General features: G+C 47.7%; 41 protein-coding genes and 2 pseudogenes (1 of these 43 running past the window's edge). 18 read left to right on the top strand and 25 right to left on the bottom strand.

Going from position 1 to position 41467, the window contains the following annotated elements:
• The 3 genes from CMM32_02110 to CMM32_02100 all read left to right on the top strand — a co-directional run.
• A partial coding sequence (locus tag CMM32_02110) for a cytochrome B (GenBank protein MBT05699.1) occupies positions 1-229 on the top strand: 229 nt, incomplete at its 5' end.
• Positions 217-738 (top strand): hypothetical protein, encoded by a 522-nt coding sequence (locus CMM32_02105; GenBank protein MBT05698.1) that lies wholly within the window; start codon positions 217-219, stop codon positions 736-738. The genes CMM32_02110 and CMM32_02105, both read left to right, overlap by 13 nt.
• A gap of 42 nt (positions 739-780) precedes the next feature.
• Positions 781-1326 carry a demethoxyubiquinone hydroxylase family protein gene (locus tag CMM32_02100; GenBank protein ID MBT05697.1) on the top strand — a complete coding sequence of 182 codons (546 nt, stop codon included), beginning with the start codon at positions 781-783 and terminating at the stop codon, positions 1324-1326.
• Positions 1327-1342: 16 nt separating this feature from the next.
• On the opposite strand, the gene CMM32_02095 is transcribed toward CMM32_02100, so the two are convergent.
• Entirely contained in the window at positions 1343-1900 is a 558-nt protein-coding gene (locus CMM32_02095; protein MBT05696.1) for an HNH endonuclease, read from the bottom strand.
• Between the two features lie 148 nt (positions 1901-2048).
• The gene (locus tag CMM32_02090) at positions 2049-2720 is read right to left on the bottom strand and encodes a phospholipase (protein MBT05695.1); all 672 of its coding nucleotides are present in this window, start codon (positions 2718-2720) and stop codon (positions 2049-2051) included.
• Positions 2721-2880: 160 nt separating this feature from the next.
• On the opposite strand from CMM32_02090, the gene CMM32_02085 reads away from it, so the two are divergent.
• From CMM32_02085 to CMM32_02060, 6 genes are all read left to right on the top strand, one after another.
• Positions 2881-3675, top strand: coding sequence for a tRNA glutamyl-Q(34) synthetase GluQRS (locus CMM32_02085; GenBank protein ID MBT05694.1), 795 nt, complete (start codon positions 2881-2883; stop codon positions 3673-3675).
• 118 nt (positions 3676-3793) lie between these two features.
• Positions 3794-5488 (top strand): acyl-CoA dehydrogenase, encoded by a 1695-nt coding sequence (locus tag CMM32_02080; GenBank protein ID MBT05693.1) that lies wholly within the window; start codon positions 3794-3796, stop codon positions 5486-5488.
• Between the two features lie 93 nt (positions 5489-5581).
• A complete protein-coding gene (locus CMM32_02075) occupies positions 5582-5794 on the top strand; it encodes a hypothetical protein (GenBank protein ID MBT05692.1) in 213 nt (70 codons plus the stop codon).
• Positions 5795-5930: 136 nt separating this feature from the next.
• Complete coding sequence (locus tag CMM32_02070) at positions 5931-6680, top strand: electron transfer flavoprotein subunit beta (protein ID MBT05691.1); 750 nt, start codon at positions 5931-5933, stop codon at positions 6678-6680.
• Positions 6680-7612 carry an electron transfer flavoprotein subunit alpha gene (locus CMM32_02065; GenBank protein ID MBT05690.1) on the top strand — a complete coding sequence of 311 codons (933 nt, stop codon included), beginning with the start codon at positions 6680-6682 and terminating at the stop codon, positions 7610-7612. Before CMM32_02070 ends, CMM32_02065 begins: the two co-directional genes overlap by 1 nt.
• A gap of 30 nt (positions 7613-7642) precedes the next feature.
• Positions 7643-8515, top strand: a complete 873-nt coding sequence (locus tag CMM32_02060) for a 3-hydroxybutyryl-CoA dehydrogenase (GenBank protein ID MBT05689.1) — start codon at positions 7643-7645, stop codon at positions 8513-8515.
• Positions 8516-8606: 91 nt separating this feature from the next.
• Here the strand turns inward: CMM32_02060 and CMM32_02055 are convergent.
• The 3 genes and pseudogenes from CMM32_02055 to CMM32_02045 form a co-directional block, all read right to left on the bottom strand.
• A pseudogene (locus CMM32_02055) lies at positions 8607-12292 on the bottom strand (methionine synthase).
• The gene (locus CMM32_02050) at positions 12289-12498 is read right to left on the bottom strand and encodes a hypothetical protein (protein ID MBT05688.1); all 210 of its coding nucleotides are present in this window, start codon (positions 12496-12498) and stop codon (positions 12289-12291) included. The pseudogene CMM32_02055 and the gene CMM32_02050 overlap by 4 nt, the downstream one beginning before the upstream one ends.
• An 8-nt stretch (positions 12499-12506) precedes the next feature.
• Complete coding sequence (locus tag CMM32_02045; GenBank protein MBT05687.1) at positions 12507-13424, bottom strand: ArsR family transcriptional regulator; 918 nt, start codon at positions 13422-13424, stop codon at positions 12507-12509.
• Positions 13425-13870: 446 nt separating this feature from the next.
• On the opposite strand from CMM32_02045, the gene CMM32_02040 reads away from it, so the two are divergent.
• The 3 genes from CMM32_02040 (at position 13871) to CMM32_02030 (ending at position 16356) form a co-directional block, all read left to right on the top strand.
• Entirely contained in the window at positions 13871-14731 is an 861-nt protein-coding gene (locus CMM32_02040) for a hypothetical protein (GenBank protein ID MBT05686.1), read from the top strand.
• A gap of 4 nt (positions 14732-14735) precedes the next feature.
• On the top strand, positions 14736-15359 hold the full coding sequence (locus CMM32_02035) for a hypothetical protein (protein MBT05685.1): 624 nt from the start codon (positions 14736-14738) through the stop codon (positions 15357-15359).
• A 67-nt stretch (positions 15360-15426) separates the two neighbouring features.
• On the top strand, positions 15427-16356 hold the full coding sequence (locus tag CMM32_02030; GenBank protein MBT05684.1) for a recombinase XerC: 930 nt from the start codon (positions 15427-15429) through the stop codon (positions 16354-16356).
• Positions 16357-16402: 46 nt separating this feature from the next.
• Here CMM32_02030 and CMM32_02025 read toward each other — a convergent pair whose 3' ends face one another.
• The 5 genes from CMM32_02025 to mmsA form a co-directional block, all read right to left on the bottom strand.
• Positions 16403-17281: a succinate--CoA ligase subunit alpha gene (locus CMM32_02025; protein ID MBT05683.1), complete on the bottom strand. Its 879-nt coding sequence runs from the start codon at positions 17279-17281 to the stop codon at positions 16403-16405.
• Positions 17282-17286: 5 nt separating this feature from the next.
• The gene (locus CMM32_02020) at positions 17287-18450 is read right to left on the bottom strand and encodes an ADP-forming succinate--CoA ligase subunit beta (GenBank protein MBT05682.1); all 1164 of its coding nucleotides are present in this window, start codon (positions 18448-18450) and stop codon (positions 17287-17289) included.
• Positions 18451-18482: 32 nt separating this feature from the next.
• Positions 18483-19457 (bottom strand): malate dehydrogenase, encoded by a 975-nt coding sequence (gene mdh / locus CMM32_02015; protein ID MBT05681.1) that lies wholly within the window; start codon positions 19455-19457, stop codon positions 18483-18485.
• A gap of 82 nt (positions 19458-19539) precedes the next feature.
• Entirely contained in the window at positions 19540-20715 is a 1176-nt protein-coding gene (locus CMM32_02010) for a cell division protein ZapE (protein ID MBT05680.1), read from the bottom strand.
• The gene (gene mmsA / locus CMM32_02005) at positions 20706-22202 is read right to left on the bottom strand and encodes a methylmalonate-semialdehyde dehydrogenase (CoA acylating) (GenBank protein ID MBT05679.1); all 1497 of its coding nucleotides are present in this window, start codon (positions 22200-22202) and stop codon (positions 20706-20708) included. The genes CMM32_02010 and mmsA overlap by 10 nt, the downstream gene beginning before the upstream one ends.
• A 257-nt stretch (positions 22203-22459) precedes the next feature.
• Here mmsA and CMM32_02000 point away from each other — a divergent pair, with 257 nt between their 5' ends.
• The 4 genes from CMM32_02000 (at position 22460) to CMM32_01985 (ending at position 25299) form a co-directional block, all read left to right on the top strand.
• Complete coding sequence (locus CMM32_02000) at positions 22460-23239, top strand: enoyl-CoA hydratase (protein ID MBT05678.1); 780 nt, start codon at positions 22460-22462, stop codon at positions 23237-23239.
• Between the two features lie 110 nt (positions 23240-23349).
• Entirely contained in the window at positions 23350-23610 is a 261-nt protein-coding gene (locus CMM32_01995; protein ID MBT05677.1) for an exodeoxyribonuclease VII small subunit, read from the top strand.
• Between the two features lie 23 nt (positions 23611-23633).
• Entirely contained in the window at positions 23634-24500 is an 867-nt protein-coding gene (locus CMM32_01990) for a farnesyl-diphosphate synthase (protein ID MBT05676.1), read from the top strand.
• A 49-nt stretch (positions 24501-24549) separates the two neighbouring features.
• On the top strand, positions 24550-25299 hold the full coding sequence (locus CMM32_01985) for a TlyA family rRNA (cytidine-2'-O)-methyltransferase (protein ID MBT05675.1): 750 nt from the start codon (positions 24550-24552) through the stop codon (positions 25297-25299).
• 34 nt (positions 25300-25333) lie between these two features.
• On the opposite strand, the gene CMM32_01980 is transcribed toward CMM32_01985, so the two are convergent.
• From CMM32_01980 to bfr, 4 genes are all read right to left on the bottom strand, one after another.
• Positions 25334-26044 (bottom strand): hypothetical protein, encoded by a 711-nt coding sequence (locus CMM32_01980; GenBank protein MBT05674.1) that lies wholly within the window; start codon positions 26042-26044, stop codon positions 25334-25336.
• A 31-nt stretch (positions 26045-26075) separates the two neighbouring features.
• Complete coding sequence (locus CMM32_01975; protein ID MBT05673.1) at positions 26076-26630, bottom strand: FMN-binding protein; 555 nt, start codon at positions 26628-26630, stop codon at positions 26076-26078.
• Positions 26631-26732: 102 nt separating this feature from the next.
• Positions 26733-27947 (bottom strand): porin, encoded by a 1215-nt coding sequence (locus CMM32_01970; GenBank protein ID MBT05672.1) that lies wholly within the window; start codon positions 27945-27947, stop codon positions 26733-26735.
• Positions 27948-28306: 359 nt separating this feature from the next.
• On the bottom strand, positions 28307-28780 hold the full coding sequence (gene bfr / locus CMM32_01965) for a bacterioferritin (protein MBT05671.1): 474 nt from the start codon (positions 28778-28780) through the stop codon (positions 28307-28309).
• Between the two features lie 251 nt (positions 28781-29031).
• Between bfr and CMM32_01960 the strand changes: the two genes are divergently transcribed.
• A complete protein-coding gene (locus CMM32_01960; GenBank protein ID MBT05670.1) occupies positions 29032-29262 on the top strand; it encodes a bacterioferritin-associated ferredoxin in 231 nt (76 codons plus the stop codon).
• A gap of 257 nt (positions 29263-29519) precedes the next feature.
• On the opposite strand, the gene CMM32_01955 is transcribed toward CMM32_01960, so the two are convergent.
• From CMM32_01955 to CMM32_01945, 3 genes are all read right to left on the bottom strand, one after another.
• Positions 29520-30596, bottom strand: coding sequence for a chorismate synthase (locus CMM32_01955; GenBank protein MBT05669.1), 1077 nt, complete (start codon positions 30594-30596; stop codon positions 29520-29522).
• Positions 30597-30603: 7 nt separating this feature from the next.
• Positions 30604-31395, bottom strand: a complete 792-nt coding sequence (locus tag CMM32_01950; protein ID MBT05668.1) for an enoyl-[acyl-carrier-protein] reductase FabI — start codon at positions 31393-31395, stop codon at positions 30604-30606.
• A 188-nt stretch (positions 31396-31583) separates the two neighbouring features.
• Positions 31584-32381, bottom strand: a complete 798-nt coding sequence (locus CMM32_01945) for an enoyl-CoA hydratase (protein MBT05667.1) — start codon at positions 32379-32381, stop codon at positions 31584-31586.
• Positions 32382-32595: 214 nt separating this feature from the next.
• Between CMM32_01945 and maiA the strand changes: the two genes are divergently transcribed.
• Positions 32596-33243, top strand: coding sequence for a maleylacetoacetate isomerase (gene maiA / locus CMM32_01940; protein ID MBT05666.1), 648 nt, complete (start codon positions 32596-32598; stop codon positions 33241-33243).
• A 37-nt stretch (positions 33244-33280) separates the two neighbouring features.
• Here maiA and CMM32_01935 read toward each other — a convergent pair whose 3' ends face one another.
• The 8 genes and pseudogenes from CMM32_01935 to fbiC all read right to left on the bottom strand — a co-directional run.
• The gene (locus CMM32_01935) at positions 33281-35596 is read right to left on the bottom strand and encodes a C4-dicarboxylate ABC transporter permease (GenBank protein MBT05665.1); all 2316 of its coding nucleotides are present in this window, start codon (positions 35594-35596) and stop codon (positions 33281-33283) included.
• 108 nt (positions 35597-35704) lie between these two features.
• Entirely contained in the window at positions 35705-36700 is a 996-nt protein-coding gene (locus CMM32_01930; protein MBT05664.1) for a TRAP transporter substrate-binding protein, read from the bottom strand.
• Between the two features lie 134 nt (positions 36701-36834).
• Positions 36835-37223, bottom strand: a pseudogene (locus CMM32_01925) (hypothetical protein).
• Positions 37224-37347: 124 nt separating this feature from the next.
• Positions 37348-37977 carry a 2-phospho-L-lactate guanylyltransferase gene (gene cofC / locus CMM32_01920; protein MBT05663.1) on the bottom strand — a complete coding sequence of 210 codons (630 nt, stop codon included), beginning with the start codon at positions 37975-37977 and terminating at the stop codon, positions 37348-37350.
• Positions 37974-38900, bottom strand: a complete 927-nt coding sequence (locus tag CMM32_01915; protein MBT05662.1) for a 2-phospho-L-lactate transferase — start codon at positions 38898-38900, stop codon at positions 37974-37976. Before CMM32_01915 ends, cofC begins: the two co-directional genes overlap by 4 nt.
• Positions 38897-39655: a coenzyme F420-0:L-glutamate ligase gene (gene cofE / locus CMM32_01910; GenBank protein MBT05661.1), complete on the bottom strand. Its 759-nt coding sequence runs from the start codon at positions 39653-39655 to the stop codon at positions 38897-38899. Before cofE ends, CMM32_01915 begins: the two co-directional genes overlap by 4 nt.
• A 59-nt stretch (positions 39656-39714) precedes the next feature.
• Positions 39715-40368 carry an NADPH-dependent F420 reductase gene (gene npdG / locus CMM32_01905; protein ID MBT05660.1) on the bottom strand — a complete coding sequence of 218 codons (654 nt, stop codon included), beginning with the start codon at positions 40366-40368 and terminating at the stop codon, positions 39715-39717.
• A 43-nt stretch (positions 40369-40411) separates the two neighbouring features.
• Positions 40412-41467, bottom strand: partial view of a 7,8-didemethyl-8-hydroxy-5-deazariboflavin synthase gene (fbiC, locus tag CMM32_01900; GenBank protein ID MBT05659.1) — the 3' end only. 1392 nt of this gene lie beyond the right edge of the window; the window shows 1056 of its 2448 coding nt (coding positions 1393-2448); its start codon lies off the right edge, out of view; the stop codon is at positions 40412-40414.

The following is a 41467-nucleotide window of genomic DNA, read 5'->3' as shown; positions in this document are numbered from 1 at the left end:
TCCCTATAAAGTATTTACCATAGCCAGTGGGGTCGCCAACCTCGATATATGGATATTTGTCTTAGCCTCGATTGTGTCTCGGGGACTCCGTTTCTTCGGAATCAGCTTAATTCTTTATGTTTTTGGAGATGCCATGCGTGTTTTCATTGAAAAGCATTTGAATAAACTTCTGCTCCTCTCTCTGGCCTTTCTCTTTGTCGGTTACTTGGTAATCTCATGGCTGTTATAGATATCAACACCCGCTTGCAATACGCATCTACATTCTTTCTTGGACTGGGTTTAGCTGGGATTTTGAGCTTGTTAGGGGCCTACCTAGTAGAAACTCTCTACACAGCACCACCCTGTATGTTGTGCCTGTATCAAAGAGCCTGCTATGGTGCTGTATGCTTCCTATGCGCTGCAGGTTGGCTGGCCAATCGGACCAAACGGCGGATCCTGCCATCAGTAACTTTAGCTGGGTTATGTGCTATGGTCCTATCTTTCGGAACTATTCTTGCACTATACCACGTTGGAGTCGAAAACCGCTGGTGGACAGGGACTGGAGGATGCACTGCCGAAGGCACAAAGGCACTTACCGTTGCAGAATTGAAAGAAGCCATACTTTCGGCTCCTATGGTAAGCTGTAGTGACGTTACCTGGTCCCTTTTTGGACTCTCCTTGGCAACATGGAACTTGTTTTGGTCGGCTTTCCTTAGCCTGTTCTCCCTATACATAGTAAGAACCTGGACTAAAAGATGAACGGAAAAAACCATCACACTGCAAATAGTAAAGCTAGATAGAATGAAAAAAAACAAGCGATTGCCGGGCGACTTAACTGGCGAGCAGTTGGTCAAACGTATGATCAGAGTAGACCATGCAGGAGAATACGGTGCTGCCAGAATTTATGATGGCCAGCTCCGCGTACTGCAAGGCACCCCTTCGGCACCCATAATACAGGAGATGTCCCACCAAGAGCAAAAACACCTGGATTATTTCAATACCATGGTGGTCAAACGCAAAGTCCGGCCGACTATTCTGAGTCCATTATGGCACGTCGCAGGCTATGGACTGGGCGTAGCAAGCGCAATACTGGGGGAAAAAGCCGCCATGACGTGCACTGTAGCCGTAGAGTCAGTCATTGATGAGCATTATAAAGCGCAAATTAACCAACTCGAAGAGGACGAGGTCGATTTGCGGAAAAAATTATTGGAATTTCGGAGTGATGAAATTAGCCACCGGGAAACAGCGTCAAACCAAATCCATGGCCGTGATGCTGGATTAAAGGTATTAGAAAATATGGTGCGCTCGGCGACACGAACGGCCATTTGGCTTTCGGAGAGATTCTAAAAGCCCATAAGAACACCTAGACTCTATCTAGCTCACCATCCCAGCATAGAAAGTCCACCCAACTTTTGTGAAGATAACTAGGCAAATAGTAACGACCTAATGACTGAAGTTCGGCCACCTTCGGAACCCTAGGCATCTTTTTCGGCGTCATGCCCGCCTCCTTTAACGTTGCGCTCCCTTTAGCAAGGTTACATCTAGCACACGAAGTGATTACATTTGTCCAACTGGTAACGCCACCTTTAGAACGCGGCAAAATATGATCAAACGTTAAGTCACTTGGCTGAAATTCAGATCCACAATACTGACAAGTGAAACCATCTCGCAAAAAAACGTTGAACCTGGTAAAAGCCGGTCGTCTCTCACAATGCACATATCTATTTAACGAGATAACACTAGGCAAACGCAACTTTATCGATGGGGAAGAAACTTCTTTTTCGTATTCAGCCACGATCTGGACCCGGGCTAAAACCACTGATTTAATGGCCTCCTGCCATGGAATAAGCGATAAGGGAAAATAACTTAATGGCCTGTAGTCAGCGTTCAGTACAAGCGCTGGACACTCGCCTGGTTCCATCAATAAAGTCCTTTCGTGCTCTCACTATAGGCGGTTCAGCCTACCAAACCACTATCGCCATTCTGCGACATCTATGTAAACACTTCCAAAGCAACTAAATCAAAAAATATTTATTGGCACCCCATATATAGAATACCATTCGTTTAATTCATACTGATGCAACCCCGCTCAAACAATCACGCAAGAACCTACCCCCGATGACCAGACCTTGTTGGTCAATACTGTGACCTAGTCCCCGACATATATGCCACTGAGCAAGAATATCGTTAGACGATAACACTTGGACCGCCTCAAGCATACTTGTCACTGGCACCAAATCGTCACTATCTCCATGAATGAGCATAGTTGGCGGCCGAGATTTAATTCCCGCCGACCCTGATGGATCCAAAACCATCCTCCCGGAATAACCCAATATCCCTCCTAAAGGGAGCCCCCCACATAGCCCGGTGTGGAGGCTCATCATTGTACCTTGACTAAAACCCACTAAAACAAGTCGGTCTGGTGGTATACCTGTGCGGACAAGCTCGTCTTGCAAAAATTCCTCCAGAACTGAAGACGTCTCTAAAATGCCAGAAAACATTGCTTCAGGGGAAACGTCATGAATGCTAAACCATTGTCTTCCCTGAGAAGCCATGTCATACGGATATGGGGCATGGGGCGATACAAACTCAGTTCCCGGAAGCAAATCTGCCCAATGAGGGACGAGTCCAATTAAATCATTGCCATCAGATCCCACTCCGTGCAAAAGAACCGCTAAGCTCGTGGCTTTTGCACCATTTGCAGGCCTTCTACGCGGCCCATCCAGTTTAATATCGGCCATACTCGATGTAATCCCTACAACTTTACGTAACACTCTTATGCCATGCTGGTAGAGTAACAAACAATGAAATTCAGCCCACCTAATATTCCCACCATGGGGAGCGCTTGTGAGCCACGATAACAAAATTGTGACCAGGTTCGCGCCGAGCCCCACCGGCTTAATGCATTTAGGCCACGCTTTCGCTGCCCTTCACGCCTGGCATCTAGCCCGAGAACAAAATGGGAAGTTCTTGTTAAGAATCGAAAATATCGATACTGGCCGGTGCCGCCAAGAGTTTGAGGAAGCCATTTTTGAAGACCTGTTATGGCTGGGCCTTAACTGGGATGGACAAGCACGAAAACAATCACAAAACATGCATGAGTATAAACGCGCCTTGGATAAGCTATCCCAGGACAGTCTTCTCTACCCATGTTTTTGTACCCGAAAGGAAATTTTGGCCGAAATCTCCCAGGCCGGTGCGGCGCCACATGAACTCCATGGCCACAAATATCCAGGGACCTGCAAAGCTCTCTCCGAAACCGAACAACAGGAACGTATCGGTGGGGGGGAAGCTTATGCCCTACGCCTTGACGTAGACAAAGCCATCAAACATACCGGCCCTTTAGTTTGGCTGGATGAAGAAAGAGGAACCCAAGAATGCAAGAACGTCTCTGGTGACGTGGTTCTAGCTCGAAAAGATGTTCCAACAAGTTATCATTTAGCTGTCACAGTGGATGATCACAGACAACGCGTGAATATGGTTACCCGTGGCATAGACCTCTTTGATGCAACGCATATTCACAGACTGTTACAAGCGCTTCTAGGACTGGATACACCTACATGGAACCACCATAAGTTGATAACTGATCATCACGGCGAGAGACTTTCCAAACGTAATCGAGCTCCAACTATTCGATCTCTTCGCCGCGCTGGCGAAACCCCAGCCACCATCAAAGCAATGATTGGGTATAACTGAGAATATTGGAATAACTTCAGATAGGCTGGGCTAATCTTGACATGAGCAGCTCCTTACGTTCCATTGGCCAGCCCTGCCAGCAACATCAGCTTATAACGCCAAACGGATCCCCATACCCATGACGTCATCAAAAAATACTACTGATTACACGAACACCCAGACTTTATTGGAAACCTGCGACTCCGCCATTCTCTCCTTGGAAGCTCTGGAAAACAAAGTTCACCACCAGTTAGCCCTCTCAATAATGGATCATGGAAAGGTATCATCAGCCAAATTGAATGAAAAACAATTTGCGGCCCATGGTTACGCATGGCTAGCCACTTATGGCGAAGCGCTGCGTCAACTTTTAGTGTGGGCAAAGACGCTTGAAGAACGTGGCTTATTGACAGATCTCGAACGATTAATATTAGCAGCAGGGTTTGGCGAGTATCTAGCCCAGATCACAGGTGGAATAGCTATGAGCCAAGTAGAAATTGTGCGCCTGGCAGACCTTGGTATCGATCCATCAAATCAAAAAGCTTTTGAAACTGATGAAGTAAGTCAACTGATTCAGTACGGGACCAGCGATCAAATTCGTTCAGATATGGGGGAATTAATATCGGCAGGTCACTTCGGCAATCCTGGTATCAAGGATAGCTCCCTCAGCATGATCAGGGAGCAGTTTAAGAGGTTTTCCGACGAACAAATAACTCCCAGTGCCCAAAAGTGGCATAGAGGAGACTTACTTATTCCTGATGCTATTATTTCTCAAATGGCCGAACTCGGTGTATTCGGGCTCACTATTCCCGAAGAATGGGGAGGCGTTCAGCTTGGAAAAATCACCATGTGTATGGTCACTGAAGAATTGTGCCGAGGATATTTAGGAGTTGGCTCCTTAGCCACCAGGACCGAAATAGCGGCTGACCTGATATTACTTCATGGAACACAGGCTCAGAAGGAATTGTGGCTTGGGGGCCTCGCTAGGGGCGCAATACTCCCAACAGCTTTGTTCACCGAACCTGGGACTGGCTCCGACCTTGCATCTGTAGCCACCCAAGCACGCCTCTCGGCAGGTAACTACTTGATTACGGGGGCTAAAACTTGGTCTACACACGCCTCTCGAGCAGATTTGATGACCATGTTGGTCCGAACAGATAGCTCAAAAAAAGGATATGAGGGTGTCAGCCTGCTAATGGCACCCAAACCAAGGGGCGACGGCAAAAATTTGTTTCCTGCTCAAGGTATGTCAGGCTCTGAGATTAAAGTACTTGGTTACCGAGGAATGAAAGAATACGAAATTGCCTTCTCAGACTTTTCTGTTCCCAAGGAATATCTTCTCGGCGGACTTGAAGGCCAGGGCTTCAAACAACTTATGGGAAGCATGGAAACCGCCCGTATTCAAACAGCGGCTCGTGCTTTAGGGGTGGCACAATGCGCTCTCGAACTTGGACTTAATTATGCTAAGGACCGAGTGCAATTCGGGAGACCAATTTTTGATTTCCCTCGAATACATAGGAAACTTACATCCATGGTTGTGGAGATTATGATTGCCCGACAGCTAACTTGGTCTGCGGCCCGCAAAAAGGACTCCGGCGAACGATGCGACCTAGAAGCCGGAATGGCAAAATTACTTGCCTCCCGAGTGGCTTGGGCCGCAGCCGATAACTCTGTGCAAGTACATGGTGGGAATGGCTACGCCGAAGAGTACCCAATTAGCAGGGTCTTAGTGGATTCGAGGATACTTAACGTTTTTGAAGGAACTGGAGAGATCCAAGCCCAAATCATTGCGCGCCGACTTCTAGAACAAAGCCAATTTCTACATCACCGACAATAGAGAGACAGATCTTTCCTGCTAACGCCATAGTATTTATGCACAAATAGCTCCATAATACGATCGATCAGGTTATCTTTCTAACTTGCGGAGAAAATGGAATTGGAAGCCTTAGCAGCCGTTCTACCGATGTTGATTATTCTTTCTTTAATTGCAGTGCTTATCGTCCTAGGCATTGGCATTATTGGCATGCTTCGTGGCGGCGACTTTAATCGCAGATATGGAAACAAATTAATGAGAGTTCGCGTGGCGACTCAAGGACTAGCTATACTTCTTATATTGTTATTTGTTGCGGTTTCCAGAGGTTAGCAGTTGCTACAGGAAATTGCCTCGAGTAGGACTACAAGTAGCTATATGGCGTTGACATAAATTTATCAATATGGCACTGGAGCCCCTGCTAGGACTTCTTGTCGAGGCCGGTTTCCAAGTAGGGAGGATCAATTAAATGAAGGTATTAGTCGCAGTAAAAAGGGTCATAGACTACAACGTGAAAATACGGGTCAAATCGGATGGGACCGGCGTAGAAACCAATAACGTGAAAATGTCTATGAATCCATTTGATGAAATTGCTGTGGAAGAGTGCGTCAGGCTTAAAGAGTCAGGAAAGGTGGATGAGATAATCGCCGTTTCTATGGGACCTAAACAGTGCCAAGAAACTCTCCGAACGGCCTTTGCTATGGGGGCAGACAGGGGCGTACATGTGTTAACAGATATATCGCTTGAGCCACTCAGCGTAGCAAAACTACTCGCAAAAATCGTAGAAGAAGAGCAACCTGACCTAGTAATACTTGGCAAGCAGGCAATTGATGATGACAGTAACCAGTGTTGCCAGATGTTGGCTGGATTACTTGGATGGAGCCAGGGCACTTTTATCTCTAAGTTGGAGCTTTCGGAAAAGTCTGCCGAAGTAACTCGTGAGATTGACGGAGGCCTGGAGACTGTCCAACTCTCTCTTCCAACCATCTTATCAACTGACCTGCGACTCAATGAACCTCGCTATGCCTCTCTNCCAAACATCATGAAGGCCAAGAAGAAAGTGGTTGTGGAGAAATCTCCAGACGAATACGGGATTGATATCACCCCTAGACTTGAGGTTCTCGAAATATCCGAACCACCTAAACGATCAGCTGGAATTATCGTGTCCGACACCGAGGCTCTGCTTGAAAAATTACGCGACGAAGCGGGAGTGATATAATGAATAGCCTAGTCATAGCCGAACACGACAATCAAGAACTCAAGCCGAGNACCTTAAATACCATCGGTGCAGCAGAGCAACTGGAATTTCCGATAGATATTCTTGTCGCCGGGCATAACTGCCGCCAGGTTGCTGAGCAAGCTTCACAAATCTCCAACGCAATTAATATTCTTTTAATTGACATGCCGGCGTGTGAACACCAACTAGCGGAAGACATTGCACCAATCATCGTTGCATCCGCATCGAGCTACAGTCATATTTTCTGTCCCTCTTCTACTTTTGGCAAAAATATCATGCCTAGGGTGGCTGCATTATTGGATTGCCAGCAAATTTCCGACATCACCGAAGTGCAATCCCCAGATACCTTTATAAGGCCAATATACGCTGGCAACGCATTGGCAAAAATCCGTTCTTCCGATCCTAAAAAAATTATCACGGTCCGCACTACAGCCTTTAAGGCTGTNGAGCTNACGGGAAACGCTTCCATAACGGAAGTAGTCTCAACACACACAAACGATCTTTCCTCATTCCTAAGAACTGAAATTTCCAAGTCGGAAAGACCAGAGCTGACCTCCGCAAAAATTATCGTGTCTGGTGGACGAGGAATGCAAAACGGGGAAAATTTCGTGCTGCTTGAAGCCCTAGCCGATAAGCTTGGTGCAGCAGTCGGCGCTTCTCGGGCTGCAGTTGATGCAGGCTTTGTCCCCAATGATTACCAAGTGGGTCAAACAGGGAAAATTGTAGCACCAGAACTTTATATTGCGGTAGGCATATCAGGAGCTATTCAGCACCTTGCAGGGATGAAAGACAGCAAAGTTATTGTAGCTATCAACAAGGATGAAGAAGCGCCGATTTTCCAAATAGCAGACTACGGCATTGTGGCGGACCTCTTCGAGGTCGTGCCTGCACTAACAGCGGCATTAGAAACTTGATTGGCTCCATTTAACGCGGGGATATTTTGCATGATTGAAAAAATTGGAATTATAGGGGCAGGCCAAATGGGCGCGGGCATAGCGCAGGTTTGTGCCCTATCTGAACTAGAAGTAACTATCACGGACGTTGGGGAGAATGAACTAAAGAGAGCCATCCAATCAATCAATAGGGGCATTGACCGACAAATTTCCAGGGGAAAATTATCTGTAGAGGAAAAAGAAATTGCGATCAGCCGTATTACGTGTGTTTTGGACACCAGACCTCTCGCAGAAGTCGATCTGGTTATTGAAGCAGTCAGCGAACGAGAAGAAGTAAAAAAGGAGATTTTTGAGAATCTTATTCCAACCCTAAACAAAGANTGCATCATTGCTAGCAATACCTCTTCTATTTCTATCACCCGCCTAGCCGCGTCGACAGATCGACCTGAAAAATTTATTGGAATGCATTTTTTCAACCCAGTGCCAGCAATGCAGCTTGTTGAGCTAATACGGGGCATAGCCACAGCGCCTGAGACTTTCGAAATAATTGCTAGCCTTGCAAAANGGTTGGGGAAAACGCCAATCAGTGTTCAGGACTCCCCCGCATTTCTGGTAAATCGAATCCTGCTTCCGATGATTAATGAAGCAATATATACCTTGCANGAAGGAATCGGAGACATAGCTGCCATTGACTCTGCAATGAAGCTGGGCGCGAACCACCCCATGGGCCCCCTTCAATTNGCTGACTTTATAGGGCTTGATACATGCCTAGCCGTGATGCAAGTACTATACCGCGGGTTTTCTGATAGTAAATATCGACCGTGCCCATTGTTGATAAAGTATGTAGAAGCTGGCTGGCTGGGTCGCAAAACCAGCCGGGGTTTTTATGACTATTCTGGAGAAAGTCCGGCGCCTACAATATAAGTTCTTTATGGGCCACAAATGTACACCCTGGTGACCTCTTCAAAATATAATTGCTTACCAATATCCATTTCGGCGGACCTTCACAAATCCCTTATGCGCCNTCATCATAATTTAAGATTGGCCGTAAAATCTTCTCAGTTTCCGCTACATCCAATCCTTTTCGTAAGGCATAACTCTGGACTTGGTCCTTCTCAATTTTTCCAACTCCAAAATACCTACTCTCCGGATGGCTAAAGTAAATGCCGCATACAGATGCTGCCGGCGTTATAGCATCGTTTTCCGTAAGTTTTGTGCCAATCATATTTGGAGCATCTAAAATCGAAAACAGGGTCCGTTTTTCCGTGTGATCAGGACAGGCAGGATAACCAGGTGCAGGCCGTATCCCCTGATACAACTCATCTATCAACGATTTATTGTCTAACTTCTCCCCAGCTTCATAACCCCAAAACTCTCTCCGAACCCTCTCATGCATATGTTCCGCAAATGCTTCAGCCAGCCTATCTGCGAGAGCTTTAACTAAAATCGCACTGTACTCGTCATTTTCAGATTCAAACTGAGCGACTACGCGCTCACAGCCATGTCCTGCCGTGACAGCAAAAGCTCCAATGTAATCTGGGATACCGCTATCCAAAGGAGCAACGAAATCGGAGAGGGCATAATTGGCCCGCAAGCCTTCCCGCTTCATCTGCTGACGCAATGTATGGAAGCGGCCTATCTCACGATTCCTATCATTATCTGAAAATAGGACGATATCATCTTCTACCGAATTCGCCGGCCAAAACCCGATAGCTGCTTTTGCTGTTAGCCAATTACCTTGGATGATTCTTTCTAACATCACCAAAGCATCTTGATATAAATTACTGGCTACCTCTCCTACCACTTCATCCTCAAGGATCGCNGGAAATCGTCCCGCTAATTCCCATGCCTGGAAAAAAGGGGTCCAGTCAATGTACTCGCGAAGCCCTACTATATCATACTCTAGGAAATACTCAGGACCTGCAGAAGGGGGCTCAGGCGGAACATAGGAATCCCAATCAATGCACAGTTTATTCCTCCGGGCCTCTGAAAGCGGGCACTTAGTTGCCTTCCTACTGGAACTCTGATGCCTTTTACGGATAAAATCTTGCTGCTGACCAATTTCATCAATAAGCCCCTGACGTTCCTGATCGGAAATCAACTTACTTACCACCCCAACTGCTGTGGAAGCATCAGTCACGTGGATAGTTGGACCACTATAAGTCGGTGCAATTTTAAGAGCGGTGTGCACCGAACTAGTGGTTGCACCACCAATCAACAAAGGCAGATCAATGGAAGCGCGATCGAGCTCCCTACCAATTGTTCGCATCTCATCCAAGCTTGGTGTTATAAGCCCCGAGAGCCCAATTAGATCAACTTTCTCCTCTTGAGCAACTGTCAAAATATCCATCCAAGGGACCATCACCCCTAAATCAACAACTTCATAGTTGTTACATTGCAGTACTATACGGACAATGTTCTTCCCGATATCGTGGACGTCCCCTTTAACAGTAGCTAATAATATCTTTCCCGCATTCCTCGCNAGAACACTTCCCTTGATTCTCTCTTCTTCCATGTACGGGGTCAAATGAGCGACGGATTGCTTCATTACCCGCGCACTCTTAACTACTTGTGGCAGAAACATCTTGCCAGCTCCAAATAATTCTCCGACCTCCCGCATTCCCTCCATCAAGTACCCTTCAATAACATCCAATGGCCTCACCGAATTTTGGCGAGCCTCTTCGGTGTCCTCGATAATATACTCACTAATACCTTGAACTAGGGAGTGCTTGAGACGTGACCCAACCTCCCCCTCACGCCACGAGAGATCTGCCAGTCGGTCTTGGACACCTTTGCCACTATGCTCATTGGCAACGGCCAACAGACGTTCTGTCGCATCTGGCTCCCGATTAAAAAAAACATCTTCGATTCGATCTCTTAGTGCCCTCGGGATTTCACTGTAAACAGGAAGGCGACCCGCATTAACGATACCCATGGTCATTCCTGCTTTAACTGCATGATATAGAAACACCGCATGCATGGCAGCTCGGACAAACTCATTGCCCCTGAAGGAAAACGAAATATTTGATACCCCGCCGGAGATATGGACGAGCGGGAACGCGTCTTTTATCCTCCTAACAGCATTGATAAAAGAAAGTGCATATTCGTTATGCTCCTGGATCCCAGTAGCAACGGCGAATATATTAGGATCAAAAATTATATCAGACGGGAAAAATCCCACCTGTCTTGTCAACAATTCATAACTGCGAGCACATATTGAAAACTTTCTCTCTTCGGTATCGGCCTGGCCTGCCTCATCAAAAGCCATCACAACGACTGCCGCACCATACTTTCGGACTAACTCCGCCTGCTTCANGAAAAGAGCCTCTCCCTCCTTGAGACTAATTGAGTTTGCTATGCTCTTGCCCTGAACATTTTGCAGGCCTGTCTCTATAACCTCCCACTTCGAAGAATCAATCATCAGAGGTACCCGACTAATCTCCGGCTCGGAGGCGATTAAACGTAAAAATCGCCTCATTTCTTGCTCACTATCTAGCAGGCCTTCATCCATATTTACGTCAAGTATCTGTGCTCCATTCAAAACCTGCTGGCGAGCGACCTGCAATGCTCCTTCATAATCTTCATCCGTTATGAGTTTGCGGAATTTAGCTGAGCCTGTCACATTCGTTCGCTCACCTATATTAACAAAGCCCGGGATCATGGCCGTACACTTACGGCTTCTAGTCCAGAAATAGCGAGCACGGGAAGCCGCNCGGGCAAGGATCGTGGAGATATTCCCTCCACTGAGGCAGCAATTGCTTCTATATGCGCGGGCGTGGTACCACAACACCCCCCCAAGATATTTACCAAGCCCTCCTCTGCCCATTCATGCAAAAACTCCGCTGTCTGTTCAGGCGTTTCTTCATATTCACCAAACTCATTAGGAAATCCAGCNTTTGGATGAGCACTNACCAAACAATCTGCAATAGGTGACAATTCAGCTACATATGGCCTCAGTTGCTCTGCCCCCAAGGAACAGTTCAGCCCCACACTTATAGGACCACAATGACGCACCGAACACCAAAATGCCTCCACCGTTTGGCCAGTTAAAGTTCGGCCCGACCGATCAGTAATAGTTCCAGAAATCATTATTGGAAGGGATGACTTCCTTTCCTCAAATAACTCCGCAAATGCAAATAGCGCTGCCTTTGCATTCAGCGTATCGAAAACTGTCTCTAATAAAAATAGATCAACCCCGCCTTCCATGAGACCTTCTGCCGCCTCACGATAACCCAGCCGTAGGTCATCGAAATTTGTAGCGCGATGAGCCGGGTCAGANACATCTGGTGAAATTGAGGCCGTTCTATTGGTCGGACCTAACGTGCCAGCCACAAACCTTGGCCGGGAGCCCGGAGCGACAGCGTTTACTGCCTGTCTAGCAAGACGCGCACCTTCAAAATTCAACTCCTTAACTATACCCTCGAGCTTATAATCGGACATAGAAATAAGGTTGGAGTTGAAGGTATTAGTAGTTAGTATATCAGCGCCCGCTTCGAGATAAGCTAGGTGGATTTCTTTGATCAAATCTGGTTGGGTCAAATTGAGTAAATCGTTTGCTCCGAATAACTCGGCTGAATAACTGGCAAACCTTTTCCCGCGATAATCAACCTCACCCAACTGCTGCCTCTGGATCATGGTGCCCATGGCTCCATCCATCACCAGAATTCGACTCTCTGCTGACTCCAGGATATTTTCCTTCATGAGCCTGCGCCTAAAAATGAAGGAGAAGAAGTAAACCTAAAACTCACAAAGTCCCATGTCGCTACAATTAAATCCGAGCGATTCAAGGTGCAGAAATGCAGCTCCTCTACGCCTTCCAAAATCAAACCTAGAAACTGATCACACCCGATATCCCGGGTCACCTTGTTGGCTTCACTAGACCCATTCGGCATTCTCCCAAAAGGCATGTCCAATCCTACCAAAAACTGCGAGCATATTTGGTTGATAAAGGCATAGTGCCCAACCGCCCGACCCACACAACAACCGTAAGTTTCCCACCTTTTAATNTGGCAAAATTTTCGAACTCCAACTCAGCCGTTTGAAACCAAGCCGCCATTTCTTTTTCCTCAAATCCAAGTCGCCGATGAGCGTAGTCCTTTCGGAGGAACTCCAGCTGATGAGAAGCAAAATCAACAACAACCAATTGCCCTCCAGGGCGGAGAACACGTGCGGCTTCCCTCAACACTCTTNNGGGCTCCTCAGCGTAATGAAGAACCATGTGGAGAACCACAACGTCAAAGGAAGCCCTAGCAAACGGCACTTTATACATATCCCCGAAGCGAGCATGACAGTTGTTGGCTCGGGCACGCCGTAACTTGGTTCTAGCAAGGCCTAGCATTCCACGAGAGGTATCGATGCCCACGCCTCTCTTTATATCATCNGCCATANCTTCTAGGATCCGTCCTGTCCCAGTGCCTATGTCTAACAAATCCGAAATCTCCCTCCCCGAAAGACACTGTTTCAAAACGGACTCGACGTTCACCTCGTCAACATGGAACCTCCTAACTTCATCCCACCTAGGAGCAAGCTCTGAAAAAAGGAGCTCAGCCTCCGATGCACGTTCACGTCTCAAGATTCTGAGACGTTCCCGATCCGAAACTAATTGCTCATCACCTATCGGAAGGAGGTCGAGGATATTTTTCGCCAGCGCCCGACTGGCGGCGTCTGAGCTAATTTTATAGAAGGCCCATGTACCTTCCTGCCTTCGCTCCAGAAGATGGCAATCGCACAATTGCCGAAGATGGTGGGATATACCAGANTGCGGCTGCCCAAGAATTTCTGTCAAATCCTTAACAGTGAGCTCTTCTGCTGAGCACAAAACCAGCAATCTCATCCGGGTCGGCTCCGCCACGGCACGAAATTTCTGCAGCAATGACTCCAAAATGCCACCTCACATTCAATGTCGTCTGTTATTACGATAAATCAATATATATTGATATACTAATTTTTGAAAGACCCACTTGTGCTATTTTGTACTTTTATTCGTTCTTAAAAAGTGGAAAGTAGACGAGCTTAAGTTTGGGCGACTGTCCTGGGAGAGGAGGGAACAAAATACTTTGGAATGTGACGTATTTTTACAACGGATTAAAAGGGACCCATAGTATTCTAGTAGGTCAAGCTAGTGTTTTTTGCCCGATTGTGGTACCGAACTTTAAGACTTGGTAGTCGGCGTCCCTCAACAGTAGCATAGTGCTCNGTTAGGGATCGGAGGCTCTGCGTATGGCCTCTTATAATAGCGTCTAAAATTGGTCTTGTCGCTGGGCCACAGCGTTTTGTAGGATGGGGAAGTATTGCGTGTTAGGTAGTCGAACATTTCTGAGGAATATATTATTGAACCACCTAAGTACCTTTAAGTTGGCCGCCCGTCCATTGCTAGTAGGCATTCTCTTAGCTGGACTGAGCGGATGTGCGACCCCACCTAAAGATCCGGAAGCGTATAGTGAGTGGGAGAGAATTAATGATCCGCTAGAACCCATGAACCGTGGGGTATTTGAGGTCAATATGCTTCTCGATGGAATTATCCTAAAACCCGTTGCTCAGGGCTATCGGTGGGTTTTCCCAAATTTTTTCCGATCCGGAGTACAGAATGCAATTGGCAATCTAGGGGAGCCACTTAATGCGGCAAATTCCCTCCTGCAAGGGGAGTTCAGCAGAGCAAGCACAGCCGTAGGCCGCTTGCTCATAAACACCACCGTCGGGCTAGCGGGCTTGATTGACGTAGCAGAAACGATTGGATTGGACCCGGTCAAGGAAGATTTTGGCCAAACCCTGGCTGTGTGGGGCATAGAAAACACCCCTTACCTAGTGCTGCCTCTGATTGGGCCATCCTCAATTAGGGATGGCATAGGAAAGGGAATAGAGTTCTTTGTAGACCCAACGGCCATTGCTCTAGAAAATTCTGATCTTGAGTGGATCACCTGGACCCTTACAGCGGTTGATATTATTGAAAGGCGGTCGCGACACATTGAAACCCTTGATGATATCGAGCGTAACTCAGTTGACTTTTATGCGGCAATTCGGAGCCTATATCGGCAAAAGAGGAATGACTTAATCCATAATGGCAATGNCCCTGAACCTGATCCGTTTTACGGACATTCGCCGGACCTCCCGGACGATAGCGAACTATCGTATGTGAATTGAACTGATGTTGCGGCGCCGCTTTTGCTTACTTAGCTTTATCGGACTTCCTTGCTTACTAGCATCTGGAAGGATAGGCGCCATCGCTTCCACAGAAACCGAGCAAGCTAAATTTGTAAGCACCCTTGTCGATAAAGCAATTAAAATACTGGAACTGCCAATCGAAAACCGAGCCGAGCGGGAAGCTGAGCTTCAAAGCTTGGTGCAGCATGATTTTGATATGCCTACTATAGTAAGATTAGTGCTAGGCAGGCATTGGCGCACAACAACAACTGGCCAGAGAACAAGGTTCTCCAATGCGTTTCTGAGTCATTTTATCAGTGTCTATTCAGATCGACTAGGCATGTACAATGGTCAGATATTGGAAATAGAAAAATCTGCCCCACTAACCGAAAAAGACACTGTGGTATTTACCCATATATCTCGGGAAGGAGCCCTGCCTCTGCGTTTGGATTGGCGTGTTCGCCAAACCAGCAAGGGGCTTAAAATAGTCGACATAGCAACCGAAGGAGTAAGCATGGTCACGACGAAACGGTCGGAATTTTCCTCGCTGGTTGCACGTGAGGGGGTGGAAGCGCTCATTGCTCGACTAGAAGGTATGAACGCTACGGCCGAAGAAGGCCGTTCATAATGGCGTCGAATAGCGGCAGAAGCATCTCATGGNGCGAACCAGTTGAGAGGATCTGTTTTCCCTGAATATGATGAATACTGACCTCCGGCTTGCACTTATTGAATGGCAAACTTGGCTTAGGACAGAACGCCGGCTAGCAGAAAACACGCTTTCTGCCTATCATCGGGACGCTGAAAGATTTCTAGCTTTTCTTGCTTCCCACAAAGGATCTGCAATGTGCTTAGACCAACTAACATCCTTGCACATCCGCGATTTTAGAGCTTGGTTAACACAACTTCACAATGAAGGGCTGAGCCCGCGCTCGAGATCACGGGCTCTAGCTTCTGTTAGAAATCTCTTTCACTTTCTGGATAAAGAAAAATACGGCCAGAATGCAGCCATATCAGCCATACGAAGGCCCAAAATGGATAAGCCGCTGCCCCATTCCACCCACTTGGAACTAATAGAACAGGTCATCCATGCAGCCGGTTCAAAAAGGCACGGTCGAGCGCACTGGATCGGGCTGCGAGACCAGGCCCTCTTGACCATGTTATATGGCGCTGGGCTCAGAATAGGCGANGCACTAAGCCTTAACGCCAGCGTTTTCGATGGTGATCCCGAAACACTGATAATTAATGGCAAGGGAAACCATCAAAGGATGGTCCCTATCCTTCCCCTTATAAGAGAGCGGGTTGCCAGATATAAGNATCAGTGCCCCTATCACTTTAGCCATGGGACAGCCTTATTTCTAGGGACAAGAGGAAAACGACTTAACGCTGGAGTCGTCCAAAAACTAGTCAGGAGCCTGAGGCAGGAGCTAAATATGGGGGACGCCCTGACCCCTCACGGGCTTCGGCACAGCTTTGCAACGCACCTACTATCAAACGGCGGAAATTTACGGATCATCCAAGAGTTGCTGGGCCATTCTAGCCTTTCTACAACGCAGCAATACACGACTGTTGCCGACAGGGAACTCCGCGGGGTTTTTCGGAACGCCCACCCGCGTGCAAAGGCCTGATCCTAACGACCTCGATGTGCCCGCCCCTCAATAGAAGAAAAACACTCTACTTTTTCAGAGCCGCCAGCATAGCGACACCCATTTCGGCTGGCGACCCGACAACATGAACCCCCGCTCCTTTGAGGGCATTGATTTTGGCCCGAGCCCCGCCTGACCCGCCGGCCACGATAGCCCCAGCATGACCCATGCGCCGTCCTGGAGGAGCAGTAGTCCCAGCTATGAAACCCACCATTGGTTTTCGCTTATCACCAAGGCTCTGCAGATACTCAGCAGCGGCTTCTTCAGCAGACCCCCCTATTTCNCCTATCATAACCACCCCTTCCGTTTCAGAATCAGCCATAAAGAGTTCAAGACACTCTATGAAACTGGTTCCGTTTACCGGATCTCCCCCAATCCCAATGCAAGTAGTTTGACCAAGGCCGACAGCCGTCGTCTGTGCCACAGCCTCATAGGTCAATGTGCCAGATCGTGAAACGATTCCAATTTTTCCTGGCTCGTGAATATGACCAGGCATAATCCCTATTTTGCATTGTCCAGGAGTTATAATNCCAGGGCAATTCGGTCCTATTAATCGAGTACCACTACCTGCTAATTGCCGCTTCAAGAAGACCATATCCTGAACCGGAATTCCTTCCGTAATACACACCACCAACTCTATACCAGCCTCAATTGCCTCACATATGGCAGCAGCCGCAAATGGCGGAGGAACATACACAACAGTAGCGGTAGCCTGTGTTTTTTCCACCGCTTCCTGGACAGTATCAAAAATTGGCCTTCCAAGGTGTTGTTGCCCCCCCTTCCCAGGGGTGACACCCCCAACCAATTGAGTGCCATATTCTATCGCCTGCTCGGAGTGAAACGTACCCTGCTTACCCGTAAAACCCTGGCATATAACACGAGTGCTGCTATCAACCAGAATCGACATTACAACTACCTCTTAACCGCACTGACTATCTTCTTAGCTGCATCAGACAGGTCACCGGCGGTTGTCACCTTGAGCCCCGATCGACCAAGAATTTTATTTCCCAACTCTACATTAGTGCCCTCCAACCGAACGACCAGTGGAATCTCTAGGCCCACTTCTTCGGCAGCCCCTACTATGCCCTCCGCTATTATATCGCATCTCATAATTCCCCCAAATATGTTAACTAAAACCCCCTCTACGGCCGGATCAGCTAAAATAATTTTGAAGGCTGCCTTAACCCGATCACCAGTCGCTCCACCACCCACATCTAAAAAGTTTGCGGGGCTAGCGCCAAATAACTCAATGATATCCATCGTGGCCATTGCCAATCCCGCACCATTCACCATGCAACCAATGTTTCCATTAAGTTTTATGTAATTCAAACCTTGGTCCTCAGCCATTCGCTCCCGTTCATCTTCCTCATCTACATCCCTCAAGGCCAGTATCTCCGGATGTCGGAACAGGGCATTGTCGTCAAAATTAATTTTCGCATCCAACGCCACAATCCTCTCGTCTCTTGTTACAACGGCTGGATTTATTTCCACCAGACTAGCATCGGTCGAAGTGTAGAGATCATAAAGGCCCGTTATAAATTCAATACCTGCATCAAGTGTTTGCCCCTCTATGCCTAATGTCATCAAAAGATTGCGGGCGTGGAAAGGTTTCAGGCCAATCATCGGGTCAACGGCTATTCTGCTGACCTTCTCTGGGCTGTGCTCAGCCACCTCCTCTATATTCATCCCCCCTTCCGAGGACCCTATTAATGATACACGAGCATTATTACGATCCAAAAGAACCGCAACATAAAGTTCCCGCTCAATCTCGCACCCATCCTCAATATAAATTTTTCTGACTGTCTTGCCGTCTGATCCAGTTTGAGGGGTCACAAGCTGCATTCCAATCATTGCAGCAGCGGCTTCAACCACAGCCTCAACACTATGACAAATTCTTACTCCACCCCCTTTACCGCGGCCTCCAGCATGTATTTGAGCCTTTACCACCCAAACCGGTCCCCCGAGCTCTTTGGCTACCTGCTCTACCTCCCTAATATCAGAAACCATCTTACCATTTGGAACTGAAACGTTACTCTTTCGGAGAAGGTTTTTTGCCTGATACTCATGGATATTCATTTAAGTAGTTTCCACTTCATTTCCAGAACAGGTTATGAACGGGCAAATCTCTTCCGCCTTTGTATTTTTTTCACTAATGCCACAAGGTTCTTCACAGCGACTACTGATTTTTGAAATTGTGACATTTCAGTTCTACTGAGAGCTATCTCCACGACCCTCTCGACCCCCCTAGAACCAATTATGACAGGGACCCCAACATAAATTCCTTTAACACCGTACTGCCCGTTCAAAAAAGCTGCACATGGAAGCACCCGTTTCTGATCTTTTATATAAGCCTCTGCCATTTCAATGGCGGCTGTCGCTGGAGCATAAAATGCCGAACCAGCTTTTAGCAACTTAACTATTTCCGCCCCTCCATCTCGAGTTCTCTGCACAATCTCACTTAGTTGGGTTTTAGAAATCCAGCCCATCTTAACCAAATCCGGAAGAGGAATCCCAGCAACAGTAGAATAGCGAGGCAAGGGAACCATTGTGTCTCCGTGACCACCTAGAACAAAGGCTGTTACATCCTTTACCGAAACGCCCATTTCTTCCGCCAGAAAATACCGAAACCTGGCTGAATCTAAAATACCGGCCATCCCAACAACCTTATTATGAGGCAAACCGCTAGCTTTCTGCAAAACCAGAACCATTGCATCTAGTGGATTAGTAATACAAATGACAAAGGCGTTCGGGCAATTTGCCTTTATACCTGCTCCAACTGCCTCCATCACACCTGTGTTGACACTAACGAGATCATCCCGACTCATGCCTGGCTTACGAGGGATCCCCGCGGTCACAATAACAACATCAGCACCTCGGATGGCCCGATAGTTGTTTGTGCCCACATACTTTGCATCAAAACCACTGACTGGCGAGGCCTCCACTATATCCAAAGCCTTCCCTTGCGGAACGCCCTTCACAATATCGAACAATACAACGTCGCCGAGTTCCTGTAGTCCCGCCAAATGCGCCAAGGTACCACCAATATTACCAGCGCCTATTAGAGCAATCTTTTTTCGAGCCATTCCACTATGCCTCCCTGAAGGTATTATTCCTTTGAACGTCCGGTAGGTACCCTATTACTTGCCTTAAGGGCAAGTCTCTCAGCTACAAATTTCTCAAGCGGGCATCCTGAGACAAATAAGCTGAAGTTTGCATCTCTCGCAATCTCGACGCGGTCCGAATAAATTGGCGGGCCCCCTTGCCACGAACATATAATTCCTCCGGTTTACCAGCAGCACTACATACCAATTTGACTTTATGCTCATATAGCACATCGATAAGAACGGAGAAACGACGCGCCTCGTTTCTCTGCTCCGGCCGCATGATAGGGATATCAGATATAACCAAGGTATGAAATCGATCAATAATTGCTAGGTAATCGGCAATTCCCACGGCCTCCTCGCAGAGCTCACCAAAATTAAACCATGCTACACCCTTGTTTGCCCGTCCCACGTGTAGAAGCCTACCTTCCACCATAAGCTCTTCCGACCTACTATCGCCCCCACCGGTAAGAGTGTCAAACAGTCCTCTTAATGCAATGTGTGCGGCATCATCTATGGAACTAAAATACACCCGCCGAGAGCTCAACCCTAATAGGCGGTAGTCAACACCATCACCCAAGAAAATAAGCTCAATCTGTTCCTTCAAAAGCTCTATGAATGGAATAAATAGTTCTCTCTGTAGTCCCCCAGAATATAAGTCTTCAGGACACCAATTAGAGGTGGTGACAAGCCGTACCTTATTATCGAGAAGACTAGAAAATATTCGGCGAATTATTAGCGCGTCAGCAACGTCACTTATCTCAAATTCGTCGAAGCAGAGCAGATCAATTTTCTTCGATAAGGAATGTGCCAATGCGATAATAGGATCCTCAAAATCATCCTGCTCTTTGCCCTTTTTTCGCCGGGCATGTATCCATTGGTGCGCTTCCCGCATGAAAATATGGAAGTGCACTCGCCGCTTCCGAGTGGACTTTACAGAAGAAAAAAACATATCCATTAGCATTGTCTTTCCACGCCCTACCCCACCAAAGAGATAAATGCCTGTGGGCCTCCCGGTGGCCTTGGCGGAACGGGACCGACGCCACCAGCGAAACAGTTTCCTGGGGCCATCGTCAGTTGCAGAAAGGCTGTTGATAAATTGTGAAAGGACCCGGACAGCCTTCTCCTGTTGCGGATCCCACTGAAGGTCGCCACTTCTAACCCGCTCGGAATAAAACCTAGTCAGGTCAGTTGCATTGTTTGTGACTCTAGCCACGTCTGGTAAACAGCTCACTTCAATGTTGGGATTGAGAAGTCAGCTCCTTGACGTATGCCTGAAGGCCACCGGGAGGTCACCGTTTTCAACCTCGTGTAAAACCTAACACCATCCATTCCATGAGTGTTTGATGCACCAAACATTGAGTCCTTCCACCCACCAAAACTATGATAGGCGACCGGAACAGGAATCGGGACATTAACGCCGACCATTCCAATGTTTGACCGATTAGAGAAATCTCTAGCTGCGTCGCCATCACGGGTAAAAATTGCCGTCCCATTCCCAAATGGATTGTCCCTAACCAATTGGAGAGCTGATTCATAATCGGGAACACGAACTACGGAAAGCACTGGACCAAAAATTTCTTCCTTGTAGATACTCATCTCAGGCACGACTTTATCAAACAAACATCCACCAAGGAAAAAGCCATTTTCGTAGCCTTGTAGACTAACATCCCGGCCATCCACTACCAATTCGGCGCCATCAGTTACTCCTGCATCTACCAAACCTTTTATTCGCGCTAAGGCTTCTTTGGTTATCACAGGTCCCATTTCCGCCTCTAAATCGGAGTAAGGTCCAATTTTTAAATTCCTCACACGGGGGGCCAAACGTTCGATTAGTGGGTCCGCAGAACTGCCTACAGCAACCGCAACAGATACCGCCATGCAGCGCTCTCCTGCCGAACCATAAGCTGCTCCCATCAAAGCGTCTGTTGCCTGCTCGAGGTCAGCATCCGGCATAACTACCATGTGGTTTTTAGCACCTCCTAGGGCCTGAACACGTTTTCCAGCGGCAGCGGCGGTTGCATAAACATACTTTGCTATCGGGGTTGATCCCACAAAACTAATTGCATCAATGCCTGGATCATTCAGCAGTGTGGCAACAGCGTCTTTATCGCCATTGATGACATTTAGAACACCAGCTGGGGCACCAGCTTGATGGAGCAATTGTGCCAAGAACAATGGGCATGACGGATCCTTTTCGGACGGCTTAAGAACAAATGTGTTGCCACAAGCAATGGCCAAAGGAAACATCCAGAGAGGAATCATAGCAGGAAAATTAAAGGGAGTTATGCCAGCACAAACACCAACTGGTTGTCGTAGTGAGTAAGAATCTACGTTCGTTCCCACCTGTTCCGTAAATTCACCCTTGAGAAGGTGAGGGATACCACAAGCAAATTCAACAACCTCCAAGCCTCGAGTGATGGATCCTCGCGCGTCCTCCAACGTTTTACCATGCTCCGACGAAACCAAGACTGCTATTTCATCCATGTGCTCTTCAAGCAAAGCCTTAAAACGGAACATAACTCTAGCTCTCTGAATTGGAGGAGTGGCTGCCCAGTTTGGTAAGGCTTCAGTAGCCGCATTTATTGCGGCTGATATTTCCTCAACACCTGCGAATGGAACCCGAGACACCACATCTCCTGTCGCTGGATCAAAAACATCCCCAAATTTACCTCGTTGTTGATGCAGTTTTTCCCCGCTAATCCAATGGTACAAACTCTTTGCCATATTCACTCCCCCCGGTCAGGCCTACACCTAATTTGATTTTCCCAATAAGGCTTAGCCCCTTCACTCAGCCCACGCAAGTTGTTACTCTAACGGCTTGTCCGATAAAATAAAAAAATCCTCCAAAAGGCCCCGCCAACCCGCTCAAGCACCCCAAAATAGGACAAGAATCAATTCCAACAAGCTTCCGTGGACGTAGCTATTAGGTGAATAATCACTACAATAGGGGATAATCATTAATACAAATCCAAAGGTACCCAATGTCGGAATATGAGTTTGTTAACATGGAACAAGATGGGCCAATCACCCTAATTACTATCAATCGCCCTGATGTTTACAATGCACTACATGCACCCGCACATATAGAGTTTGATCAAGTGTTTGACAAATTCGCGTCAGATCCAAAACAATGGGTTGCGATTATTACTGGGGCCGGTGATAAGGCATTTAGCGCAGGAAATGACCTGAAATATCAGGCTGCCGGGGGCCCCCGTGGTCGTCCAGCCAACGGCTTCGCGGGTCTGACAGAACGATTCAATCTAAACAAACCAATTATCGCGGCCGTGAATGGCTTTGCAATGGGCGGCGGCTTTGAGATTGCCCTCGCCTGTGACCTCATTATAGCATCAGATAACGCTATTTTTGCACTGCCTGAACCCAGAGTTGGCCTAGCCGCACTCGCCGGAGGTTTACACCGGCTTCCGCGTATTATCCCTCAAAAACAAGCACTTGGGATGATTTTAACTGGCCGGAGGGTAACAGCTGCAGAGGGCCAACAACTTGGTTTTGTCAACGAAGTAACAAAACCGGAACGGCTTCTAGATGTCGCCCGAACTTGGGCCAACCAAATTCTCGAGTGCTCACCCATGTCAATTCGTGCGTCCAAACAAAGTGTGTATGAGGGGTTAAGACAGCCAGATTTAAAAAATGCAATGGAAGAAGTTTATCCTGCTGTTCAAGCCCTTTACGATAGCTCGGACTTCGTTGAAGGACCAAAGGCATTTTCGGAAAAACGCCCACCTAAATGGAAAGCTGAGTAAAATCGAGAAATATATTGGGAAACCCATCGAATGAGCTAACGTAGTTGGCTAGTAAATTACGATGGAACAAAAGTGGTTTTTTATAGCTTACAATAACTTCGAGGAATACCATGCCAGCAAAAGACACCGTCGCCAAGATTACTAAAATGACTTTTGAGGAGGCCTTAGCTGAGCTGGAAGAAATAATTCGTCGCCTAGAGGGCGGAAATACGGATTTGAACGATGCTATCACTGCCTATGAGCGAGGAACCGCCCTCAAACGTCATTGTGATGACAAACTACGTGATGCTCAGGAAAAAATTAGCCGCATCAAATTGGATGAGGCAGGCAGCATTAGCAGCGTAACTCACGAACTCCCAAAAGAAAAATAACCTTGAACTCGTTACACAATGCAATGGCGGAAACAGCAGCCGCCATCGACGAGGAGCTGGAGAAGCTCATTCCTGCTGAGACAGGCCCTTTAGCAAACCTAATGGCATCACTCCGTTACTCCGCAATTGGGGGCGGAAAGAGATTACGTCCTTTCTTAACTATTCAAACTTCTCTTCTGTTTTCTGTCCCAAAATTACAAGCCCTGTGCGTTGCAACAGCAATTGAGTTGGTCCACTGTTATTCTCTTGTACACGATGATTTGCCCGCGATGGACAACGATGACTTCCGTAGGGGGAAACCCACTAACCATAAGGTGTTTGGTGATGGGCTAGCAATCCTCGCTGGGGACGGCTTACTTACCTTGGCATTTGCAACTTTGAATGGTAGCAACAGCGGGATTAGCTCCAATATGCGCTCCCAACTCACCCTCGCATTAGCAAAAGCTGCTGGTATAAATGGAATGATCGGTGGGCAGGCGATAGACCTTCAAGCCCCACGCCAAACCATGGCTCCATCAGAGATTAGACACCTGCAAGGCCTTAAAACCGGTGCCCTGATATGTTTCGCAGTTGATGCGGGGGCTGTCCTGGGTTCCGCTACTCCAAAGGAGAGAGATGCACTAAAAGGATACGCAAGTTCCTTGGGGTCGGCCTTTCAAATCGTTGATGATCTCCTTGATATAGAAGGAAACTCCAGTAAAGTCGGAAAAAGACTCAGAAAAGATACAGACGCTGGCAAAGCAACTCTAGTCAACTCCTTGGGTACAAACGAGGCTAGGAGGGAAGCTCAAAAAATGACAATGCAAGCGTTAGGCTACCTCGAATGTTTTGGTGAGAAAGCAGAACTCCTCCGTGAAGTCACCCGATTTTTATTTGTGCGAAACCACTAACTGAGTTCTTACCAACCCTATGAAGCACACCTCTTCTTAAATTCAATAGATGAAAACCCCCAATATCTTTAGACTTGATGACCTTCTTGTCCTACGTCAAATGGCTAAAACCAAAACGCAGGCAAAAGCTTGCATCATGGCCGGGCTCGTATTTCACGGCAGTACCCGCCTGGACAAACCAGGACATAAGGTAAAAGCGGACATCCAGATTCACTTGCGGGAGAAGCCTCATCCGTGGGTCTCTCGTGGAGGAATTAAGCTTGCTCATGCGATAGACCACTTCCAACTATCTATAAATCAAAAGGTTTGCATGGACATCGGATCTTCGACTGGGGGTTTTACAGATGTACTCCTGTCGAAGGGGGCTAAAAAAGTATATGCCATAGACAGTGGAAAAGGACAGCTAGACTGGGGTCTGCGAAACACGGAAAAAGTTGTAGCGCTCGAAAGGACCAACGCCCGCCATCTCACCTCTCAACAAATCCCGGAAGCAATTGAAATAATCACATGTGATGCTAGTTTTATTAGCCTAACCAAAATTCTACCCACCCCGCTCACATTCGCAAAAACTAACGCTTTCCTAATAGCACTAATCAAACCACAATTTGAAACGAGCCGAGAGCACATCAGTAAGGGGGGAGTCGTCCGTGATCCCCAACTCCACAACTCCGCTTGCAAAAAAATCCACAGCTGGATCACAATAGAAACACCATGGACACCCCTCGGGATTGAACCAAGCCCAATCACCGGTCCCAAGGGAAATCGGGAGTTCTTAATCGTGGCGCAACTTCAGTCGTGAGTTTTGAACGGCCATGGAAACTTATGGGCTTGAGCTAACGCCGAATGTACCAATTGTAGATACCGGAAATCACTAGAAAAAGCAGTACTACTGCCGCCGCATCCATTAAATACGATCCCCAGGAACCCAAAATACGACCACTGTGGAGATCCAACAGCACGCGCTCCCAAGGGAGGCCCCTACCACGAAACGCCAACAGCACCGATTCTTTAACTTCGGCTGGCGCTTCCTGAGCCAACGCCCATTCAGGTTCTTCAACTGAGCGCTTCCACGTTAAGAACCCATCCAAAGAGGCAAAATTGTCTTCTCCCGACTGGATGTAGATAGCCGCCTTTAAGTGCCCTATACGACTAATGGCTCCAGCCTTCCAGCTGAGCTTCTCAACCAATTGTCCATTATCCTCAACGAGATAGATGGTATCGCGGCTTGCAATAACTATTACCCCGTCGCCTTGCACTGCCCCTACCAATGAACCCTTAAATGAAGGCACAGGGACTGCGTCCATAAACAAGCCCCCATCTACTTCCGACAGCCAGCGGCTCCCAACCCGAAAATTGACAGGCGACCTTTCAGGGGCAATCCCGTACCAGGTCAAAAGCCAATCGTTACCAACGAACTGGCTATCTAAGTTTAATCGCTCAGTATGGTTGAGGGCTATCCCAGTGATGATGAGAATAGCCACAAGCACGGAAGCAACCACCCCCAAATTACCATGCCAGCGAAATATCCAGGGGTTAAGGTGCATTATCCGGTAACGGCGGTCAAAAACCTTCCAACTACTTGGTCTCAGTATCAATCTCCTCGGCTAAATAGAGTGCCAAGCGGCCCAGTCTTGTCAAAGCACTCACCGACAACGTAGCACCCGAAATACCATCTATTCTGCGGTCTAACCGGTAATCGCCATCAACCGTAGCCCCCACGAATTGATCCGTAAAGAATTTGTGTCTGACCTCCCAACCCCGGCTCTCACGGTAGATCAAAACTGCAACTCGTTCGATTTTCCCACCCTTCACGACATAACCAGTCGTAATAGGCTTTACCTTGCCAATCTCCTCTAATATCCAGGCGCTACGAGAATCGTCCATCCAATATCTAACCCGTCTTGCCCCCTTCCCATGGGACATGATCCTGCTGGTTATAGCCTTTCGGTCTTTGGTTATCCACAACACCTCTGGTTCCGGCAATGGAGATCCGAAGACTTCTTTTAAGAACTCAGTTGGTTCTAGGTACACCTCCTCGGCTCCGAGTTCGTGACCGCCACAAATCAGCACTAAAAAACAACAAACTATATACGGGCGCATCCTGAAAGAGTTCATCCTGAAACCAGTCATGAAAAATGAGGGGACCTTTCAGTCCCCTCATATACTAAGAGTCGTTCTTATTCACAATAGTAATGCGAACTATTCGCATATTTCTATATTTACGAACGGACGCTAGAACTGCCACCCAATACCCAGGTTCAGGCGGTCATCATCACTATTGCTGCCTTCGATGCTCACCTCATCGTAATCTGCCTTTAAGACGACATCAGGGTGGATCCAATAGTTGAACCCAACAGTAATCCCATCCTCTTCACTACCAGTACTGTCACCAGCTTTAGTATCAAGGGCATAATAGCGGGCAAATATCCCAAGCTCACCATCGCCACCCGCGCCAGGAACAGCAAAGCGATAGGAAGGCTCAATAAAATACCCCCATTGCTCATCTCTGCCAAACGATGCTGCACCAACACCCGTGGTTCCACCATCCATATCCCAGGCGGCATACATTGCCTTAAGCCCCACAGGACCATTGCGATAGTCGAGGGTCGCATTGTACAGATAGGCGCTTGTATCAAAATCTGTGTCCGTATTAGGCTCTGCCTGGCCCTGTGTCAGGTCGTCCTGATATTGTATGCCAGCTGTCAGGTTGAGCCCTGGCATGCCAGCATACCGGAGCCGAAATGTTGCAGCTGGCCTGTTTGCAACAGCCTCGGCAACTTTTTGACGACCACTCCGTATGGCAAAAGCGCTGCTACCCGTGGTGGGAACCTCAAGTCCAGAGTGAAAAAAGAAATCGTATCCCAATCCTTCACTTAACTCTCCTTTGGAACCCACGCCCGCTTCCCACCAAGTAGTAGGAATAATCTGAGAATGGACCCGGTCACGTTCAACGCCAAAAAAGGTGGGTGGTTCATGGGTTTCGTTCAACATACCCACTGGAACCAACACAACTCCCGCATAAAGTTGGTTAGTAGGAGCATTATTGTATTCGATAAATGCCTGTTCGAGTTCAACCTCACCAGGCTTGCCGTCACCCGCCAGCGCGTGTTCCAGCTCAAATTCGCCTATCACCCGTAACTTGTCATTAAATTCATACTCAGTGAAAAGCACCCAACGATGGACGTCAATCTGCTGCTTGTCACCCGCATTGTAATGCACTTCAGCATAGCCGCCCCACAGAAGGTCGCCGCCTCCGTGGCCATGGCCACCCGAACCCGACTCCTCTATCATTTCACCAGTAGTCTCGACCTTCATTTCGAGCTCCTGGATTTTATCCCACATTTCTTCCGCAGTAGGCGGCTCCGCAAAAACTTGCGCAGACGCAACACAGAGGCCTAGCCCGATGGTGGCCGCACTAAATATTACATTACTTCCTTTATTCTTCATCTGAGAATGCCTTTTATTATCAATAATTCTCCATTAGATAATGATATGCAGTCTCATTCGCAATGCTTTTAAGAGTCATTCTCATCTAAACCAAGCGACTGTGTTATTTATACCACAGACGAGAACCCCACCCCAGTTTGGCCGCCCAAATTACGACCTAAACAAAAGCGCCCGCCAGTCGACGACAACTAGCGGGCACTATATGCAGGTAAAGATGAGCAAAGGGCTTGTTTAGGCTGGCGAGAAGGGACTAGCCACCCCTAAACAAGCAATTCGAGTTATACGCCATGTTGAGGCATGTTGTCAATGCGAATAATTCTTATTTGCACTTATTGTTGGTTAGGTTAGCTAAATCCTACTTACCCCGCCCCCATATGCTCTTGCAGGTAATTTTCCAAACCTACGGACTTTATCCTAAACTGCTGGGTCTCGATCCAGTCTATGTGCTCCTCAGTGTCTTCGAGAATTTTTTCGAAGATTTCCCTAGATACAAAATCAGCCAGCCCTTCACATATGGCGATGGCTTCTTTCAGGCAACCCTGATTCGCCATTTCTACTGCCAAGTCCGCCTTGAATATTTCGGGTACATCTTCGCCAATTTTGAGCTTACCCAGATCCTGCATATTCGGCAGCCCTTCGAGGAGCAGAACTCTTTTGATAATATAATCAGCGTGCTTCATTTCCCCAATAGACTCTTGGTAGACCTTCTCACCCAACTTCAGAAAGCCCCAGTCTTCTAGCATTCGGGCATGAAGAAAATATTGATTAACCGCAGTCAGTTCATTGGTCAAAATGCGGTTCAATTGTTCCAGTACCTTGGCTTCACCCTTCACAATTTAATCTCCTTTTCTCTTCTCAGAACAAACAACCAACAAACACCAAGACAAAATAAACATCTCCCTGCACCCTATAAAATTTTTAATCTTACGACACTTTTCCGAAGGGTCAGGCCAGGCCCCCTATTTAGAACCCAATAACAATAAGAATACTATATAGAGGAAGACGCCGACAATAAGACAGTGTGATAACGACTCGCATTCGCATACTTTTTTTGATACTATCCCCGCGGGAGGAACCGAACAGTATGTATGTATGTAACTGCAATGGCATCTCGGAACGGATGGTTCAAACTGCGCTTAACGATGGCGCCAAAACTTGGATCCAGGTGCATGAATATTTTGAGTTCGCCCCGTGCTGCGGCAAATGCAACACAGAAATTACTGACGCCATTACATTGAAAACTCGGCAGGAACCCGCCGCCAGGCCATCATCCCAGTCCGTGTTCAAATCTCCCCTATTAGCGAGAGAGTTTTAGATTGTTTTTGTGGCCAGGCCTGCAGCCTAAAGGAATTGCAGCCCTGCTTGGAAGATTACAACCAACCCCATCCTACTAAATACCCTGGGATACAAGCAGCAAATAAACCTTCCAAACCGGCAACTAAAGATCTTGTCCCTGAGACATTAAATGCTCTAAGTAGGAACATCCAAAATTAAGGTTGTAATGCCGGCACGGAACGACGTCCTATTGCTAGGTATTGCTGCAGTGGAATCTCAGGACATTGACCAGTTAATTTATTGGCCCATTTGCCCCCGATGGCGAAGAAAATGATCGGCCAAAACACAGGCCATCATTGCTTCCCCGACAGGAACTGCTCTTATGCCTACACATGGATCATGGCGACCTTTGGTGGAAATTTCTGTCTCCACCCCATCCAGATCGATCGTCTGGACAGGCTCTAATATAGAACTCGTTGGCTTAACCGCGAAGCGGGCCACTATTTCTTGCCCTGTACTAATGCCACCAAGGATGCCACCAGCATTGTTAGAAAGAAACTCGGGTCCACCACCAAAACCTGCTCGCATTTCGTCAGCATTCTCTTTCCCCGTCATCGTGACAACATCCAAGCCAGCGCCAACTTCGACTGCCTTAACGGCATTTATCGTCATGAAACCCTTGGCCAAATCGCCATCCAATTTATCGTAAACAGGCTCCCCCCATCCTGCTGGAACTCCGGTCGCCACGACCTCTATCATAGCACCCAGGGACAAACCCTTCTTTCGAATTGTTGTTAAAGTTTCTGCCCACTCCGAAGCAATTTGCGCATCAGGACACCAAAATGGATTCTTTTCTACTTCATCCCAATTCCACGATTCACGCCTAACTGGCTGATCTCCCATCTGGACTAGGGCTCCCCGAATCTTTATCTTTTCCCCAAGAATTTTTCGCGCAACTGCACCGGCCGCAACCCGCATTGCTGTCTCACGGGCACTAGCCCTACCACCCCCTCGATAATCCCGGATCCCATACTTGGCCCAATATGTATAGTCTGCATGACCCGGCCTTAACTTATTCTTAATTTCACCATAATCTCGCGACCGTTGATCTTCGTTACATATAATCAAGCCTATGGGGGTCCCAGTGGTATAACCCTCAAACACCCCTGAGACAATTTTAACCAAGTCTGCTTCCTGCCTTTGTGTTGTATAACGAGAGCGACCTGGTCGACGCCGGTCTAGCCAATACTGCAAATCTTCTTCCGAAAGCTCTATCTTGGGTGGCACTCCATCCACAACGCAACCTATTTGTGGCCCGTGGCTTTCACCCCATGTCGTGAACCTAAACGCCTGCCCAAACGAATTACCTGGCATCAGCCACTCACACCGTAGAAATATCCGGAGCGTCAGGCCTTTTCATTCCAACCACATGATAACCTGCATCCACGTGATGGATCTCCCCGGTGACCCCAGAGCTAAGGTCACTCAAGAGGTACAGGGCCGCTCCCCCAACGTCTTCAATTGTCACATTGCGCTGAAGCGGACTATTGAGTTCATTCCACTTCAAAATATATCGAAAATCACCGACGCCACTGGCTGCCAATGTTTTTATCGGCCCCGCTGAAATAGCATTAACACGGATCCCATCACCACCCAAATCAGCCGCAATATAACGCACGCTAGCCTCTAAGGCAGCTTTTGCAACTCCCATGACATTGTAGTGCGGAATAACGCGTTCGGCACCATAATAACTTAGAGTGAGCAAACTTCCTCCTTCTTTCATCAAAGATGCGGCGCGACGGCAAACGGCTGTAAAGGAGTAGCAAGAGATTTGCATTGTCTGAGAAAAGTTCTCGGCACTCGTATCCACATATCGTCCCTTAAGTTCTTCCTTATCCGAAAATGCGATGGCGTGAACCACAAAATCCAACCCTCCCCAACGATTCTCAATATCAGAAAAAACTGAATCCAGCGCGACATCATCACTTACATCGCAGGGCAACAGAAGATTAGAACCTACAGATTCAGCTAGGGGCCCCACCCGTTTCGCAAGAGCCTCCCCCTGATAAGTAAAGGCTAATTCAGCCCCGTGTTCCGCCGCGGATCGAGCAATGCCCCACGCAAGGGAACGATCATTGGCGACACCCATAACTAGGCCTCTTTTTCCTGCCATCAGCGGTGCTACCGCTTCTCCAACGGCTGGCTCTGGCTCACTCATTTTATAGCCCCCATAACATACCCCTGACTGCCACTATCTATTATTCCAAACTTTCCAATATCCTACACCAAGAGAGGAAATAGGGGAAAGACCGGATCCCAACGGCACGCCTTGTGCCAGCTAATATAACCCAAACCAACTAACTAGGCTCCCGTAAAGTTTGCTTTCCGCTTTTCTATAAACGCTTCAACGCCTTCCCGAAAGTCACTTCTTCCGGCGCACTCAGCGAAACACTCTCCCTCCAACTGAAGTTGAGCTTCAAACTCATTCTCCAAACTTCGGTACATAAGAGCCTTGGCTTTACCATACACAAACGTGGGCCCTGCCGCCAATTTTTCGGCTAACTTTGCGCACTCCGCGTCCAACTCATCCGCTTTGACAACAAAGTTTACCAACCCCATATCAGACATCTCCCGAGCGGTATATCTGTTGCCCAACAGTGTCATTTCCAGAGTCTTTTTGAGTCCTATGGCTCTCGGCAAGTGAAAAGAGGAGGAGCCATCCGGAGTAGTGCCTATATGGCAATATGCAAGCGTAAAAAAGGCATCTTCTTCGGCAATAATCAGATCGCAAGCAGCCGCTAGTGAGACCCCTGCTCCCGCTGCAGCCCCCCTAACCATCGCAATTATGGGTTTAGGCATTCTCCTCATGGAAAACATAATTGGATGAAGGTTGTGAATGCGGTGTAGAAAGTATTTTTCTACCTCCTCCGCTTCACGCCCCTTGAGGTACTCATTCATCTGGGCTACATCACCACCAGCCATAAAATGTTCGCCTGCACCCGTAAGAACCACACACCTAACTTGTTCATCAAACTCAATATCATGCAGAGCCTCGTCTAGATCCGCGCGCATGTCCATAGAAAGCGCATTCCGCACCGCAGGCCTATTCATTGTCAAAGTTGCAATCGTTCCATCTCTCTTTACCTCTAGATCCGCCATTATAACCCTCCATTTTCAGGGCGCGTGGCCCATAATTTGAATTTTATCTCTTCCAAAATATCTATCATTTCGTTCTGTATTAAGATTCTCGGTTGGAAGACTAGTTTTATGAATGTTTGCTAACCAGCCTATCTAGGCTTTACATTAGGAGCTAGTCTCTAACACTAACTGGCTAACTTTAGCAAAATACACATAACCAGCATGGCACAAAATAATGCTTAAACTATACGGCTATTTCCGATCATCCGCTGCTTATCGCGTTCGCATAGCTCTTAACCTTAAGAAAATTGAATGGACCTCAGAAGCAATCCACCTGACCAAAAATGGCGGTGAGCAATTCCATGAGCCGTATACAAAGGTCAATCCCCAGTCCCTGCTGCCTACCATCGAGGAAAACGGGGAGCAGCTAACCCAATCCTTGGCTATACTAGAATATTTGGACGAGCTCTACCCAGATCCCCCTCTTCTTCCAAAATTACCAATCCACCGGGCCCATGCGCGCGCGCTCGCATTAGCGGTGGCGTGTGACATCCACCCTATCAATAATTTACGCGTGCTAAAATATCTGACCCAGAAAATGGGAATAGATGAAACCCAAAAAAATGAATGGTACCGACATTGGGTCTCTGTTGGTCTGAAAGCAATAGAAACTATGCTCGAGCAACAAACTGAGACCGCTGAATTCTGTTTCGGATCCCAGGTCAGCCTGGCCGATATTTGCCTGATCCCGCAAGTGTTTAACGCCAACCGATTTGACTGCGATCTTAGCGCTTATCCCATAATCACCCGCATTAACGCAAATTGTCTTGCCATGGAGGAATTTCAAAAAGCCGAACCGCAAAATCAGGAAGATGCTGAGTGACGAGAGCAAGCGCCACTCCCTCCGCCTAGGAAAAGGGTTAGCCTACCGTATTTTGGTTATCACTCCCCACCAACTTTTTATACCGTTGGCTGATTATGATTAATATAACCAATATTCCACCCAAAGCATCACTCTCCCAGGCACCATGCAAAAGCAATACTGAAGCAAGCCCCGTTGCACCTCGTTCCCAGACTTGTAATTTTGTAATCAAAAACCCTTGCACCGCCATACCCAGCGAGACCACCGCAATAATACCTGTGATCAACGCCTGGACGATCTCCACTGGACTACCAATGGCGAGAAGGGCAGGGCTATAAACCATAACAAATGGAACCAGATAAACTGCTGCACCTAGTTTCATGGCCTCTAAGCCGGTTCGTTGCAATGGAGTCCCTGCTATAGTCGCGGCAGCGTAGGCCGCAACGGCNACNGGCGGCGTAATTGCCGAAATTATGGCATAATAAAANACGAAGAAGTGNGCTGCTAAAGGTTCAATCCCAAGCTTAACCAGAGCAGGAGCNCCAAAGATAGCNACTATCATATACNCGGCTGAGGTTGGTAAGCCCATACCGAGCAAAATACAACTAACCATNACGAGAATAAGCGTGAGAAGCAAACTTCCGCCCGTTANGTTAATGAGAATTGANGTAAACCGAAGNCCCAATCCACTTAATTCTATGGTTCCCACAACCAGCGCCGCAACGAAAAGTGCTCCAGCTATGGGAGCAATCCGTCGNGCTCCNACCTCAAACCCATCCANCAAGCGCTCCAAGTTTAATTGTGTGCGCGAACTNAGNAGAGNAAACAGNAGAATAGAGCAGACCCCNGCAAAAGCNGCAAAGAANGGNGTTGTCCTATCAAGCAAAAGAACTACTACTACTACCAAGACCAGGATCATATGGAGATCCGACCATATTTCCCGACGAGCCTGTTGCACCAGATTGGGTGCCATAGATGGCAGGCCGAATTTTTTCGTCTCCAGATGCACCATAAAGTACACAGCAAATAGATAAAGAAAGGCTGGAAGTGCAGCCGATTTAGCAACCTCTACATATGGAAGACGCGTAAAATCAGCTATCAAAAAGGCTGCAGAGCCCATAATCGGTGGTACTAATTGACCACTCGCAGATGCGACAGCCTCGACAGCTGCTGCGAACCGACGCTTAAAGCCCGTCTTTATCATCAGAGGAATAGTAAAAGTACCCGTTGCATAAACATTTGCCACCGCGGCGCCTGAGATGGAGCCAAACATACCGCTCGCCAAAACCGCCGCCTTTCCTGGACCGCCCGGCTGTCTTCCCATCAAGCCCGTAGCAAGGTTCATAAATAACTCCCCACCCCTGGCTTTTTCCAAAAGTGCTCCAAGAAGGACAAACATCAACACATAGGTGGCTGAAATCCCAGTTATTGATCCGTAAAGGCCCTGGGTCGTCATAAACAAGTGATCAAGCAAACGCTTAGGCTCCACCGCTGCCTGATTGAGTGGGCCAGGGAAGAAATTTCCAAAGAGGCTATGCAGTATAAAAACGCCTAAGAGTAAGGTAAGAGTCCACCCAACGGCCCTCCTACATGCCTCGATGGTGGTTCCAAGGGCTATAATACCAGCCAGCCATGCCCCCATGGTAAATTCTGACACATATGGATAACGATCAACCACATAAAAATAATTCAGATAAATGTATGCAGTTGGGACCCACGCAAAACCAGCAAGCACCCAATCAAACCAAGGAACAGAAGTTCCCTGATCGCTCCTCTTGTAGGCATACAAAAGAAAAATCAATGAAACAAACATAGCAACGTGAGTGGGCCGGAATTTCATAACTTCAGGAGCCCCGAACATCGCTGCAGCTAGGTGATAAATGATTATTAGAGCGGAGAACAAGCGAACAAACAGCCTAGATCGAACTGGGAGGACTCGTTGTCCAGCCACCTGAATGGTGTCACGCCCCAGAAAACCAAAATCGCTGAAAAGTGGCAACAGTAATTTGACCACCGCATAGAAGGCACTGCCACATAATAATATTAAGCATACTAACTGCCCGTTAGTCGGGGCCAACACAAAAGGTATTGTTTCATCGAAGGTTGGCACTTCAAAGCTGTATAAGCCGATGCCAATAAATACGCTGACTAGAGCTATCCCATCCAAAACTTGGTTAGCCGAACGCCCCTCCACTAGAGGAAGGAAAATAGCCGCTAGCACCAAAAAAAGATAGACACCTATAAAAGACAAATGGAGCGCCTGTAGCTCAGCCCCAGCAAATCTATCCACCCCGAAGAGTGCCAATATGACAAAAACCGATACCCATCGGGCAGTCGAACCGCTCAAACCAATACCGGCCCTTCCCAACATCATCAAAACAATCCCGCCTCGCCAAAAAACAGTACTTTCAATACTCTGCCGCCAATAGCCGAGTATCTCCCGTTCTATGAATCTGGCCTGTTTATTACGAGTTTCTGCATTTCACTTAATAATGCCAACCTCTCTATAAAATCGCTCGGCCCCNGGATGCATCGGAATCGGGCTATTTTGTGCTACCTGTTCGGCGCGAATATTAAAGGCCCGAATTGCCGACTGTAAATCTTCTTTATTGAGAAAAATTAATTTAGCCATCTGATGGATCACTANCTCAGGCATATCTTTATGACAGAAAAATATAGTCTGCCGTTTTACTGTATTAACATCTTCTAACTGGCCACGATAGGTCCCGCCAGGGATAACGCCCGGTGTGTAGCCAAACTCAGAATGCAGCCTATCTATGACATCTCTACTCAGGGAAAGTAATTTTACATCCCGTGAAGATACCAAATCAGAAAATAACGGAGCACCCATAAGATCATTATACATCAATGCATTTAAGTGTCCGTCTTTCATTCTATCAACCATCTCACGAAACTGCGAATGGATAACTCGGCCACCCTCATTTCTAATATCCGAATAACTATAGCCATGAAGATCTAATGCCCTTTTTGCAGCCAATTCCGAACCCGTGCCTCGGGGGCCTGTATCAACCCTCAATTCTGGGCGCACCATCTTCAATTCCTCCATCGAAGATACCCCCAGGTCTTCAGCAACGAAGACATGCAGTCGTGCCTCAAAACCAACATTGGCGACTGCCCGAATATCGGTAAGCGGACTCGAATAGGGTTCCTGACCTTGAACAGCTGAACCAAGGTCGTTGGTGAAAGAAAAGCCACACTGAGCATCACCCTGGTTAATGGCTATTGGATTAGATATCGACCCACCAGGAACTATGGAATAAGTGAGGCCTTCAATATTTTTTGCAAAAATATCAAACATTGCTGCATTCATGACATAAAAACTGCCACCGATAGATCCCGCGACCACAGTTACTTGAATGTTTTCTCTCTGTGGCTCTTCCGCCACAACAGAATTCCAACAAAATACGAATGTCAAAGGGATAACTCTCAAAACATTTTGCAGCATGCCAACCCACATAATTTAACTCTCCTCGTCCACTATCTCACCTACCACAAGCAGTATTTCCTCAAGTTTTATAAGCCAAAATTGCTATTTGTAACTGGTCATAGAACCATGTTGGGTTCCTCCAGCAACGCGAAACCTAATGCGGATTAATCTTCAGGATGGTAATTTTGGGCATCTTCACCTCTAAAATTTAACTCCACTTTAATACCATCTGGATCATATATGAAAATCTGATGAATCCCGAAGTCAGACACCTTGTTATGTTTCATGGACACATTGTACGCCTTGGCATTTGCAACAAATCCCCTAATGTCGGTACCGGCAAAAGCAACATGATCTATTGCTCCCGAACCCGATTCCTTTTTAGCATCAACATTATCGGCCTCAATCAAATGAACACATGCTGTTTCCCGAGATAAATCCAGTACCCAGGAAATTTGAAAGCAGGCCTTTCTCCAACTTTCATTCCAAGAACATCACAATAGAAGTTCTTGGTCGCCTCAAGATCGGCAGCCCGAATAGTAAAATGCTCCATTGCCTCAAATGGCACAAGATCCCTCCGCCTTTTCCATAATAAGCCTGCTTTCCTATATTTTACACCTTAGACAAGCAGCGTTTGTTTTTAAACACTTTGTCNNAGCGCCATCACCCACACCAAATTACCTGTNCCACCAGCNTTCNTGACTTAGCTGAAAAGTCGANANNTGGAGTAAATCTCTTGGCCAATCGACGTCAAAAGACAGAGANCAGCGGGGGAGGGAGAGCAACTTAATGTCACATCTANCCGCCTCGATCCTGTGTTTAGCATAGCTNTCGNNACCNAATTGGAAATTAAATGTGCTCCGCGTCGGGACGCACAATGCATTGGTCCCCCTAAGCCACCTATCGGGAACTATTGCTGCACCAGCACGTCCCGCTCTAGAGACCAGCAGACACAAATCTTTCCTCTCGATCATTGGCAAATCAGAAGGAAGAACCAAAATCTTTCTAACTCCCCATGCTCCAACAATCCGNGAAGCTCTGCTTAATGCTGGATTCAAGCCCCCTCGCGTAATCTCAAACAAGTACTTAACCCCTAGAGATTGACAAATTTCATTTACTTCGGGACACCTGCTTACAACCACAACNGCCTTAATCCCCACGACCGAAATTGCAACGTTCAAAGTATTTACAAAAAATCGCCTATTAAGCTCGTGCCGATCACTCTTGCTAAGAACAGGTGTTAATCTTGACTTTCCGTGCCGAAGCGAGCGAACCGGAATGACAATATTTAATCCGGAGTATTTCATATTAATGATCTAGCAAATTCCAAGACATCCGAAGCTAGGTTTTTCTTATCCTGATCTGTCTGCATTAAAGTATTTGTTATTAGGGTTTTTTGGCTTATAGCCGCACGATCTTTATCCTTAGCGTCGATCACCANCCCGTCTAAAAGATCCCCATAATACTCAGCCACTCCTACAGCAGAGGACTCTTTCCCCAACTCTCTAAACAGTTTAGCCGCGGGTCCCTTCACCGCCTTTCCTTCNATGATAGGGGAAACGGCGATCACAGGAGCAGGGTGGCTACGTAACAAAGAGCTCACACCCTGCACTGCCAATATTGGAGCCACACTTAAAATCGGATTGGATGGGCAAATGATTATGGCTGAGAGGAAAGTATCTTGCAGGGCTCTCATAAAAGCTTCAGATGGCTTCGCTTGATCAACACCAACATACCGCACGCTGCGCACCTTCGGCTGGCAACGCTCACGAACAAAATATGTCTGAAAATCCAGCTCTCCGATTTCGGTATCTAAAAAAGTCCGGACCGGGTCATCGCTCATTGGAAAGACCTGGTGGGCAATTCCCAATGCTGAGCATATACTCGCNGTTACCTCTGACAAGCTCCANCCCTTTGACAGCCAATAAGACCGCATCACATGGGTTGCTAAATCCTTGTCTCCCAGCTTGAACCAGGCTTCTCCCCCCAATCTCTCCAATGCAGCCAGGAATTGCCAGCTCTCCTCCGCCACGCCCCAGCCCTTCTCTTTATCATTTAACCCAGCCAACGTGTAGGCAATCGTATCAAGATCAGGCGAAATCGACAGGCCTTGAAAAACAAAATCATCCGCGGTGTTAACTGCTATGGCGAGTTGGTCAGGTCCTAGGATCCCTGCCAACCCGGCTGCCAGCTTAGCCCCTCCTACGCCACCAGCCAGGGCTAAAATCATTGTTTCTCATCCCGAAAAAGGTCTTCCTCCCTTTCCCGAACTAGGTCACTGGCACTCCCTTCGGGATGTCCCGAAACAAAACCGCGAACAAGAACGATAGGCCGGCCTTCTGCTGCCTGTCCCATTAACAAGGAAGCAGCGGCCGCCAACTCGTCGGCCACCGCCACTTGGGTCACCTGCAACTTCCGCCCAAAAAGATCCGCCTTTCCAGATAGGTCGGTTAGCGCTGGCAACCCCGACACACCAATAGCAATTCCGGTTGTGCCATTTCGAAAGGCCCGCCCCAAGCTGTCGTTTATGATGACGCCAACGTCGACGCCAACCCGACGCCTGACCTCATCCTGTATTTTTGCAGCGCTTTGATCTGGATAAAGGGGCAACAGTAAAACCGTGTCCCCGTCTGCTTGCCTAACGTTTGACATATCTACGCCAGCATTAGCCAACACAAGCCCATTTCTATTTTCTACTATTATTAAACCAGGACGATGCCGAACGACCTCTTTTGACTCATCTAAAATAACCTCAATAAGCCTCGGGTCCTTACCAACGATTTTTGCTAATTCGCTAGCNGCACTAGAAGGAACAACATTTNTTAAAGAAACTTCCCTGCCTTCGGANTTGGATATTATCTTTTGAGCTACAACTAAGATATCCCCCTCCAGCAACTGTGTGCCAAGTTTGTCCACCGATTGTATTACCAAATCAGCCAGGTCATCACCGGGCTTCACGAGCGGGATGTCGGGTAGCGATATCATCGTTAATTGGTTGATAATAGGGGACAAGTCCAAAGACACCCTATGAATTTAAGGTTTTACTATTCAATTTCAGAAGCATCAGCAAGTCCTGTTATCATTATTCCAGCCCCAGGAATTTTATACCGCCTATTGATGCCAATAAGAACTGAGGTAAGGGCCTCAGCAACCACAGAATTTACTAGTGGCCCACCGTGAACCCCTCGCATTCCCGCGGCAGCCACCAGTTTTATTGTCTCTTCTCGCGCTTCAACATCATCGCCGCACACTAGGACGTCACATCTTATCCTCTGGTTGAGATCATTCAGATGGTGAGCAGACACGTTNTGAAACGCCGAGACCACCCGTACATTATCTCCAAGAATACGCTGCACGTTAACCACAGCGGAACCGGCCTCCGGTAGTTGAACCCGAGCGACCCTAGGTGGCACCAAGGGTACTGTTACATCCACTAAAATCTTGCCATCAAGACATATGGCAATATCTTCCACTGTAGACTGTTGGAATTTAAATGGTACCGTGAGCACGATTATATCGGCACCCCCCGCAGCACCTTTATTATCGTCAGATGAAAGAGAAATATTGGAATGCAACCTATTTAATTTTTCTACCTCGGCACTGGCCCGGGCAGAAGCGCGAGACCCAATGGTAACGTTGTATCCTGCCGCTGACCATCGGAGGGCCAACCCCCGTCCTTGCTCGCCCGTGCCGCCAATCACGGCTATAGAAGGCAAAAATGTGTGCACCTGCGACAAGAGTTTAACTACTCGCGCTTACCAACATTGCAGCGGAGCCGGTACGTGCATATTTCGTAGCTGGGGTCTGTATCACAGGAGATANTTCCGCNGCCTGAAAAGACCTTTCTCTTTGTTGATCTGATGCTTCCACATACAAGGTGGTGCGCTGGGCTGGTTCTCGCCCCATCAACCTGATTAGCCTCTCCATATCATGTGGTGACATTTCCTGGCCGTGCTCGGTGCCGGCTGCACGAGATATACTTTCATTCATTAACGTGCCACCCAAATCATTCGCCCCAGCCTTAAGGCACTCCACCGCACCTTCTCGTCCAAGTTTCACCCAGGAAACCTGAATATTGGGGATCAATGGATGAAGAACCAATCGAGCAACGGCGTGCATTAGCAGGGTCTCCCTCCAGGTAGGTCCTTTGCGAGCTTTGCCCTTTAAGTACATCGGGGCCTCCATATGGATAAACGGCAAAGGAACAAATTCGGTAAATCCGCCTGTTTCTTGCTGCAAATCCCGTATTTTCAGCAGGTGGGCCGCCCAGTTAGTAGGCGTATCAACGTGACCAAACATTATTGTAGCTGTAGAACGGAACCCTTCCTTGTGNGCTGANCTAACCACATCCAGCCACTCTCCACTATCTAGCTTATCAGGACAAATAATTCTTCGTACTGGATCATCAAGGATCTCTGCGGCTGTACCCGGCAAAGTACCTAAACCTGCCTCGCGCAGTTGCTTTAAGAATTCGGCCACGGACAGATTCAAGGTAGCAGCCCCCTGGGCAACCTCCAGAGGCGAGAAGGCATGGACATGCATCTCCGGAACCGCCGCTTTAACCGCCTTGCAAATAGAGAGATAGGTCTCGCCAGTATAGTCGGGATGAATACCCCCTTGCATACACACCTCGGTCGCCCCGCGCTTCCAGGCTTCCTGCACCCGTCTAGTTATTTCAGACAGAGGCAAATCATATGGATTACCGCGCAAATTTTCGCTCATCTTCCCCTTGGAAAAGGCACAAAATTGGCAACGAAAATAACAAACATTAGTGTAGTTAATGTTCCGATTAACTAC

This window comes from Rhodospirillaceae bacterium, from assembly GCA_002728255.1.
Classification (GTDB): domain Bacteria; phylum Pseudomonadota; class Alphaproteobacteria; order UBA7887; family UBA7887.
This window is presented reverse-complemented; position numbering and strand designations above follow the sequence as displayed.

What these genes read in the sequence shown, in the direction of transcription:
- CMM32_02085 (MBT05694.1), top strand. Translation starts at nt 2,881, where the DNA reads ATGCATTTAGGCCACGCTTTCGCTGCCCTTCACGCCTGGCATCTAGCC.
- CMM32_02105 (MBT05698.1), top strand. Translation starts at nt 217, where the DNA reads ATGGCTGTTATAGATATCAACACCCGCTTGCAATACGCATCTACATTC.
- CMM32_02075 (MBT05692.1), top strand. Translation starts at nt 5,582, where the DNA reads ATGGAATTGGAAGCCTTAGCAGCCGTTCTACCGATGTTGATTATTCTT.
- CMM32_02090 (MBT05695.1), bottom strand. Translation starts at nt 2,720, where the DNA reads ATGGCCGATATTAAACTGGATGGGCCGCGTAGAAGGCCTGCAAATGGT.
- CMM32_02080 (MBT05693.1), top strand. Translation starts at nt 3,794, where the DNA reads ATGACGTCATCAAAAAATACTACTGATTACACGAACACCCAGACTTTA.
- CMM32_02050 (MBT05688.1), bottom strand. Translation starts at nt 12,498, where the DNA reads ATGCCTTTTGGGAGAATGCCGAATGGGTCTAGTGAAGCCAACAAGGTG.
- maiA (MBT05666.1), top strand. Translation starts at nt 32,596, where the DNA reads ATGCTTAAACTATACGGCTATTTCCGATCATCCGCTGCTTATCGCGTT.
- CMM32_01945 (MBT05667.1), bottom strand. Translation starts at nt 32,381, where the DNA reads ATGGCGGATCTAGAGGTAAAGAGAGATGGAACGATTGCAACTTTGACA.
- CMM32_01980 (MBT05674.1), bottom strand. Translation starts at nt 26,044, where the DNA reads ATGCACCTTAACCCCTGGATATTTCGCTGGCATGGTAATTTGGGGGTG.
- CMM32_02095 (MBT05696.1), bottom strand. Translation starts at nt 1,900, where the DNA reads ATGGAACCAGGCGAGTGTCCAGCGCTTGTACTGAACGCTGACTACAGG.
- CMM32_01995 (MBT05677.1), top strand. Translation starts at nt 23,350, where the DNA reads ATGCCAGCAAAAGACACCGTCGCCAAGATTACTAAAATGACTTTTGAG.
- CMM32_01955 (MBT05669.1), bottom strand. Translation starts at nt 30,596, where the DNA reads ATGCCAGGTAATTCGTTTGGGCAGGCGTTTAGGTTCACGACATGGGGT.
- CMM32_02100 (MBT05697.1), top strand. Translation starts at nt 781, where the DNA reads ATGAAAAAAAACAAGCGATTGCCGGGCGACTTAACTGGCGAGCAGTTG.
- mdh (MBT05681.1), bottom strand. Translation starts at nt 19,457, where the DNA reads ATGGCTCGAAAAAAGATTGCTCTAATAGGCGCTGGTAATATTGGTGGT.
- CMM32_01960 (MBT05670.1), top strand. Translation starts at nt 29,032, where the DNA reads ATGTATGTATGTAACTGCAATGGCATCTCGGAACGGATGGTTCAAACT.
- mmsA (MBT05679.1), bottom strand. Translation starts at nt 22,202, where the DNA reads ATGGCAAAGAGTTTGTACCATTGGATTAGCGGGGAAAAACTGCATCAA.
- CMM32_02020 (MBT05682.1), bottom strand. Translation starts at nt 18,450, where the DNA reads ATGAATATCCATGAGTATCAGGCAAAAAACCTTCTCCGAAAGAGTAAC.
- CMM32_02000 (MBT05678.1), top strand. Translation starts at nt 22,460, where the DNA reads ATGTCGGAATATGAGTTTGTTAACATGGAACAAGATGGGCCAATCACC.
- CMM32_01990 (MBT05676.1), top strand. Translation starts at nt 23,634, where the DNA reads ATGGCGGAAACAGCAGCCGCCATCGACGAGGAGCTGGAGAAGCTCATT.
- CMM32_01970 (MBT05672.1), bottom strand. Translation starts at nt 27,947, where the DNA reads ATGAAGAATAAAGGAAGTAATGTAATATTTAGTGCGGCCACCATCGGG.
- CMM32_01975 (MBT05673.1), bottom strand. Translation starts at nt 26,630, where the DNA reads ATGACTGGTTTCAGGATGAACTCTTTCAGGATGCGCCCGTATATAGTT.
- CMM32_01950 (MBT05668.1), bottom strand. Translation starts at nt 31,395, where the DNA reads ATGGCAGGAAAAAGAGGCCTAGTTATGGGTGTCGCCAATGATCGTTCC.
- CMM32_01985 (MBT05675.1), top strand. Translation starts at nt 24,550, where the DNA reads ATGAAAACCCCCAATATCTTTAGACTTGATGACCTTCTTGTCCTACGT.
- CMM32_02035 (MBT05685.1), top strand. Translation starts at nt 14,736, where the DNA reads ATGTTGCGGCGCCGCTTTTGCTTACTTAGCTTTATCGGACTTCCTTGC.